The sequence below is a fragment of the Acetobacter orientalis genome, from assembly GCF_000963965.1.
Classification (GTDB): domain Bacteria; phylum Pseudomonadota; class Alphaproteobacteria; order Acetobacterales; family Acetobacteraceae; genus Acetobacter; species Acetobacter orientalis.
On record NZ_BAMX01000008.1, the window covers coordinates 1 to 47,597 of the forward strand.

The 47,597-nt window shown below is 54.3% G+C and carries 37 protein-coding genes and 1 pseudogene; 16 read left to right on the forward strand and 22 right to left on the reverse strand.

Translation table 11 applies throughout. The features are described from left to right. From Abor_RS03285 to gltX, 8 genes and pseudogenes are all read right to left on the reverse strand, one after another. Positions 1-223: pseudogene (locus Abor_RS03285) on the reverse strand (hypothetical protein); the annotation flags it as partial. Next, positions 213-2,300: an RNB domain-containing ribonuclease gene (locus Abor_RS03290; protein ID WP_048840423.1), complete on the reverse strand. Its 2,088-nt coding sequence runs from the start codon at positions 2,298-2,300 to the stop codon at positions 213-215. The gene Abor_RS03290 and the pseudogene Abor_RS03285, both read right to left, overlap by 11 nt. Before the next feature lie 3 nt (positions 2,301-2,303). Next, the gene (gene topA / locus Abor_RS03295) at positions 2,304-5,012 is read right to left on the reverse strand and encodes a type I DNA topoisomerase (protein WP_048840424.1); all 2,709 of its coding nucleotides are present in this window, start codon (positions 5,010-5,012) and stop codon (positions 2,304-2,306) included. Positions 5,013-5,053: 41 nt separating this feature from the next. Then, a complete protein-coding gene (gene dprA, locus Abor_RS03300; protein ID WP_048840425.1) occupies positions 5,054-6,292 on the reverse strand; it encodes a DNA-processing protein DprA in 1,239 nt (412 codons plus the stop codon). 10 nt (positions 6,293-6,302) lie between these two features. Beyond that, positions 6,303-6,944: a glycerol-3-phosphate 1-O-acyltransferase PlsY gene (plsY, locus tag Abor_RS03305; protein WP_084594350.1), complete on the reverse strand. Its 642-nt coding sequence runs from the start codon at positions 6,942-6,944 to the stop codon at positions 6,303-6,305. Further along, positions 6,944-8,236: a dihydroorotase gene (locus Abor_RS03310; RefSeq protein ID WP_048840427.1), complete on the reverse strand. Its 1,293-nt coding sequence runs from the start codon at positions 8,234-8,236 to the stop codon at positions 6,944-6,946. The genes plsY and Abor_RS03310 overlap by 1 nt, the downstream gene beginning before the upstream one ends. Beyond that, a complete protein-coding gene (locus tag Abor_RS03315) occupies positions 8,233-9,180 on the reverse strand; it encodes an aspartate carbamoyltransferase catalytic subunit (protein WP_048840428.1) in 948 nt (315 codons plus the stop codon). The genes Abor_RS03310 and Abor_RS03315 overlap by 4 nt, the downstream gene beginning before the upstream one ends. After that, positions 9,173-10,579, reverse strand: coding sequence for a glutamate--tRNA ligase (gene gltX, locus Abor_RS03320; protein WP_048840455.1), 1,407 nt, complete (start codon positions 10,577-10,579; stop codon positions 9,173-9,175). The genes Abor_RS03315 and gltX overlap by 8 nt, the downstream gene beginning before the upstream one ends. Before the next feature lie 85 nt (positions 10,580-10,664). On the opposite strand from gltX, the gene Abor_RS03325 reads away from it, so the two are divergent. Next, complete coding sequence (locus Abor_RS03325) at positions 10,665-12,872, forward strand: ComEC/Rec2 family competence protein (protein ID WP_048840429.1); 2,208 nt, start codon at positions 10,665-10,667, stop codon at positions 12,870-12,872. 15 nt (positions 12,873-12,887) lie between these two features. Here the strand turns inward: Abor_RS03325 and Abor_RS03330 are convergent, their stop codons facing one another. The 3 genes from Abor_RS03330 to Abor_RS03340 all read right to left on the reverse strand — a co-directional run bounded on the left by Abor_RS03330 (position 12,888) and on the right by Abor_RS03340 (position 14,413). Next, entirely contained in the window at positions 12,888-13,514 is a 627-nt protein-coding gene (locus Abor_RS03330) for a PadR family transcriptional regulator (protein WP_048840430.1), read from the reverse strand. 348 nt (positions 13,515-13,862) lie between these two features. Continuing rightward, positions 13,863-14,024 (reverse strand): hypothetical protein, encoded by a 162-nt coding sequence (locus Abor_RS03335; RefSeq protein WP_181014200.1) that lies wholly within the window; start codon positions 14,022-14,024, stop codon positions 13,863-13,865. Between the two features lie 50 nt (positions 14,025-14,074). Beyond that, positions 14,075-14,413, reverse strand: coding sequence for a carboxymuconolactone decarboxylase family protein (locus Abor_RS03340; RefSeq protein ID WP_048840431.1), 339 nt, complete (start codon positions 14,411-14,413; stop codon positions 14,075-14,077). A 142-nt stretch (positions 14,414-14,555) separates the two neighbouring features. On the opposite strand from Abor_RS03340, the gene zapE reads away from it, so the two are divergent. From zapE to dld, 6 genes are all read left to right on the forward strand, one after another. Next, positions 14,556-15,743 carry a cell division protein ZapE gene (gene zapE, locus Abor_RS03345; RefSeq protein WP_370684554.1) on the forward strand — a complete coding sequence of 396 codons (1,188 nt, stop codon included), beginning with the start codon at positions 14,556-14,558 and terminating at the stop codon, positions 15,741-15,743. 286 nt (positions 15,744-16,029) lie between these two features. Next, entirely contained in the window at positions 16,030-18,903 is a 2,874-nt protein-coding gene (locus tag Abor_RS03350; protein ID WP_048840434.1) for a 2-oxoglutarate dehydrogenase E1 component, read from the forward strand. A 109-nt stretch (positions 18,904-19,012) separates the two neighbouring features. After that, on the forward strand, positions 19,013-20,227 hold the full coding sequence (gene odhB, locus Abor_RS03355) for a 2-oxoglutarate dehydrogenase complex dihydrolipoyllysine-residue succinyltransferase (protein ID WP_048840456.1): 1,215 nt from the start codon (positions 19,013-19,015) through the stop codon (positions 20,225-20,227). A gap of 75 nt (positions 20,228-20,302) precedes the next feature. Then, positions 20,303-22,048 carry a dihydrolipoyl dehydrogenase gene (lpdA, locus tag Abor_RS03360; RefSeq protein WP_048840435.1) on the forward strand — a complete coding sequence of 582 codons (1,746 nt, stop codon included), beginning with the start codon at positions 20,303-20,305 and terminating at the stop codon, positions 22,046-22,048. Between the two features lie 117 nt (positions 22,049-22,165). Next, entirely contained in the window at positions 22,166-23,065 is a 900-nt protein-coding gene (locus Abor_RS03365; protein ID WP_084594352.1) for a L,D-transpeptidase, read from the forward strand. Between the two features lie 127 nt (positions 23,066-23,192). Beyond that, positions 23,193-24,911 carry a D-lactate dehydrogenase gene (gene dld, locus Abor_RS03370; protein ID WP_048840437.1) on the forward strand — a complete coding sequence of 573 codons (1,719 nt, stop codon included), beginning with the start codon at positions 23,193-23,195 and terminating at the stop codon, positions 24,909-24,911. 104 nt (positions 24,912-25,015) lie between these two features. On the opposite strand, the gene Abor_RS03375 is transcribed toward dld, so the two are convergent. From Abor_RS03375 to ahcY, 5 genes are all read right to left on the reverse strand, one after another. Beyond that, the gene (locus Abor_RS03375) at positions 25,016-25,405 is read right to left on the reverse strand and encodes a DUF3597 domain-containing protein (protein ID WP_048840438.1); all 390 of its coding nucleotides are present in this window, start codon (positions 25,403-25,405) and stop codon (positions 25,016-25,018) included. A gap of 298 nt (positions 25,406-25,703) precedes the next feature. Continuing rightward, entirely contained in the window at positions 25,704-26,645 is a 942-nt protein-coding gene (locus Abor_RS03380) for a FecR family protein (protein WP_048840439.1), read from the reverse strand. 64 nt (positions 26,646-26,709) lie between these two features. Further along, complete coding sequence (locus Abor_RS03385; protein ID WP_084594346.1) at positions 26,710-27,225, reverse strand: RNA polymerase sigma factor; 516 nt, start codon at positions 27,223-27,225, stop codon at positions 26,710-26,712. A gap of 155 nt (positions 27,226-27,380) precedes the next feature. Next, positions 27,381-29,912, reverse strand: a complete 2,532-nt coding sequence (locus Abor_RS03390) for a TonB-dependent siderophore receptor (protein ID WP_048840441.1) — start codon at positions 29,910-29,912, stop codon at positions 27,381-27,383. Between the two features lie 456 nt (positions 29,913-30,368). After that, positions 30,369-31,658, reverse strand: a complete 1,290-nt coding sequence (ahcY, locus tag Abor_RS03395; protein ID WP_048840443.1) for an adenosylhomocysteinase — start codon at positions 31,656-31,658, stop codon at positions 30,369-30,371. A 176-nt stretch (positions 31,659-31,834) separates the two neighbouring features. Here ahcY and Abor_RS03400 point away from each other — a divergent pair, with 176 nt between their 5' ends. Both Abor_RS03400 and Abor_RS03405 read left to right on the forward strand, forming a co-directional pair. Next, positions 31,835-32,539, forward strand: a complete 705-nt coding sequence (locus Abor_RS03400; RefSeq protein ID WP_048840444.1) for a lysophospholipid acyltransferase family protein — start codon at positions 31,835-31,837, stop codon at positions 32,537-32,539. Positions 32,540-32,910: 371 nt separating this feature from the next. Next, entirely contained in the window at positions 32,911-33,996 is a 1,086-nt protein-coding gene (locus Abor_RS03405; protein ID WP_048840445.1) for a DUF2125 domain-containing protein, read from the forward strand. On the opposite strand, the gene gloB is transcribed toward Abor_RS03405, so the two are convergent. Further along, complete coding sequence (gene gloB / locus Abor_RS03410) at positions 33,993-34,718, reverse strand: hydroxyacylglutathione hydrolase (protein ID WP_048840446.1); 726 nt, start codon at positions 34,716-34,718, stop codon at positions 33,993-33,995. The genes Abor_RS03405 and gloB overlap by 4 nt on opposite strands. A gap of 95 nt (positions 34,719-34,813) precedes the next feature. On the opposite strand from gloB, the gene Abor_RS03415 reads away from it, so the two are divergent. The 7 genes from Abor_RS03415 (at position 34,814) to Abor_RS03445 (ending at position 42,274) form a co-directional block, all read left to right on the forward strand. Continuing rightward, positions 34,814-35,566, forward strand: coding sequence for a class I SAM-dependent methyltransferase (locus Abor_RS03415; RefSeq protein WP_181014201.1), 753 nt, complete (start codon positions 34,814-34,816; stop codon positions 35,564-35,566). A gap of 109 nt (positions 35,567-35,675) precedes the next feature. Continuing rightward, positions 35,676-37,406 (forward strand): hypothetical protein, encoded by a 1,731-nt coding sequence (locus Abor_RS03420; RefSeq protein WP_146855097.1) that lies wholly within the window; start codon positions 35,676-35,678, stop codon positions 37,404-37,406. Then, complete coding sequence (locus Abor_RS03425) at positions 37,403-38,431, forward strand: hypothetical protein (RefSeq protein WP_048840449.1); 1,029 nt, start codon at positions 37,403-37,405, stop codon at positions 38,429-38,431. Before Abor_RS03420 ends, Abor_RS03425 begins: the two co-directional genes overlap by 4 nt. Next, positions 38,428-39,102 (forward strand): hypothetical protein, encoded by a 675-nt coding sequence (locus tag Abor_RS03430; RefSeq protein WP_052946347.1) that lies wholly within the window; start codon positions 38,428-38,430, stop codon positions 39,100-39,102. Before Abor_RS03425 ends, Abor_RS03430 begins: the two co-directional genes overlap by 4 nt. Beyond that, complete coding sequence (locus tag Abor_RS03435) at positions 39,099-40,220, forward strand: hypothetical protein (RefSeq protein WP_048840450.1); 1,122 nt, start codon at positions 39,099-39,101, stop codon at positions 40,218-40,220. The genes Abor_RS03430 and Abor_RS03435 overlap by 4 nt, the downstream gene beginning before the upstream one ends. Next, positions 40,220-41,719 carry an NADH-quinone oxidoreductase subunit D-related protein gene (locus Abor_RS03440; RefSeq protein ID WP_048840451.1) on the forward strand — a complete coding sequence of 500 codons (1,500 nt, stop codon included), beginning with the start codon at positions 40,220-40,222 and terminating at the stop codon, positions 41,717-41,719. Before Abor_RS03435 ends, Abor_RS03440 begins: the two co-directional genes overlap by 1 nt. 30 nt (positions 41,720-41,749) lie before the next feature. Next, a complete protein-coding gene (locus tag Abor_RS03445) occupies positions 41,750-42,274 on the forward strand; it encodes an NADH-quinone oxidoreductase subunit B family protein (RefSeq protein ID WP_048840452.1) in 525 nt (174 codons plus the stop codon). Here the strand turns inward: Abor_RS03445 and Abor_RS03450 are convergent. The 5 genes from Abor_RS03450 to Abor_RS03470 all read right to left on the reverse strand — a co-directional run. Beyond that, positions 42,229-43,194, reverse strand: a complete 966-nt coding sequence (locus Abor_RS03450; protein WP_084594348.1) for a CDP-alcohol phosphatidyltransferase family protein — start codon at positions 43,192-43,194, stop codon at positions 42,229-42,231. The two genes, Abor_RS03445 and Abor_RS03450, sit on opposite strands and share 46 nt — an antisense overlap. A 10-nt stretch (positions 43,195-43,204) precedes the next feature. Further along, positions 43,205-43,894 (reverse strand): phosphatidylserine decarboxylase, encoded by a 690-nt coding sequence (locus Abor_RS03455; protein WP_048840453.1) that lies wholly within the window; start codon positions 43,892-43,894, stop codon positions 43,205-43,207. A 77-nt stretch (positions 43,895-43,971) separates the two neighbouring features. Then, positions 43,972-46,617 (reverse strand): alanine--tRNA ligase, encoded by a 2,646-nt coding sequence (gene alaS / locus Abor_RS03460; protein ID WP_048840454.1) that lies wholly within the window; start codon positions 46,615-46,617, stop codon positions 43,972-43,974. Positions 46,618-46,815: 198 nt separating this feature from the next. After that, complete coding sequence (locus tag Abor_RS03465; RefSeq protein WP_048840459.1) at positions 46,816-47,316, reverse strand: GtrA family protein; 501 nt, start codon at positions 47,314-47,316, stop codon at positions 46,816-46,818. A 134-nt stretch (positions 47,317-47,450) separates the two neighbouring features. Next, positions 47,451-47,597 (reverse strand): OmpA family protein (locus tag Abor_RS03470; RefSeq protein WP_373853225.1); only part of this gene is annotated, 147 nt, incomplete at its 5' end.

Sequence of the window (47,597 nt, forward strand, 5' to 3'; positions counted from 1 at the left end):
TGCCAGTGCCAGTGCCAGTGCCAGTGCCAGTGCCAGTGCCAGTGGGCAGGGGGGCTGGGCTGCTTTCTGGTTGTATGGCTGGGTGTGGCTCAGGTTTGGGGGGGGCACTCGCACTCTGTGCTTTTAGTGGCACAGGTTGGCACACAATAAGCGTGATGATGAGAATGCACGGCAGCACATGTTTAAGCGGCGGCACAAAACGCAGGACGGTATTAGTGCGCATGAGGGGGCACAGCCAAAGTAAGAGTACCGCGCGCGGGGTCTGTTGCTTTTAGCACCACAGACAGCACATCACCCTTTTGAAGCGACGCTCCAAAAGGGACCGGGGTGCGTGTTGGGTGCGAGTCGTCATACATTCCTGAATCATCCGCAAAGGCGTTGCGGAAAAGGAAAGACGGAGTTCCCGTATTCGTCAATGTCAGGCTAAGGCCGAGCCGTGTTGTTCTGGCAACATACGCCTGTAACACCGTGCCGCAGGCTGGGCTAAGGTAAAGGGCTGCAAAGCGGTTCTGGCACATTTGTGCGGCAGACGCTGCGCGGCGTTCGGTAAAATGCAGGTGTTCCGTCAGTGCGTGCAACGTTTCACATCCCTCGGGGCCAGATATACTTAACGGGGCGGCGGCCTTGGGGTTCTGCATTGTTTGAGAAAATGTGGCGAGAAGGGCACGGTGTGTTACCAGATCAGCATAGCGGCGAATGGGGCTGGTAAAGTGTGTGTAAGTATCTAACGCAAGCCCTTGGTGCCGTGCAGGCTTGAGTGCATAGCGCGCGTTTGAAGGGCGGTTGGTGTGCTTGCTACCGGCTTCTGGGTGAATACGAAATAGGCCCGGTGCCCCCTTTTGCTGGAGTGTTTGCGCTGCAAAAGAATTGGCGGCAATCATGGACCGGGCCACAAGGTTGTGCGCTGCCAATAAGGGGCGTGGGGTAAAGGCAATGGGGGTGCCTGCGGCATCAAACGTAATGGTGTGGGGCTCTGGGCCGTACTCTTCTTGCTGCGTTTCACCCCGTGCTATGGCAGCACTCTGTAGGGCTGCGGCTGTGGCTGCCAAGCTAGGCAGCAAGTCTGGCGGGAGTGTTGCTGGCAGTGCGGCGCTAGGTGGGGCTGGGCTTTGGTCTAGGTGGTGTTGCACCTGTTTATAGGTAAGGCGGGCCGCGCTACGCATAATACCGCGGCCAAGTGTGCCAGCCACAAGCGTGCCTGTGTGGCTTACGTTGAACTCAACATAAACGCATAGACGGTCTTGATGCTCTTTAAGAGAGCACGCCCCGGCAGAAAGGCTGGCGGGCAGCATGGGGAGGCAATGCCCCGGTAGGTAAACGGAGTTGCCCCGTAGCCGGGCCTCCCGATCCAGCGTTGAGCCTGCTGGCACATAGCTTGCGACATCTGCAATAGCGACAATAAGGTGAAAGCCCGTGTCTGTGCGTTCGGCCCAGATGGCGTCATCAAAGTCTTCTGCTGTTTCGTCATCAATCGTAATGAGAGGGAGCGCTCGCAGGTCGCGCCTGTGGGCAAGCTCTGCCTCAAGCGGCTTGGTTGCTGCCTGTTGGGCTTGTTGCTCTGCTTCTTTTGAAAAAATGCTGGGCAAAGCATGCGTTAAAATACTGAGCGTGACAGCCATACCCGGCGCAGTGGGGCTGCCAAGGTTGCTAACCAGTTGCACTGTGGCAGATGTATCTCGTGTGGCAGGGGTAAGTTCTGCCAAGGCCACGCACCCAACACACCATACTGGGTTTTGGGGTATGTGGCTGGGCAAGCGGGCCTGTAGGGGCAGGTCTATACGGCTATCGCAGGGTTGCAGGGTTGCAATACAGGCTCCATCAGGCTGCGCTGTAAGTGCCGTAATACAAACAGGTAGTTGCCTGCTGCCTTGTGTTAGCAACCGAATAGGCCGCCCCTCCCGCCGGAGGTGGGGCGCGATATAAGGGCGGATACGCACCAGCACATCATCGCCAGGCAGCAAAATGGTGCCGTCTGGTAGGCCTGCTACTAAGAGTAGGTTGATATCTGGTGCCGTTGTTAGGTGGGCATAAGCGGCGCCATCTGCCCGTAGGCGCGTTACGGTGGCACGTGCTATTTCTGGCAGGCCCGTAATGGCCTTAAGCCGCCCGGCGGGCAGGCGTGCTAAAACCCCTGCTAACGCCATGTCATGCAGGCTGGCCCGTAAGGCGGTTTTAAGGTGGAGGGGCAGCCCGAGGGCGCGGAGAATATCCGCAAGCCCCATGGGGGCGTTTCCCTCTTCTAGTATACGATAAATAACCTCGTGCCCGGGCAGGGCCGCAGCAGCCTTGCCCTTACGCACGTGTTATTCTGCCTTTTTCTTCCGTGCTGTGGTGGCACGGGTTTTTTTAACAGCCGCACTCTCAGAGGTTTTGGCTTTGGCAGTTTTTTTCGCCTTTACGGGGGCCTCTTCCCCTTCTGCCGCTGTGGCTGCTTTGGTGGTTTTTTTGGTAGCCGCTTTTTTAGGGGCCGCTTTCTTTTTAGCCGCCGCCCCTTTGGCTTTTAGGGGCTTACCTTTTTCGGCCAGCAGGGTCAGGGCTTCATCGAGCGTGACCACGTCCATATCTGTGCCACGGGGTAGGGTGGCGACAATTTGGCCATGTTGCACATAGGGGCCAAAGCGGCCTTTGCGCACCATAACGGGCTCACCGTCTTTGGGGTGGTTACCCACTGTACGGATAGAGGCCAGCTTTTTAGCCAGTGCATCTACCGCGCGGTTTAGGCCAATGGTTAGAACGTCATCATCTTTATCGAGCGAGCCATAAACCGCACCCATTTTTACATAAGGCCCAAAGCGGCCAAGGCCTGCGGTAATGGGTTCGCCCGTTTCTGGGTGGGGGCCAATAAGCCGTGGCAGAGAGAGAAGGCCCACCGCCTGCTCAAGCGTAATTTTGTCTCCGTCTAACCCTTTGGGCAGAGAGGCACGCTTGGGTTTGGCTTTTTTATCTTCAGGGTCTGGCTCGCCTTGCTGCACATAGAGCCCCCAAGGGCCGTGGCGCACTGTAATATCCTCACCCGTGTCTGGGTGTTGGCCCAGTACGCGCATGCCGTCTTTTAGGCTTTCGCCACCTTCTCCGTCTTCTGCGCTTTCAGCAGAAAGGCGGCGGGTAAACTGGCATTCGGGGTAGTTGGAGCACCCAATAAATGCGCCATAGCGGCCGAGTTTTAAACCAAGGCGGCCTGTACCACAGGCCGTGCAGTGGCGCGGGTCTGAGCCATCTGGCCGAGGCGGGAAGAAGAAAGGCCCGAGGTCTTTGTCTAGCGCATCAAGCACATTGGTAATGGTCAGGTCTTTGGTGTCTGCCACGGCTTTGGAGAAGTCGTGCCAGAAAGAGGCGAGAACCTCTTTCCACTCTGCCCGACCATCTGAAATATCATCAAGCAGGGCTTCAAGGCTGGCGGTAAAGGTTGTGTCTACGTAGCGTTCAAAGAATGAGACCAAAAAGGCTGTCACCAACCGGCCACGGGCTTCTGGCACAAAGCGGCGGTTTTCAAGCATGACATAGTTACGGTCACGCAGCACGGTAAGGATGGATGCATAAGTGGAAGGGCGGCCAATGCCGATTTCTTCCATTTTTTTAACCAAAGAGGCTTCAGAATAGCGCGGCGGTGGCTGGGTAAAGTGCTGTTCGGTCTCTACCTTTTCACGCTTGATGGGGTCGCGCTCTTGCATGGGCGGCAGCATGCGGGACTCGTCATCTGCTGCTTTGTCGCTGTCGTCTCGGCCTTCGGTATAAAGGCGTAAAAAGCCGTCAAAAGTAATAATGGAGCCATTGGCACGCAGCACGGTCTGGCCAGAAGGGCCAGCAATATCAACCGCGACTTGATCTAGTGCGGCAGATTCCATTTGGCTGGCAACCGCACGTTTCCAGACCAGTTCGTACAGGCGGCGTTGGTCTTGTGTCAGGTGGCTGGCAACAGATGACGGCGTGCGGAACACATCGGTAGGGCGAATAGCCTCGTGTGCTTCCTGCGCGTTTTTGGCTTTGGAAGAATAATGGCGTGGCTGGGCTGGCACATAGTCTGGCCCAATCTGTTTGCCAATATGAGAGCGAATGGCCCCAATGGCTTCTTGTGCCATCTGTACGCCATCGGTTCGCATATAGGTAATAAGACCAACCGTTTCGCCACCCAGATCAATGCCTTCGTAAAGCTGCTGGGCGGTGCGCATAGTCACTTGCGCCCCCATGCCCAGTTTACGAGAGGCTTCTTGTTGCAAGGTAGAGGTGGTGAAAGGGGGCTGTGGGTTACGCCGTACCTTGCGCCGCTCAACCGAGCGCACGGCAAGGGTTTCGCTCTCTACGGCTTTGCGGGCCGCTTCAGCCAGTTCGGCAGTGTTGAGGTCAAACTGGTCGAGCTTTTTGCCGTTTAAGTGGGTTAGGCGTGCGGTAAAGGGCGCGCCAGCCGGGGTGGCAAGGGCTGCGGTAACAGACCAATATTCACGCGGTTGGAAAACCTCAATCTCGGCTTCGCGCTCACAAATAAGGCGCAGGGCGACAGATTGCACACGCCCGGCACTGCGCGAGCCGGGCAACTTGCGCCACAAAACGGGGGAGAGGGTAAAGCCCACCAGATAGTCAAGCGCGCGGCGGGCCAGATACGCCTCAATCAGCGGAAAATCCAGCTCGCGCGGGTGCGCCATGGCGGTTTTAATGGCGCTTTTGGTAATTTCGTTAAAGGTGACGCGCTGCACCTCTATGCCTTTAAGCGCCTTTTTCTCTTCCAGCATGGAGCGCACATGCCAAGAAATCGCTTCGCCCTCGCGGTCGGGGTCGGTGGCCAGATAGAGCGTTTTGGCCCCTTTAAGTGCCTTGATGATAGCAGCCACCTGTTTGGTGCCACGTTCATCAGCCTGCCACGACATGGCAAAGCCTTCATCTGGGCGCACGGAACCATCTTTGGGCGGTAGATCGCGCACATGGCCGAACGAGGCCAGAACGGTGTAATCATTGCCCAGATATTTGTTGATCGTTTTCGCTTTTGCTGGCGACTCGACCACCACAACGTTAGTCATACTCTCTCCGACCTGCCGGAAGCAGCACTTAATCACCCATCTTACTGGTCAGGAGTTGTGAGAATGACGCGCCCTCCGGGTAGAAGGCTGACACGCCCGGCAAGCTCCAACTCCGTTAACACAGTCAAGACGGCGGAAGCTGAGAACTGACAGTGCCTAACCAACTCGTCAACCGGTATGGGTGTAAAGGAAAGCAGATCAAGTAAATTTTCGTGTAATTTTTCGGGTTGCTGCGGGGCGGCATGGGAGGCTGGTGGTGGGGGCTTGGTACCCGGTGTAAAAGGGGGCGTATGCACCGTTTTTGCAAGGCTTGCCGTGGGTTTTGGTGTGGTAGGGGTAGGGGCGGCAGATGGGGGTGGTTCTGCCCATAACTGGGGCTGCCCGTCTTTTTTTTGTGGTGTGGGTGTTTTTAGAGAAAAAGAGTCGCTTTTGGGCATTGGTGGCAGGTGGGGCAGAATATCTGCAACGCTTTCTGTTAAAATAGCACCCGTGCGTAGCAGGTTGTTACTGCCCCTGTAGCGTGGTTCTAGTGGCGTGCCGGGTACGGCAAATACCTCGCGCCCGTATTCTGCGGCTAAACGGGCGGTAATGAGCGTGCCAGAATGGGGCGCGGCCTCTACCACAACACAGCCCAGCCCTAAGCCTGCAATAAGGCGGTTACGGCGTGGAAAATGCCGGTTGGTGGGAATGGTGCCCAAAGGCGCTTCTGTTACCACCACGCCGCGTTCAGCAATTTCGGCTTGTAATGTGGCGTTTTCGGGCGGGTAGGGGCGGTCTAGGCCACCGGCAATAGCGGCTATGGTAAGCCCTTGGCGGTGCAGTGCCCCCATATGAGCGGCCCGGTCTATGCCGCGCGCTAGGCCCGAAATAACGCTTAGGCCGGACTCGACTAACTCTGTGGCCAGCGCTCCGGCAAAGCGTATGCCGTGGGCAGAGGCATTACGGGCCCCCACAACACTGACCCCAGCCTGATGCAGGCAGCTTACTTGGCCCAAAACAGATAATACCGGCGGGGCGTCTGGGCAGTTGCGGAGCAAAAGGGGGTAGGTGTCATCTAGCAAGGTTACAAACTGCCCACCCAGCCGGTAGGTGGCGTCTATTTCTTGCTCAATATCTGCCACTGGGGGTGGGGTAACCGCGGGGCGGCCTTTAGGCCGTAGGCTAGGCAGAGCGTCTAGTGCGGCTTGGGGGGTATGGTAGCGTGCCATTAATTGCCGCCAGCGGGTTGGCCCTATGGAGTCTGTACGGGCCAAGCGCAGGCAGGTAATGAGGGTATGCATGGCTACAGGGTCATTTAGGCTTGCGGGCTACCCTAGGCTCTGTGCCGTTAAGCAGGCGGGTAATATTGGCGTGGTGGCGGGCTAACACCAATAAGCCAATAAGGAGTGCTGCCATGGGTTTGGGCGAGGTATGAAAACTAAACCCATACAGGCCCAGCATAACGACAGGCATAACAACAAAGGCGGCTAAGGCTCCGGCGGATGAAATACGGGTGAGCTTGGCAACACCAAGCCACGCTGCACAGCCCAGCAAGCCAGTAATGGGGGAAAGCGCGAGCATTGCCCCAAGCCCGGTTGCCACCCCTTTGCCACCCTTAAACCCCAAAAAAATAGGAAAGCAGTGGCCAACCACAACAGCCAGCGCTGTAACGGCGGTAATATTGGCTGCAAAGTCTGGGGGGGTCATAACCCATGCAATAAGCACGGCCAGAAAACCCTTGGCGGCATCAAGCGCTAACGTGGCAGCCGCAAGGTCTTTGCGGCCTGTACGTAGCACATTGGTGGCCCCAATATTGCCAGAGCCAATTTTGCGCAGGTCTCCCGCGCCCGCTAGGTTGGTGAGAATAAGCCCAAAAGGCACGTTACCCAGCGCGTAGCCCATAAAGGCCATGGCGGCCATAAGCCACAGGGCATAGCTTGGCATGTCCTGCATCATGCTGGGGTGGCCTCAAACACGCGGTTGCCCGCTTTCCATGTGCCCAACACTTTGCCTTCTAGGGCGCGGCGGTCGAAGGGGGTGTTTTGGGCGCGGCCCGGCAGTTTGCCGGCTTCAACCAGCCAGCTTTGCTCTGGGGCAAACAGGCACAGGTCTGCGGTGGCGCCTTTGGCCAGTGTTCCGGCATCAGACTTAAGCAAGCCTGCTGGCTTATGCGTAAGCAGGGCCAAGGCTTGTGGCAGGGTAAGTGTGCCATCATGCACGCGGGCTAGTGTAACCCCAAGCAGTGTTACCATACCGGTACCGCCGGTGGCTGCCTGTGCAAACGGCAGGCGTTTGTCATCAGCATCACGCGGGAGGTGGTCAGAGGCGATGGCGTCAATAGTGCCATCGGCCAAGGCGGCACAGACGGCTTTACGGTCTGCCTCTGCCCGCAAGGGCGGGGAGAACTTGGCGTAAGTACGGAAGTCTCCGATAGCGTTTTCGTTCAGGTCAAAATAGTGTGGGGCCGTATCGCAGGTTACGTTAAGCCCACGCGCTTTGGCTTGGCGGATCAATTCCAGCCCTTCAGCCGTTGAGACATGGCCAAAATGCAGCCGCCCACCGGTGAGTTCTGCCAACCTAATATCACGTGCAATCATGATAGATTCTGCAACGGTCGGGATACTGGGCAGGCCCATACGGGTTGCCAGTTCACCCGCTGTTGCGCAGCCCGAGCCAGCCAGAGAGGGTTCTTCTGGGTGCTGTACCACCATAACGTTAAAGCCGCTGGCATATGTCAGGGCTTGGCGCATAAGGCGGGCGGGGTCTATGGCGCGGGCACCATCGGTAAAGGCAACGGCTCCGGCCTCGTTAAGCAAGCCAATTTCGGCCAGTTCCTGCCCTTTGCAGCCTTTGGTAAGGGCACCGTAGGGCAAAATGGTAATGGCCCCGGTTTCCTCCCCACGGCTGCGCAGCAGGCGCACCAGAGCGGGGTTGTCTATGGCGGGTTCGCAGGTGGGTAGAATGGCAATGGTGGTAATACCACCAGCCGAGGCCGCACGAGCGGCAGAGGCTATGGTTTCACGGTATTCGTGGCCGGGTTCACCAATTTCAACGCGCATATCAACAAGGCCGGGGCAGAGTACTGCGCCGTGCCCGTCTATAACCTGTGCGTCTTCAGGCTTGCCTTCAGCGCCCGCTTTGTCTGTGGCCTCAATAACACCATTGCGCACCAATAAGCGGCCGGGTTGGTCTAGCTCGGCTGCGGGGTCTATTAGGCGCACATTTTCAAAAAGGAGGGTACTCATGTGGTGTGCCTGCTCCTGTTGCGTGTCAGCCTATCCAGCACGGCCATGCGCACGGCAACACCCATTTCTACCTGTTCCTGAATAACGCTTTGGTCAGAATCAGCCACTTGGCTGTCAATTTCTACACCACGGTTCATGGGGCCGGGGTGCATAACCAGTGCATTAGGGTTGGCAAGGGCCAAGCGGCGGTTGTCCAGCCCGTAAAAGCGAAAATATTCGCGCGCACTGGGTATAAGGCCCGCAGACATACGCTCACGTTGCAGGCGCAGCATCATGACCACGTCTACCCCTTTCAGCCCTTCTTCCATGGTATGAAAGACTTCTACACCCAATTGGCGGAGGGAGGCTGGAACAAGCGTTGGCGGCCCTACAACACGCACACGGCTGCCCATGGTGGTAAGCAGGTGAATGTCTGAGCGTGCCACGCGGGAATGCACAACATCGCCACAGATGGCAACGGTTAAGCCTGCAAGGTGGCCGCAATGGCGGCGTATGGTCAGGGCGTCTAAGAGCGCTTGGGTAGGGTGCTCGTGCGTGCCGTCGCCTGCATTAACAACGCAGGCTTCAACCTTGCGGGCCAGCAGGGCTGGTGCGCCAGATTGAGAGTGCCGCACCACCAGCAGGTCTGCCTGCATGGCGTTAAGGGTAGCTGCGGTATCAAGCAGTGTTTCACCCTTGTTTACCGAAGACTGGGCGACAGACATGTTAATAACGTCTGCCCCCAAACGCTTGCCCGCAAGCTCAAACGAGGTGCGGGTGCGGGTGCTGTCTTCAAAAAACAGGTTAATGAGCGTGCGGCCCCGCAGTACGTCCCGCGAAACTTTGCGGGAGCGGTTGAGCAGAGCATAGCTTTCGGCCAGATCAAGCAACGGCTCGATCTGGTCTGGCGTCATGCCTTGCAGGCCAAGCAGATGCTGGGTGTGCCGGCCGGAAAAGCTAGCCATTGAGCACGGCTCCTATTCTGGCCAGTGTTTCATCTTTGCCAAGGGCAAACAACGTGGCGTCGATACCGGGGGACGTGTTGGAGCCTGAAACAGCAGCGCGTACCGGTTGGGCAACTTGGCCCAATTTATGGCCTTCACGCTCGGCAAAGCGGCGCAGGGCGGCATCAATGTTTTCTGGGGTAAACTCTGCCACTGCGGCCAGTTCACGCGCCAAACCATCAAGAATGGTGCGGGCTTCTGGGGTGAGAATTTTCTCAGCTTTGGCGTTAAACTCTAACGGGACATGGCGGCCAAGGAAGGCAGCACTTTCAGCGAGTTCAACCAGTGTGCGGGCACGTTCTTTAAGGCCGGGCATAAGGGCCAGCACACGGGCACGGACTGTGTCGTTAACGCTTACGCCCTCAAAGGCTTTAAGGCGTTTCATGACATCGTTGGTCAGGCGTTCATCATCGGCTTGGCGTAGCCATACTGCGTTGATGTGCAGCAGCTTGGCGTAGTCCATGCGGGAGGGGGAACGGCCAACACCATCAATATCAAAGAGTTGGATTTGTTCTGCGCGAGACAGAATTTCGGCATCCCCATGGCCCCACCCTAGGCGCAACAGGTAGTTGCACAGGGCTTCTGGCAGGTAGCCTTGCTCACGAAATTCAACAACAGACTGTGCGCCGTGGCGTTTGGAAAGTTTAGCACCATCTGGCCCATGAATGAGCGGCAGGTGGCCAAAGCGTGGTAGCTCCCACCCCATGGCGCGGTAAATCATGGCCTGACGGAAGGTATTGGTCAGGTGGTCATCACCACGGATAACGTGGGTAATAGCCATATCATGGTCATCAACTACCACCGCGTGCTGGTAGGTAGGGGTGCCATCGGAGCGTAGAATGATCATGTCATCCAGCTCTGCATTGGCAACGCGCACTTCACCCTGCACGAGGTCGTTAATGGTGGTTTCCCCAGTGCGTGGGGCTTTAATACGTATGGCGTAAGGGGCACCCGCTGGGGCTTCTGCGGGGTCGCGGTCACGCCATAGGCCATTATAGCGCGGGGGTAAGCCATTTTTCATGGCCTCTTCGCGCATTTGCTTGAGTTCTTCTGGTGTGCAGTAGCACTTATATGCCAGACCTTTTTCAAGTAGCTCTAACGCTACTTCCGCATGACGGGCTTGGCGGGTGGTCTGAAAAACCGGCTCTTCGTCGGCTTCAATACCCATCCAAGCTAAGCCGTCAAAAATAACGTCTACTGCCTGTTGGGTTGAACGCTCACGGTCGGTATCCTCAATACGCAGGAGGAACTCACCGCCGTGATGCCGGGCAAAGAGAAAATTAAACAGGGCCGCGCGGGCGTTGCCAATATGCAAAAGCCCGGTCGGACTCGGCGCGAAGCGTGTACGGATGGTCGTCATGGGGCGCACTCTTACCACGCGCTTGCGCATGGAGCCATATGCTCTTGCGGCTTAAGCAGCGCGCCATTGCGCACAGGGCCATTTTGTGTTGCGCATAGCTAACGCCTTGCACGCCTGCCTGCTGGCAGAACTGCGGCGGCTGGTCTTGTGGCTGCCTGTTGGTATGGCGTTGGGGAGTGCTGGCTATTTTGCCTTGCCCTATGAGCCAGACTTTATAGGTGGGGCGCTCTTACCCCTGTTGTTAAGCCTATGCGCTGCTGGTGCTGCGTGGCGTTGGTGGGGGTATGTGTGGGGGCGCATAAGTGGTGGCGGGCTGTGTGCAGTTGCTGCTGGGTTTGCGCTGGCGTGGTGTGCCACACACCGGCAGCCCGCCATGCCAGAACTACCCCGCCGCACAACAGATATAACAGGCGTGGTGCAGGCGGTTGCCGCTAGCACAAACCGGGGTAACGGGCAGGCCGTTACAACCTTGGCGTTGGCCCAAGCCCGTTTTGAAACCCCGCTAGATTCGGGCATGCTACCCTTACAACGCACACTGCGTTTAAAATTACCTACTGCCCAGCAGGTAGAGCCACTGGCCCCCGGTATTGGGGTATGGGTGCAGGCTTTGCTTATGCCGCCGCCGTTTCCGGCTTACCCCGGCGGGCGTGATTTACAGCGCGATGCCTGGTTTGCTGGTACCGCTGGTTACGGTCGTGTCTTAGCCCCCATAGAGGTGCTTAGTGCGGCAACCACGCCCCATTTAACACCAGCAGGCTGGCTAGAAGGGCTAAGGGAGCGGCTTGCTACCCGCATTACTACCGCACTGCCAGATACAAACGGGGCCATAGCCGCCACCATACTTGTGGGGCAGGCAGGGCGTGTGCCCCAAACTGTGCGGCAGGAATTTGCTGCCGCAGGGCTGGCCCATTTACTGGCTGTAGCCGGGCTCCACCTTGGGCTGGTTATGGGGGCCTTTATGGCCCTAACCCGTTTTGGCCTTGCGGGGTGGGAGTGGGCCGCTTTGCGCTGGCCCTGCAAAACGGTGGCAGCTTGTGCAGCACTTATTGGCGGGGTTGGGTATGCCCTGCTTACCGGCCTGCACCTGCCTGTGGTGCGGAGTTTGGTTATGGCCAGCGTTGTGGTTTTGGGGCTGGCTACCGGGCGGCGGCCTTTTTCGCTACGTGGGTTGGCTTTGGCGGCAATGCTGCTGTTAGGGCTGCACCCCGAGTATGTGCTGAGCATTGCTTTTCAAATGTCTTTTGTGGCCGTTATGGCCTTGGCGGCAGGGTACGAGGTTTTGGGGCCTCGTCTTGCAGCGTTTAGGGCGCAGGCAGGGGGGTACCCGCTTGTGCGGGTTTGGCGCTGGAGCATGGGGTATATTCTAGCCCTAGGCTTAACGAGCCTGCTGGCGGGGTTGGCAACATTACCCCTTGTTATGGCGCATTTTGGTGAAGTGCAGCCCTTTTTTATTATCGCCAACCTAGTGGCTGTGCCGCTTATGGCGGTTTGGATTATGCCGTGGGGCCTGTGCGCTCTTGCCCTAATGCCTATGCACCTAGAAAGCGTGGCCCTGCACCCTATGGCATGGGGTATTAAGCTGGTTGTGGTGTTGGCCCGCAGTGTGGCGCACTGGCCTGCGGCCCGTCTGCTGGTGCCGTACATGCCCGCATGGGGTTTGGTGTGTGTGTTGCTGGGGGTGTGCTGGCTGTGTTTGTGGCGGCAACCGTGGCGGGTAGCCGGTATGCTGCCGCTTGCCTTAGGGGTGGCTACACCGTTTGTAACACCAGCACCGCACATAGTGGTGAGTGCCGATGGCGGCCTAGTAGGGATTGTGCAAGGCAGCAGCCTGTTTATAGGCGGCCGCTCGCGTGATGGTGCGTGGGTGCAAAATGCTTGGCAACAGGCTTATGCGCTGCGTACCGCTAGAGCGTTGCCACAAAACGGGGAAACCCCAGATGGGCAGATAATGTGTGGAGAGGATGGTGAGCCGGGCCTGTGCTTTGCACACATAAATGGCAAAGCCATTTTGCTACGCCTGCATGATACATCAGACGGAATGGCCCCCCTGCCAGAAACAACCTGCGCAGGCATAGATATGCTTATAAGCACGGCCCCGCTACGGCAAAGCTGCCCCAATGTGCCCATTAGGCTAGACCGCTTTACGGCATGGCGTAATGGGGCAGAGGCTGTGTTTGTTGGTAGGCGCGGCATTAGGGTTGTAACCGGCCGAGAAAGGCAGGGGGCACGCCCATGGGTGCTAAAACCCGGAGGGCACGGTATGCCCAACCTGCCGCTTGCTCAGGCTGAATAAGCTTTATGGAGGGCGTTAGTCTGGCTTGCCCACGATATCTGCGGCGGCTTGTTTCAAAATTTGGGTAATACGCTCAAGCTCTGCCGGTGGGCAGCCACGTTTGCGCATAAGCGCTTTTTTGAGCGCGTGCCGTGCCTCATGAAACGCATCGTTTGCGGGAGCGCCCGGTTGGTCTACGCCATCAAACGCCTCTCTTACCTCGCTCATGCGGCTACCAATGCGGGCGAGTAACGCCAGAATGGTTTCAGCATGGTCTCGGTTGGTGTCGAGGTGGGCCTTGCCTTCTGGGGTAAGGCTATAGAGTTTGCGGTTACCTTCTTGTGTGGAGGTTGCAAGGCCCCCTTCATCTAAAAAGGTCAGTGCTGGGTAAACCATGCCGGGGCTGGGGGCATAAAACCCGCCAGATTTTTCTTCCAGCATTTTAATGAGTTCATACCCGTGAGAGGCTTGCTGCTCCAGCAAAGCCAGCAGAACGAGTTGTAACTCTTCCGAACTCAACTTGCGCCCGGCGGGAAAGTCTCCGCGGCCAAAGCCACGGCCAAAACCGTGCCCTCTGCCGCCGCCATGGCGTGGCCCTCTATGGCCGCCAGCGGCATGAAAGGGAAAGTGAGAAGGGTGTGTGTTTCTGTGTTCTTTAAACATGTCTTACGATATGTATATCTTAAGATAGTTTTCAAGATATATTTTGTGTGTTTTTGTTTGGAAGAGTGAGGGGCGGAGCTAACGCCCTGAAACCGCATGATATTTTTAGAAAATTAGCCGCTAAAAAATGTTGTTGGGTTCAAAGCGGCGGAGAGTTTTAAGCTTTTCCCTGCCACAGTAGTGTGGACTGCACGACGCGACTCTTAAGGGCTCTTTGCCTAAAAAGTACCGGTTGTACCGTAGAGCGCACAGTAAGCTTATGGCAGCGTTGGCGTAGAGTTATGGGTTTGGCCATATCTATGGCGGCTGTTAGGGCTGTGCAGGCTAGGGGCTGTTTTTTCCAACAGTTTACGCCCGTAAGGTGGTCATTTGCGTGCAAAGTTGGCTACCAGCCTGAGCAGGGTGGAGCAGGTTGGGTATGCCGCATTCTTCCAGCCTTTCAAGAGCGCATGGCCCTACGCCTTTAATGGCTAACAAGGCTGTACGCTCTGGGGCTGAAAAATGCGGCATTGGGGCAGTAAGGTGCTGCCGGGTGGCCCCGCAGCCAAGTGCTAGGGGGGTTAGTCTTTCACGCTGTCAAAAGCGTCTAGCGCCCGGCTGGAATAAACCAGAGCCGCCCCAGCATTGAGGGCTACGGCAACGCCAAGGGCTTCGGCTATTTCCTCTTTGCTGGCTCCGGCCTTTTTTGCCCCCACAGTATGCACGGCAATGCACCCATCACACCGAGTTGTGACCGCCACCGCTAAAGAGATGAGCTCGCGGGTTTTGGCATCAAGGTGTTTGTGGGCGGGCTCTGGGGTTTCCAGAGTTTGTAACCCTTTGAGGGTATTAGGAGAAAGTTTTGCCAGCACTTTTACGTTCTGGCTTAAATGTTCGCGGTAAGTGTTCCAGTCTGTCATGCTCAAACCCTTCTATTTTCTGAATGAAAAGGCCGTTAGAGTGCAGCAGGAAAGGGCGTGGTCTGTCACGACACAGTTAGGAGAGCCAAGCGCTCTTGCAGAGCAGACCGCGTGCCAGCTATCGGCGTAGGGTATGAACAAGATGAACATAAGCGGGGCCCGGGCTTTGGAACAGCAAGGACCTCTGGCGGTCTATCAGGCGCGTATCGCGTCGGGAGACCTTAAGAGCGACCCGGATCAGGCACGGGTTATTGAGCGGCTTAACCAGCTCTGGCAGGAGCTGGCGCAAAAGCCGCCCCAACCCGCAGCCCCCAGCAAAGGGCTGCTGGCTGGGCTTATGCGGCGCATTAAAGCGCCAGAGCCTGTGCCATGCCCGCGTGGGCTCTATATTGTAGGGCGTGTAGGCCGCGGCAAAACCATGGTGATGGATTTGTTTTTTGGCTGTGCGCCTGTGCAGCGCAAAGAGCGCATTCATTTTTTGCGTTTTATGCAAGATGTGCATCAAAAGTTGCATGCGCTTAAAGCCGCTAACCCCGGGATGTCAGACCCTATTCCGCCCTTGGCTAAAACCATTGCAGGCCGGGCCGAGCTTTTATGCTTTGACGAATTTCAGGTGAACGACATAGCAGACGCCATGATTCTGGGCCGTTTGTTTGAGGCCCTGTTTGCCGCGGGCGTTGTGATTGTGGCCACGTCTAACACCGAACCGGGCGAGCTGTTTCAGAATCGGCCGGGGGCAGATGCGTTCAAGCCGTTTATTGCCATTATTAAACGGGAGTTGGATACGGTCGAACTCGATTCACAACGGGACTACCGCCGTGGCCGCCAACAAGACCGTGAAACATGGCTTGTGCCAGCAGATACCAAGGCAAAAACCCGGCTAGATGAGATTTTTGCCCGCTACGCCCAAGGTGAGACAGCGCAACCAGTCACGTTAGAATTTAGTGGGCGTAGTTTTGAGGTCGACCAAGCGGCTGGTGTGGTCGCGCGCTTTGATTTCAACTCTTTGTGTGGAAAGCCACGCGGCCCGAACGATTATCTGGCCCTTGCAAAGCAGTTCACCGTGCTGGTCATAGATGATATTCCCAAAATGGGACAGGACGAGGCCAACCTCGCACGGCGCTTCATTACCTTGATAGACGCCTTGTATGACAACGGAAATCTTCTGTTTGCCTCGGCTGAGGCCACGCCAGACCAGCTCTTTACAACGGGTGAAGGGTCTGATGCTTTTGCCCGCACCGCATCACGTCTTGCTGAGATGGGCAGTGAGAGCTGGCTTACGCAGGGGGCTAAAGCAGCACAGGCAGCACACCGGCTCTCTAGAGCGTGACAGAACACTCTCTTGTTCCTGCCGCGGGCGCGGTCTAGCAGAATCACAGTGTGGTTGAAGGTCGCATGGCCTTGAACCGAAAGAACGAATACGAAAGGCGGCAAAGGATGCGGACAAGAGTGCACACACCCAGCACACCCCATACTTTTGCGCCACGACAGGGCAAGGCAGGGCATCTTGCACGCAAGAGCGGGATGAGAAAAATTATGGTCCGGGTTTTGTTCGGTAACAGTACAACGCAAGGCCACCAGTTCAGGCTGGCCCCGCAACGGGAAGGAGTCTGATCATGGCGGCTTCAGATGTTCTGGCAACAGCACTTAACGGTGCCAACATTGCCTATTTGGCAGATCTTTACGCTCGCTGGGCAAAAGATCACACAAGTGTAGATCCCTCCTTCAATGAACTGTTTGGTTCGTTGGAAGATGAGGAAGCTGCTGTGCTCAAAGATGCCGTAGGCGCATCTTGGGCTCCGCGTGCCTCTATTATTACGGGTGAAGAACCCGAAGCCCCAGCTAAAGGGGCCAAAGGCAGCGCCGCAGGCGGTCTGGCCGCAGAAGACAGCTTGGCCATTGCCCGGCTGGTACGCGCCTACCGTGAATATGGCCACCTTGAAGCCAACCTTGACCCGTTGGGCCTTAAAACCCCACAGGCCCGCAAAGAGTTGGCCCCCGCAACTTACGGCTTTACTGAAAAAGACCTGAACCGCGATGTGTATGTAGGCACGCTGCTTCAGCCGCTTTTAAAAGGCCCTGCTGCCAAAATTAAAGACGTTGTTGCCGCACTGCGGAGCGTTTACTGCCACACCATTGGGGCAGAATATATTTATGCTCGTAATGAAGAGCAGCGCGAATGGTTCCGCCAGCGCCTAGAGGGCGATAACTGGCAGAAAACCGTTACGGCAGAAGAGCAGAAAGCAATTCTTAAAAACCTGACCGAAGCCGAAGGTTTTGAGACATTCTGCCAAAAACGTTATGTGGGCGCTAAGCGCTTCGGGCTTGAAGGCGGCGAAATTTCCATTCCCGCACTGCATGCCATTATAGACCAAGGGGCCAGCCAAGGTGTGCGCTCGGTTACTATTGGTATGGCGCACCGTGGCCGTTTGAACACGCTGGTTAACGTGGTGCGTAAACCCTACGTGGCCATTTTTAACGAGTTTTCTGGCGGCTCTTTCAAGCCAGATGATGTTGCTGGCTCTGGTGACGTAAAATACCATCTTGGCTCTTCTACCGATGTAGAAGTTGGTGGCCACCCGGTACATATTTCGCTCCAGCCTAACCCCTCCCACCTTGAGGCGGTTGACCCGATTGTATGCGGGAAAGTACGCGCCATTCAGGACGATGCAGGCGATACCGAAAGCCGCTCTGGCCATATGGGTATTATTATCCATGGTGATGCAGCTTTTGCGGGGCAGGGCATTGTGTATGAGACATTCTCTATGTCTCAGCTCAAAGGGTACCGCACGGGCGGCACCATTCATATGGTGGTTAACAACCAAGTTGGCTTTACGACCAACCCTGAAAACGGGCATTCGGGCGTTTATGGCACAGACGTTGCCAAAGCTATTGAAGCGCCCGTGCTGCACGTAAATGGTGATGACGCTGAGGCTGTTATTTACGTCTCTCGTTTGGCAGAAGATTACCGCCAGGCTTTTGGTAGCGACATTGTGCTTGATATCGTGTGCTACCGCCGCCATGGCCATAACGAGACAGACGAGCCAGCTTTTACGCAGCCTGTCATGTATAAAGCCATTGCCGAGCACGAAACGCCCCACACGCTATATGCCAAACGCCTTGTTGCTGCCGGTGTAGTAACCGAGGCCGACGTTAAAACCCAGTGGGATGCGTTTTTTGCTAAGCTAGACGAAGACTTTAAAGCAGCCCAAGCCTACAAAGTTAACAAAGCAGACTGGCTTGAAGGTGGCTGGGCAGGCCTAACTGCCCCAACTGGCAAAGTTGAAAGCGCCTACCCTGAAACAGGTGTGGCTCTTGAAACCTTGCAAAGCATTGGCAAAGCGCTGGCAACCGCGCCAGATGATTTTGACCTAAACGCCAAAATTGCCCGCCAGCTTAAAGCAAAAGCCAAAATGTTTGAAACCGGCGAAGGGTTTGACTGGGCAACGGGTGAGGCAATGGGCTTTGGCTCCTTGCTGCTTGAAAACCACCGCGTGCGCCTTTCTGGCGAAGATTGCCAGCGCGGCACGTTTAGCCAGCGGCATGCGGTCTTTACTGACCAAACCAACCAGAGCCAATACACGCCGCTTAACCATATTCAGGCTGAGCAGGCAAAAATTGAAATCTGGAACTCGTTTCTTTCAGAATACGGGGTTTTGGGTTTTGAGTATGGCTACTCATTGCGTAACCCCAAAACACTGGTCTTGTGGGAAGCGCAGTTTGGTGACTTTGCAAACTGTGCTCAGGTTATTATCGACCAGTTTATTGCATCGGGTGAGACCAAGTGGCTGCGTATGTCTGGCTTGGTTCTGTTGCTGCCACATGGTTATGAAGGGCAGGGGCCTGAACATTCCTCTGCGCGGCTAGAGCGGTATCTGCAACTGTGTGCAGAAGACAACATGTTTGTCTGTAATATTACCACTCCGGCAAACTACTTCCATGCGCTGCGCCGTCAGTTAAAGCTGGACTACCGCAAACCGCTTATTCTGATGGAACCCAAGTCTTTGCTGCGGCATAAACTGGCCGTTTCTGAACTGTCTGACTTTGGGCCGGGTACGCGCTTTCAACCTGTATTGGGTGAGGTCGATGCCCTTGCACCAGATGCCCAGATTGAGCGTGTGGTGCTCTGCTCTGGCAAGGTCTACTATGACCTGCTGGCAGAGCGGCGGGAGAAAGAGTTGAACAAGGTTGCCATTGTGCGCCTAGAACAGCTCTACCCCTTCCCGGAATCTGCTTTGGCGGCAGAGTTGAAGCGCTACCCAAATGCCCAGATTATCTGGTGCCAGGAAGAGACAGAAAACGGTGGGGCTTGGTATTTCGCTGACCGCCGTATTGAAAAAGCCCTTGTTGCGGCCAAGCATAATACCGGGCGCCCGGTCTATGTTGGGCGTGCAGCGGCAGCCAGCCCGGCAACAGGTCTTGCCCGCATTCATGCGGCAGAGCAGGCAGACCTTGTAGCCAAGGCGCTTGGTATAAAAATTGAGGGTTAACACTACGGCCTGAGCAGGCAACCCGCCCTATATGGGCGGGCTTAAAACAGCCGGCAGGCAAAGGGCTATAAAACCTGCCGGTACGTGTTTGAAGAAAATGGGGATAGAGATGTCAGTCGAGATCAAGGTACCAACACTAGGTGAGAGCGTTACTACGGCAACTGTTGCCAAATGGCTGAAAAAAGCTGGTGATGCCGTAGCGGCAGACGAGCCGATTGTTGAGCTTGAAACAGACAAGGTCAGTGTTGAAGTGTCTGCACCGCAAGCTGGTGTGCTTGGCGCAGAAGTTGCCAAAGAAGGCGACGAAGTAGAGGTGGGTGCTCTGCTGACAACCCTTGAACCCGGCGCTGCTGGGGCCAAACCCGCTGCTGCCGCTGCACCGGCTGAGAAAAAAGAAGCCCCAAAAGCTGCGGCTCCAGCCCCCACACCCTCTGCCCCGAAAGACGCCGCAGCAGCACTGCCAGCAGCGCGTAAACTCATGACTGAAAATAACCTGAGCGCAGACCAAGTTGGCAAAGGTTCTGGCCTGAATGGCCGCATTACCAAAGGTGATGTGCAAACCTTCCTGTCTCAACCGCCGGTAGCACAGCAGCAAGCGGCACCTAAGCCCCCACGGAATGATGACCCGCGTGAAGAACGTGTTAAAATGACACGCCTGCGCCGTACCATTGCCCGCCGCTTAAAAGACGCACAGAACACGGCTGCAATTCTTACCACCTTTAACGAAGTAGACCTGTCTGCCGCCATGGAACTGCGCGCAGAATATCAGGACTTTTTTGTTAAAAAGCATGGCGTGAAGCTGGGCTATATGTCCATCTTCTCTCGCGCGGTTATTGCGGCCCTTAAAGAATTTCCGGCTATTAATGCTGAAATTGACGGTGAAGACGTTATTTACCGTGACTTTGTAAACCTTGGTATTGCTGTAGGCGGCCCTAATGGGTTGGTAGTGCCGGTTATCCGTGATGCTGACAAACTGGGTTTTGCCCAGATTGAAAAAACCATTGCCGGTTTTGGTAAAGCCGCGCGTGAAGGCACGCTTAAAATTGACGACCTGTCTGGCGGTACCTTCTCTATTACCAATGGTGGTATTTACGGCTCTCTGCTTTCAACGCCTATTCTCAACGCGCCGCAGTCTGGCATTTTGGGCATGCACTCCATTCAGGAGCGCCCCGTGGCTGTTAAAGGGCAGGTTGTTATCCGGCCTATGATGTATATTGCGCTGTCTTACGACCACCGCATTGTGGACGGTAAGGAAGCTGTTAGCTTCTTGGTGCGTATCAAGCAGAACGTGGAAGACCCACGCCGTCTTCTGATTGACGTCTGAGACCCGGCAGGCCGGTGGGGGTAAGCTCCGCCGGTTTCTACCCCTCTGACCCTGAACGCAAGCGAGACAAAATTCATGCCAGTAGAAATTAAAGTTCCTTCCCTTGGGGAAAGCGTTACCACTGCCACGGTAGGAAAATGGCTGAAACAGCCTGGTGATGCGGTCAAGGCAGATGAGCCGGTTGTAGAACTTGAAACAGACAAAGTAAGCGTTGAAGTGCCCGCCCCTGCAGATGGCCGCCTAGAAAGCCACGCTGTGGCAGAAGGTGATGAAGTAGATGTAGGCGCGGTATTGGCCCTGCTTGAAAAAGGCGCTGCTGGTACGACAGGCGGTGCTAAAGCTGCTGCCCAGCCTGCTGCTAAAGCAGAAGAAAAAGCCACCCCAGCCGCAGCCCCAAAAGCGGCTGCTACCCCTGCGGCAGAAGCCCCCAAAGAAACCGATTATGATGTGGTTGTTATTGGTGCAGGCCCCGGTGGGTATGTGTGCGCCATTCGGGCAGCACAGCTTGGTTTTAAAGTAGCCTGTGTAGAAAAGCGTGAAACACTTGGCGGTACATGCCTAAATGTTGGCTGTATTCCGTCTAAGGCTTTGCTGCAGTCTTCTGAAAATTACCACGCAGCCGGGCACGATTTTGCAGCCCATGGTGTTGTAATTGACAGTGTTAAGCTGGACTTGGCCAAAATGCAGGCCCGCAAAGCTGAAATTGTTGGGGCTAACACCAAAGGTGTTGAATATCTTTTCAAGAAAAACGGCATTACATGGCTTAAAGGGCACGGCAAGGTAGAAGGCACAGGCCGTATTACGGTTGATGGTAAGCCTGTTACTGCCAAGCACATCATCATTGCTTCGGGCAGTGATAGTGCCAACCTGCCGGGTATTGAAATTGATGAGAAAGTGATTGTCACCTCCACGGGTGCGCTTGAGCTTTCTTCTGTGCCAAAACGGCTGGTGGTTATTGGCGGTGGCGTTATTGGGCTGGAACTTGGTAGCGTGTGGGGCCGCCTTGGGGCAGAGGTAACCGTGGTTGAGTTTCTTGACCGTTTGGTGCCGGGTACCGACAAAGAGGTTGCAACCCAGTTCCAGAAACTGCTGGTGAAGCAGGGCTTTAAAATGAAGCTCGGCCACAAAGTTACCAAAGCCGAAAAAACCAAAAAAGGTGTTGTTCTGAGCGTTGAACCCGCCGCTGGTGGTCAGGCTGAAACGCTTGAGGCTGATGTTGTGCTGGTAGCAGTAGGCCGTACCGCAGCAAGCAAAAATATGGGTCTGGAAGAAGCCGGTATTGAGCTTGATAAGCGTGGCCGCATTGTAACCGATGCCCATTTTGCAACCAACGTACCCGGCGTTTACGCCATTGGTGACGTTATTGCAGGCCCTATGCTGGCCCATAAAGCAGAAGAAGAAGGCGTAGCACTGGCAGAAATTCTGGCAGGGCAGGCTGGGCATGTGAATTACGATGCCATTCCGGGTGTTATTTATACATGGCCAGAAGTTGCCTCTGTTGGCTTTACTGAAGAGCAACTGAAGGAAAAAGGCACCGAGTATAAAACCGGCAAGTTCCCGTTCATGGCTAATGGCCGTGCGCGTGCGCTAGGCATGACAGATGGTTTTGTAAAAGTGCTGGCTTGCAAAAAAACAGACCGCGTATTGGGTGTGCACATTATTGGCCCAGCTGCGGGTGAACTGATTGCAGAAGCCACAATGGCCATAGAGTTTGGCGCATCGGCTGAAGATATTGGCCGTGTTTGCCATGCCCACCCCACCTTGAGCGAAGCCGTGAAAGAAGCCGCTTTGGGCGCAGACGGACGCTCTTTGAATATTTGAGTGTTTCCTTCTTATTAAAAGGAATGTCATAGTCTTTGAGCGTGAATAACAGGAGACTATGACGTGCAAGGAGCAAAACGTCCCACTCTGCTTTTTCTGGCGGGCAGTTTGCTCCTTATGCCAGAGTTGGGGCTGGCACAAACACCTGCTGGAGCACCAGATGCTCCAGCCCCTATGGCCCCCGTGCCACTCCCGCCACCAGCGTTGGAAATTCCGAGCCTGCCTGTGTTAACAGAAGAGCAGGCGCGTGAAGAAGCAACACGCCTTAACCATGCTTTCCGGCATGAAGTGCCTGTGGCGGTAAAGGTTTCAACCGCATTTAAAGAAGCATGGGTGGCGTTGGCGCAAAAGCAGATAGCGCAGGCAGACTACCCGCTAGATAGACCACAGGTGCTGGTTATTGTTGACCGTAACCCCGCCGTACAACGCCTGTGCCTTATGCTGGCCCTACCGCATAGCTCAGACTGGCAAGTGATAGGCAGTGTTAAAGTGTCTACCGGCACTACGGGGCGTAAATATTATTATATTACGCCTACGGGTGTGTTCCAAAACACAGCAGATATTCTGGGCTACCGTGCCTTAGGTACCAAAAATGAAAACGGTATTATGGGCAATGGCACCAAAGGCATGCGCGTGTGGGACTTTGGGTGGCAATGGGCAGAAAAAGGCTGGCTACCCACGCGCGAAAAAGGGCAGATCAGGCTGGAAATGCACGCGACAGACCCTGTCTACCTAGAAAGCCGGTTGGGCCATACGGCGTCTGAGGGGTGCATTCGCATTCCGTCTTCGTTGAATGTGTTTTTTGATAAACACGGCCTGATAGATGCTGAGTATGAGCGTATGGCGGTTATAGATGACCGCTTTAAAGCCTTGTTGCGGCCAGACCGTACGCCTTCTCCTTTATCTGGCTCTGCTGTGGTGGTGGTTGATACGACCGATATGCCTGAAATTCATACCCCCTTAAATACAGCCGAGGTAAAGGGTGCAGCCAAACACCCACAACCAACGCATGGTTAGCGCGTTGGCGGGCAGGGCACACACGCTCTAAGAAAAGCAGATACCCAGTGTGTGCCATAGCGTGACACGTCTAAAATGTTATAACAAAACCAAGAATAACGTATCGTACCGCGGAGAACAGACCCCTATGTCACAAGTGCCTTCTCAGGTTAGCCAGTCTTTGCTGGAAAGCCTTAAAACCATAGTTGGCAACCACCATGTTTTAACCACCGAGGCAGAAACCTACCGTTTTAGGCATGGTTTCCGGTTTGGCTCAGGCTCTGTGCTGGCAGTTGTGCAGCCGGGGTCTTTGGTTGAGTTGTGGCGTGTGGCACAGGCCTGCGTACAGGCGGGCACCATTGTTATTATGCAGGCCGCCAATACCGGCCTAACAGGTGGCTCTACCCCAGACGGTAACGATTACGACCGTGATATTGTGCTTATTAGCACCCTGCGCTTAATCGGTAGCCACCTGATAGGTGAGGGGCGGCAGGTTGTTTGCTTACCCGGTGCCACGCTGTATGAGCTTGAAAGCAAACTGGCTGCCATTGGGCGGGAGCCGCACTCTGTTATTGGGTCTTCCTGCATTGGGGCGTCTGTGCTGGGGGGTATTAGCAATAACTCGGGTGGTGCATTGGTGCAGCGTGGCCCGGCATACACAGAAATGGCTGTGTTTGGGCAGGTTGGCCAAGATGGCCAGCTCAGGTTGGTTAACCATTTGGGCATAGAGTTGGGTAACGACCCAGAAACCATTTTGTCCAAACTGCAAGCTGGCACTTTTACCGATGCCGACATTAGCTGGGATGCAGGCCGTGGCCACGATGGGGATTATGTAACCCATGTACGTGATGTGGATGCCAATACCCCAGCCCGCTACAATGCAGACCCAGCCCGCTGGCACGAAGCCGCAGGTTGTGCGGGTAAGCTGGTTGTTTTTGCGGTTAGGCTCGACACGTTTCCGGCTAATAAAAACGCAAGCGTATTCTATATTGGCACCAACAGCACAGACGAGCTTGAAGACCTACGCCGCCATGTGCTGACCGCCTTTGAAGAACTGCCTATTGCGGGCGAATATATTCATCGCGATGCGTTTAATATTGCAGAGAAATACGGCAAGGACACTTTTGCGATTATTCGCAAATTTGGTACTGGGTTCTTACCCAAAATGTTTGCCATGAAGTCGCGTTTTGATATTTTCACGAAAAAATTTGGCTTTTTGCCGGTTAACTTGAGTGACCGTGTCATGCAGGCCCTAAGCGTGCTGATACCCAACCAATTGCCCCAGCGTATGCTGGACTACCGCGACCAGTTTGAACACCACCTTATGCTAAAGGTGACAGAAACCCTTACCCCCGCCATGCGGGCGTATTTGCAAGAGTATTTTGGCAAAGTTACTGGCTCTTTCTTTGAATGTACGCCCGATGAAGGCAGCCGCGCGTTTCTGCACCGTTTTGCCGCTGCGGGTGCCGCTGTGCGCTACCGTGCCGTGCACCACCGTGAGGCTGAAGACATTGTAGCACTAGACGTAGCCTTGCGCCGTAACGACCGTGAGTGGTTTGAAACACTGCCCCAAGAGATTGAAGACAAAATTAGCGTTAAACTCTACTACGGCCATTTTCTTTGCCACGTTATGCATCAGGACTACGTGGTTAAAAAAGGCTACAATGCCATGGCTGTTGAGCACAGCATGCTACCCGGCCTAGATGCACGCGGCGCACGCTACCCGGCAGAGCATAACGTGGGGCATTTGTATGAAGCACCAGAAGATATGCTGGCCCACTACCGTACATTAGACCCCTGCAACTGCTTTAACCCCGGCATTGGCCAAGCAACCAAAAAACGCAACTGGCTCGCTGAAAGCGTTTAAATAAAAAAGCGTGCTGCACATTTTATGCGGCACGCTTTTTACAAAGCGACCCAGTAGGCGGGCTTGGAGCCTGCCACTGTGTGTTGCTTCTGTTATTTTAGCAATTACAGCCCAGCAGGCAGGGTGCCACCGTTAGCTGCCAGTTTCTGGCGCACTTCTTTAATAAGCCAGATGTTCATGGCGGCAGAGTCGTTGGTGTCACCGGTGTAGCCCAGTTCACCAGCCAGTTTTTTGCGTGCGTCAAGCGAGCTATCAAGGCCAAGCAGTTTAAGCAGGTCTACAATAGACTCTTTCCAGTTCAGGCCCTGACCATTTTTTGTAGCAAGGTCTGTCAGCACGGCATCAACATTAACGGGGGTGCCTGCGGCGGGGCTTGCTGCTGCCGTGGCAGGTGCTGCGGTAGCGGCATTAGCTGGGGCGCCAGCGGTGCCTGCTGGTGTGGCTGCGTTAGCGTGGTGAAAAATAGAAGACAGAATGGAGCCAAAAATGCTCATGCTAAAGTGTCCTTTCTCAATAGTTCTTGGCTAACACTACCCAACAATGTGGCGTAATGAAGTCAGGTAACTGGTGTATTCAAGCATACAACCCATAATATGGTTGCAAAGAAGGTTGAATAAAACGTATAATTAACTTTATTTAATATATTTCATTTTTATGATGCTCCTCAGTTCTATTGTTCATGGCCGTTTTTCTCACAAATTATAGGGCTCTTAAGCAGTATAAATAAGGTGCACTATTGGGTTGTATTGCCGTTAAGTGTTTATGAAAAATGCTTTCTAGAACCTGTTAAAACTATTCTAAAACCACAATATATTTAGAAAAAGTTCTCATTTTTAATTTTGCTGTGGCCGCAATAGTTGTCAAAGCGTCATTCGTTTGGTCGGTGCGAAAAATACCGCTGATACGTGTTGTAGAAGGCGCTGACCCTAAGAGGTAAACAGCCCCCTTATGGTAGCGGGAGAGTATGGTTACGGCATCGGCCACGGTGGCATTCTCCAGCACTAACTCTCCATGAGACCACGCGGCAATATCATCAGGGTTAAGGTTATCTTCAATCAGGGGCGGGGTTGTGTGCTGGTAAGCTAAACGCTCATGAGCACGGAGCCTAACAGAGGCCTCATGCGGGGCTGCTACGTCCACTATGCCTTCTTTTACGGTAATTGTTACGGGAGCGTGGTCGTTGCGTACTTCAAACTGTGTGCCTACATCGTTAATTGTTACGGTGCTGGCTGTTACCTGAAAAGGGCGGCTTGGGTCGTGCTTAACGTCAAAAAAAGCGTTCCCGCGTAACAGGGTAATGTGCCGTTGGGTTGGGGTGTACTGTATGCTCAGTGCACTCTCGCTATCTAGTACAACGCGAGAGCCATCTTCTAACGAGATGGTTTGTATGGTTGTGCCTGTCCATTGGTCTGCTTGTAGCCAGAGTTTAACAAGTGGGGCGTAGAAAATAACTGCGAACGAGGCCGCTAGAACCGTAAAAGAGACAAAGGCTGTTTTTAACCTGCGCCTTTTGGTTTTGCGGTGCCATGTTAGGCGTACTGCCTGCGCTTGCGTGGGCGACACTGTAAGCGAGCGCCATAGCTTACATTCTTTTTGAAATTCTTTTTCGTGCTCTGGTGCGGCTTTGCGCCAAGTATGGAACTGCTCCAACTCCGCTTCAGTCATATTGCCAGACGCCATACGTATAATCCAATGGCGTGCTGTTTGTGCAATATCAGGCGTGTTATCGTTCACGGTGTATCCATACTGTAGGTTTTAAAACCAGAAATATCATTGTACGATAAAGAAAATCATAAAATTATTCATTATCGCGTGCGTTGGCCAAAATATTTAGGGCACGGTGTAAGTAGCGGTTAACGAGAGGTATTGATGTACCATAAACACGTGCAATTTCAGTTTGTGAAAGGCCCTGAAAACGGTTGAGGCAAAAAATTGTTTTCATGGGTTCTGGTAACGTTTCAATGGTATTTTCAATAAGAGCAAGTGTTCTTTTATCAGAGGCCTGTTGTTCGACGGTTGGGGTGTCATCTTCTAGGTTTTCAACCCATAACAGGGTGTGAATGCTTTCTTGTAAGGCATTGTGTCGTTTTTGTTTGCGTACATAATCAATCGCTAAATTAGAGGCCAGTTTATGCAAATAGGCTTTATGGTTAAGAATAATGGCAGAATTTTCTACACGCTGAATTTTCTCGAAAAGAGATTGTAATGCATCTTCTGCACAGTCTCGATTTTTAATAATCCGGTTCATGAGCATGAACAGCTTAGGGCGTTCTGTTGTTATCAGGTTTGTAAGAGTAGTGATGTTGTCCTGCATAGCATACAAGCGCCTAGAAAATGTTGTGTTCCCTTAACATTGTTAAGAACCGTTCGCAATAAAATAATAACAGATAAAATGAGGTTAAAGCGGTGTAGGTATTCTGCCGGTTGCTGCACAAGCCGGTAGAATACCTAATTTAAAAAAGAGAGCGTTTAGAATGTTTTCCGAATTTGGAACTGGGCACTCCGTGGGTTTTGCCAATAAACCTGCATACCATCTTCTGTGGGTGAGAAAATTTTTGTATCAGCAATATTGTTAATATTGAGCTGTGCAGACCAGTTTTGCGGAAAATCGTAGCGTAAGAAAACATCGCCAACCATATACGCTTTTTGGGTAAGGCGTGGTACCCCAAGCGCTATGGCAGTCGGTTGCTCTTCATAAATACGGCTTTGCCACCGTAAACCGCCACCAACCGTAAGGTTATGGAGCGCACCGGGCATTTGGTAGGTTAAAAATAAATTGGCCTGTTTACGCGGTATGAGAGAATTTACGGCATCTGTGCCGGTGTGCGTTAAAATAAACTGGCTATAACCCGCAACAATATGCAGAGTTTTTGTAATTTCGCCGGTTATTTCGGCTTCTATACCACGGCTTGTTACACCCGGCACACCCCCATAAACAGAGCGCTGTAAGCCATTGGGGTTAGCTGCATCTTCTGGCACACGGCCTTGGTATTGCGCTACGTTGGCTTGTTTCATACGGTAAAAAGCAAGCGAAAAATTAAGCCGTTTGCGTAAAAACTCTCCCTTTATACCCACTTCAGCCGTATTGCCCTGAATAGGCGCGAGCAGTTTATTGTTGGCATCACGGTAGTTTTGCGGGTTAAAAATTGTTGTATAACTTCCGTAAGCAGAAATGTTTTTTTGCAAATCAACCACTAAACCAACATAAGGTACAAACCTATATTTCATGGTGTAATTGTTCGTACGGTTTTTATAATCTGACACATCGTAATTGACCGCTCTGGTGCCAGTAATAAGGTTAACGCGTTGATGGAGTGAAAATTTGCCCGCAATAAAGGGGGCGCTCTGAGTTGTAACGTTATTAATGTAATTGCCGCGTGTTACAAATTTGGGTTCAGGCGTGTGGGGTGTGAAAGCGTTAATATCTGGTGTTGCCGCAAGTGTGGTGTTGCCGGGTGCGCCATTAGCGACCATATGCTCACGCCACCATTCGTACCCCACGACAACCTCTTGGTTAAGGCCAAAGACTTTAAAATGGCCATTTAATTTAAAGTCGACATCGTTTTTAGAATTTCTGACAAAATAGCGGCCGCTATACCCACTAACAGGTATTTTAAACCCATAAAACGACATAAAAGACTGCCCTGTATCGGGGTCTATTGGGTAGGGGTAAAACAGCGCAATTTTAGACTTAGAGCGCCTTTCGCCTAAGCTGTAATTAAGGGTTGCCCGCCAGTTGCGGCTAAAATTATGCTCAGCACGTACAAAGGCGTTGGCATAGCTTGTGTTCCAGTAGCTCCAGTCTGGGGCTACGTTATCGCGCCGGGTAGAGGGGCGGCGTACAATGTTGCCGCTTTCATCTGCCGTCCATGCCGGTACGCCACCCCATTGTGGGTGGGCGGTAAGGGTGTTTTGGTAGCTAACACCGGCAGAAAGAAGGGTGTTTTCGCCAATGTCCTGCTCCATTGTGGCAAAGAGGGTATATTGTTTGGTATCAAGCCGTTTTAAAGCATTACCTCCCTGTTGGTAGTCTGCGACAAACCGTGCTCGTGTTTTGCCATTTTTTGAAACAGCGCTTGAAATATCTCCGGTTGTACGGAAGTGCGACCAGCTTCCCCCTTCTGCTGTAACTGTAGCGCGTAGTTTTTTACTGTCGGCGCGTTTTCTGACCATGTTAATCATGGCCGATGGGTCACCAGACCCATTCATTAAGCCGCCAGCACCGCGTAAAATTTCGATCCGGTCGTACAGCACCGTATCGCTCATAATTTCGCCAGCGCTCCACTGTTCATTAATAAGCGTTTGGACACCATCAATTAGGTAATTCTGAATTTTAAAACCACGAGAATAAATGCTGCCACGGTTACTTTCATACTGGTTAATAGAAAGCCCGTTAGTTGTGCGTACAACGTCTGCAAAGCTGTTAATTCTACGGTCATCTAACTGCTGGCGGGTTAAAACCGTAACAGATTGTGGGGTTTGGCGGATAGAAAGGCGTAAGCCTGTGGCGGTGCTCATGGCGCCGGTAGTGTAAGAGTGTGTGCCTTCGGTGCGCCCGGGTTCGTTACCTACACTCCAATCTGTCATGGGGTCGGTATTAGTGCCAGCAACGCGCACTGGGCCAAGTGTTATGGCGTTTGTTGTTTTTGTAAGCGTGGCGCTGTGGGGGGCAGTAAAGCTATAAGAAAGCCCAGTGCCAGCCAGAAGCTGAGAGAGTGCTGCTGATGCGCTAAACTGCCCCGAAACGGCTGTGGAGTTTATGTTTGCAGCATCTGCTGTGGGGTAGGCAACTTGTACCCCTGATTGTTCAAAATAATGCCGCAGCGCACTTTTTAGGGGCTGCGCTGGAATGGAAAATGGCTTGGTTTTAGCTTGGCTCGCCTCTGTGCTTTCTGCTTGTGCAGCGCGGGGCGTAAAACCGGACAAACAACTGGAAGCCAAAAGCAAAAAAGCGCACCTCCGCACGACAAATGCCGACTGGCGGTACAAAGAATGGGTCATGTGTAGGTTTGCTCCGGCATGCAAATAAGAACCGTTCTTAGAAAGAACCTTATTTCAATGACGAAAGTCTTTGCCCAATTTTAACACTACACGGTGTTTTTTTGCTGAGGGGGGGAGCACGGAGCCTAATGTGCTCTGCGCGGCAGCTTAGTGGCGTCTTGTCGCTTTATTGCTGCTCATATGGTTTTAGAAAAAGAGGCAGTGGCCCCATTCATTTAATGAAGGGAGTAAGCAAAAAAACGGTAACGCTGCAAAGCGTGGGGGTACGGGCAGGCAGGATAAAGGGGGAGTGTATTTTATGCGCTATAGAACGCTGGTGCAGATAATACGCGCGTATAGCTAAGGCTGTTTCTACACGTAAAAAGAGTGATGAAGCTTTTATAAAAGTGCTTGAGGCAAGGGTAACTTTAAACACAGTAGCCCGGCACATAATTATGTGCCGGGCTGGCCGGTATTTTAGTAGCGGTATTCTTCGTGTTTGAACGGGCCGTGTTCTGGCACGTCAATGTATTTGGCTTGCGCTGCGCTGAGCTTGCTCAACTGTGCGCCAACTTTTGCAAGGTGCAGGGCAGCCACTTTTTCGTCCAGCTTTTTAGGCAGGGTGTAGACTTTAACGTCATACTTGCCTTCTGGCGCAGTCCAGAGTTCGATCTGGGCCAGTGTCTGGTTGGTGAAAGAGGCAGACATCACGAAAGATGGGTGACCTGTAGCGTTGCCAAGGTTAACCAGACGGCCTTCAGACAGAACGATCAGGCGTTTGCCATCAGGGAAAACAACTTCATCAACCTGTGGTTTAATGTTTTCCCATGTGAAGTTGCGCAGGCCGCCAATCTGAATTTCAGAATCGAAGTGACCAATGTTGCACACAATGGCGCGGTTTTTCATGGCGCGCATGTGGTCAACGGTAATCACGTCAATGTTGCCGGTTGCTGTCACGAAAATATCGCCGCGGGGGGCAGCGTCTTCCATGGTCACAACTTCATAACCTTCCATTGCAGCCTGCAGGGCGCAAATGGGGTCAACTTCGGTTACCAGCACGCGGCAGCCAGCGTTACGCAGAGAGGCCGCAGAGCCTTTGCCCACGTCACCATAACCTGCAACAACAGCAACCTTGCCAGCCATCATGACGTCTGTGCCACGGCGAATGGCGTCAACAAGGCTTTCGCGGCAGCCATACAGGTTATCAAATTTAGATTTGGTAACGCTGTCGTTCACATTGATGGCCGGAACCTTCAGTGTGCCTTTTTTCTGCATTTCCCACAGACGGTGCACGCCTGTCGTGGTTTCTTCAGACAGACCTTTAACCTGCTCCAACAGTTCGGGGAACTTGTCGTGCATCATAACGGTCAGGTCGCCGCCGTCGTCCAGAATCATGTTGGGGGTCCAACCATCTGGGCCGGTAATGGTCTGTTCAATGCACCAGTTAAATTCGTCTTCTGTCAGGCCTTTCCAGGCGAACACAGGAATACCGGCAGCAGCAATAGCAGCTGCAGCGTGGTCTTGTGTTGAGAAGATGTTACAGGAAGACCAACGCACGGTTGCACCCAGCGCCACCAGTGTTTCAATCAACACTGCGGTCTGAATGGTCATGTGCAGGCAGCCTGCAATACGAGCGCCTTTAAGAGGCTGGCTTGCGCCGTATTCTTCACGCAGGGCCATCAGGCCGGGCATTTCGCCTTCGGCAATTGAAATTTCTTTGCGGCCCCAGTCTGCCAGAGAGAGGTCTTTTACTTTGTAGTCGGTCATGTCTGTCCTGTAGCTTTTGTTTTATGCTGGGTTTCTATACAGCTTGGGGTGCAAGTAGGCCAGTTATAACCGTGTAAAACGTGTTTAAAGCGGGCACGACCTTGCACGGGCAGGCATTTTCTGGTGTGCAAAAGGTCTCTCTTTTTTGGTTTGGGTATAGGTAAACTGGCGCGGTTATGGCTGTTGTTCGCTCATTTCTTTTCAATGTTCTGGCATTTGCGCTCACGCTGCTTATGGGTGTTGGGGCGTTTCCTATCCGCTGGTTTTTTAAAAGACTGGCGCTGCCTTATGCCAAGCTGTGGTCTCGGTTGGTGCTGGGGTTGTTTGAGCAGATATGCGGTGTAGAGGTACGCATTACCGGGCGCGAGCATTTGGCAGCCCTGCAAGGGCCAGCGCTTATTGCCTCGCAGCATCAATCTGCGTTTGATACCTTAATTTGGATGCTGCTTGTGCCGCACCCTTCATACGTTATGAAGGGCGAGTTACGGCATATTCCCCTTCTTGGGCCTATGCTTATTCTGGCAGGTATGATGCCTATTGAACGGGCTGATGGCTCCAAAGCTTTGCGGCTTTTACTGCGTGAGACAGAAAAAGCCGCGCAGGCCGGTAAGCAGATTATTATTTTTCCTGAAGGCACGCGTACCGCGCCGGGCGAAAAAGTAGCTCTTAAGCCCGGTATTGCCGCTATGGCGGCCCATACCAGTTTACCTGTTGTGCCTGTTGCTACCAATTCAGGTTTATTCTGGGGCCGCAATGCATTTTTCAAAAAATCTGGCGTGTTGCATGTGGCTATTGGCGCCCCTTTAGCGCCTGCCAGCCGTAAGGTGCTGTTGCCACAAATTGCAGAAGCATGGCAGGCGTTGGAAAAACCATTTGCTTGAGAAATAGGGCGCGTTACGTGCGGGGATAACACAGAAAAACCTGTGGATAAGTTTGTGGAATGTTAAAGTTGGCGCGGCTTATGCACCGTGAGTATGCTGTTACAAAGAGTAATATTACATAAAGATGACACGCATTATTTGAGGTGAGGAAAGTAATATAGAGCTTCCATCTTTTGAAAAATGATAAAAAACAAAGAGTTGCCGGGGTTTTGCGTTTGGTGGGGTAGGTGGCGCATAGGGGCGTTGCAACAACCGCGTGTTATACTGTGCCTAATATGACATCACGGTCATTTTGTGGATAAACAAAAGCCCTATCAGCATTTTACCAATATGGGCTGTTTGTGCGCATAGCCTTGGGGAAAAGAGGTGTTATGCAAAAGAGTGCAAAATGGGCCTTGTGTCTTGGCGGCATAGTTGCCGTTTATACTAGCCTTAACCTTGGCGCATGGTGGTATTTGCACAGCTTGCAAGGCAGGTTTCAGCAGCAAACTGGCTGCACGCTGGGTGTGGCGCGTTTTCATACCTCTGTTGGGGTTGGGGCGTTGCAGCGTGTGCTAGATGGGGCGCAGGTAAGGTGCTCAAGTGGTGCGGCCTCTCATGCGCCGCGTGTCGTTTACAGCCATAGTGTGCGGTTGGAATTGGCCTTGTGGCACCCTTTTTCTGTTAAACTGACGGTGCTGGGTGGCCAAAAAATAGGGTGGGCAGAACCAACCCCTGTTTGGTTGGCGCAAAGTGATGGCCCCGCTCTGTACCTGTCGGTGCCGCTATGGCAACGCGGCAGCGGTGGGTATGGCGCTCCCTTTAAGGCAGACTTTTTGCATGTCGCTTTTTTACAAGGGCCGCTGGCTGGGCAAGGGGTGGTATTACAGCAAGTGCAAGGCAAGGCCGTATGGAATAGCCAAGCCAGCGCGCAAGAGAGCCTGTTTGGTCTTGTGCTTTCGGCCCAGCAAGCGGCATTTACGTTCTGGAAAGACCCTGTGGCCCATTTCAACGTGGTAGCTGCTTTACCCGGCCCCGCTACCGCGCATACAGGCTTATGGCGGGGTTTGGGTATAGAGGCGCAGCCAGTTGCCCCCCAGTTCCCCAGTGGGCAGACGGCAATGCGCGAACGTAGTTCTGGTGTGCCAGATATTGTGGTGCAAACTATAGGGGGCACATGGCGCGGTTTGTCTGTGGGGTGGTCTGCCCGGTTATGGGTTGCGGCCACAGCCGATGTGCAGGGCGAAAGCTGGCTTACACTCCCCAACTGGCGCAGCGTAATGGCTACCGTGCAAGCACAAAACCTGCTTACCCCTTACCAACGCACGGTGTTGCAGCAGGTGCAACAGGCTGTAGAGCAACAACACACATTCCCCGATGGCCCGTTAACGCTCGCGCTACCGGTTAGAAACGGGCAGGTAAGCCTTGGGCCATGCCGCTTGAGTGTTACGCGTTTAAGCTGCCCAGATATGCTTTAAAACTGATCTTTTTGTGCCCGTATTTTTGCGAATGTTTCAACATCTGGTGCCCGTAAAAAAGGGTTTGTGGCACGCTCTAGCCCTAATGTAGAGGGCAAGGTTGGTTTGCCCGCAGCCCTCAGGGCCGCTACTTCTTGCGCGCGGGCCTGTAGGGCTGTGTTTGTGGGGTCTATCTGGCTGGCAAAAGCTGCGTTGCTTTGCGTGTATTCATGGGCGCAACATACTAATGTGTCATCTGGCAGGGTATCAAAACGGTGTAGGCTGGCAAACATTTGGGCCGGTGTGCCTTCAAACAAACGGCCGCACCCAAGGCTAAAAAGGGTGTCTCCACAAAAAAGGGCGTGGGGGGCGTCAAAATAATACGCAATATGGCCTGCGGTATGGCCGGGTACGGCTATAACCTGCGCCGTGCTTTGGCCAAGGGTTATGCTCTGTCCATCGTGCAATGCCGTATCGAGCGGGGGTAGGCGGTGTTGCTCACTGGCGGGGCCAGCAATGTGCGCGTTGTAATGGTGCGCAAGAGCCAGCGCCCCGCCGGTATGGTCTGCATGGTGGTGGGTTAGTAAAATAAGGCTAAGTTTAAGGTTGGCGGCGTTCAGGGCGGCTTCAACAGGGGCTGCCTCTCCGGGGTCTATAACGGCAACAAGCCCGGTTTTCTGGTCTTGCAAAAGCCAGATGTAGTTGTCTGACAAAGCCGGAATAGCACGAATAGATATGGGCATGGTGAGGCTCCTGATAGGGGGCGGAAAATGTACAGGTGCGTTGTTGCGTGGTGTAAATGCACTAAAACATGATAGGCAGAGCTATGAGCGATGTCATGCCCACGACAGTTCCCGACTTTTACCAAACGCAGGCGGGGGCTTACTGTGCTGCTTTGTTACGCGAGCGGTTACAGTGGTTCTGGCCTGAAATAAAACACCAAAAAGTGCTGGGGCTTGGCTATGCGGCCCCTTGCCTAGGTGCGTGGCAGGGCAGGGGGGCACTTTGCTTTACAGCCTTGCTGCCTGAGTGTGGGGGGGCGGTAGGGGGCACTACTTTTGGTGGGCCAGAGCGCGCAGTAGTGGCAGAGGCCGCCCATTTGCCTTTTCAAGACGAAGCGTTTGACCGCATTGTGGTGATGCATGCTTTTCGTTCTGAAGCACAGGCCATAACCGTATTACGGGGTGCAGGGCGTGTTTTGCGCGATGATGGTAGAATGATTCTGATAGGCCCAAGCATTTTTGCAGGCCGTTTACGCCAGTGTAAAACGCCTTTTGCGCACGATAGTGCGTTTGCGCCAACAACCTTCCGGCGCGTTTTGGCGCAGGCCATGTTGCAGGCCGAGCGGCGCGACGAAGCCCTGTTTTTTCCCGCACAATGGGGCGGGGGGAGTGTGCGCCGTGGCCGCGCGGGTGATATTGCCGGTAAGGTACTGGCACCGGGTTTGGGGAGCATTGCGTTGGTTGAGGTGGTAAAAAATATTTATGCGCCAAGGCCACTGCCCATAACACCGTGGCGGCGTTTATGGCGCAGGCAACCCCTTATGGCCGAGCTACATGCTGAGCACCCAGCAAAGCGTAAACAGTCTTAACGGCTGCAAGGTGTTATCCTGTCTGTTTTCCTGCTAAAGGCTGCGTGTCTTTAGGTTGCGTGTTGGGGCTGGTTCCATTCTCATCTCCTTTCTTCTTGGCGGTTTACTGGTGCTGTTTGCGGCCGCTGGCGTGCTGGCTGTGCTGCCAGAAGGCACTTTGCGGCGTGCAGAGGCATGGCGCGGAGAAATGCTGGCGGCGTTATGGGCCGCTATTGGGGCTTTGGCTATTACAGGGGCCAGCCTGCGCATAGAGGGGGTGGTAAACTGGTGCCCCGTGTTTGGCATGGACGGCCCTACCTTGCCCATGCTGGTACTGCTGGCTTTTGCTGGCGGGGTTATGAGCCGTGGCCACAGGGGGCTTGCCTGTGTTTTGGCGGGTCTGGCTTTTTTGGCTTTATCCCCCCTTGTGTTTGGGTTGTTGGCGGGTACGGCCCTTGTGCTGTTGGCAGGGCGGGGGCGGCAGGGTGTGTGTTTACCTGCGGCTATTATTCCGGCCTGTATTCCGGCAGATAGTCCACTTTCTCCTTACCTTATGGGCGGTATGGTGTTGCTGTTGGGGTGGGCTGTGGCCTCTCAAAAGGGGCCAGAAGCCACTGTGCCCGCGGGTATTGGTTTGTTTTTGCTAGGCCGTTTACTGTCTGAAACAGGCGTGCTTGCCCCGGTGCCACAAATAGTCTTGCTCGGCAGCGGCTGCGTTGTGGCTCTTGCCGGAGGGGTGCAGGCCTTACGTGCACGCCATGCCGTGCAGGTTGCTGCTGGGTTGGGGTGTGCTGGCTTTGGTGCGCTAGTGGTTTTGCTTACACTGGCATTAGCCACAACGCTGGAAGGGATGGAGCAATTTAGAACAGCAACCCAACTTGGTGTGGGTGCGCCGTTTTTGGCGTTACTGGCTGTTTTATGGTTGTGCCAACCCATGCAGCCAAATTTGTTTGTGCCGCCCGTAACGCAAGACCATGCACCCGCTCTGCCATTAGCGCTGCCCGCTCGTATGTGCTGCCCGGCAGGGTTTATTGTGCTGTGTGGTGGTTTGTTTGCACTTTCTGGCTTGCCCCCGTTAGGTGGGTTTTCTGTATTATGGTGCCTTATTAGCGCAGGCGAGTTGGCAACCCTTGCAGCCCCGCCCGTGCAGGCATTGGGCACGGTATTGGTTTTGGTTATGGCCGCTAGTTTTATGGCGCTTGGGGTGCTGGGGCTTTTCAGGCTAGGGTTTGCTGCCCTTAATGCGGCAGATACGGCTATAAAACCGGGCCAGCCGGGTGTGCCTTCTGGTGGGGTTTTTCAGGTGTTACCTGCCATAGTGTGTTTTGCTGCCAGCCTTGTTGTAGCGGTGCTACCGGGCGTGTGGCTGGCTTTGCAAGACCATCTTTTTGTAGGCGAGGCGGCACGCGGTTTTGCCTGGCAGCATGTTTTGTCTATTTGGTTTACCGATACCCCCGTAAGTTATACGCCGCTTTATAGCCTTATGGCATTGGTAGCGTGTGCGGGCAGTGTTGTTGGGTTGGGTATGCTCTTTAAGCTCTACCCGTTTCCTGCCCAGGCGGGTACGCGCCCGCTCTGGCAAGAAGGGGCACCTCTTTTACAGATAGAGGATGGGAGCGTGTTTCAAGAAAGAACAAACACCCACGCTACCGCTCAAATAGGCAGCATGCTGGCCGTCTTTGCCGGTATTACAAGCCAACGGCCAGAAAACTGGCGTTTTTTTGATAAAATAATGCTTTCTGCGCGTTTTATGCAGGCCTTGCTGTTTAAAGCCGTCGCATGGTGTGAAGCGCAGGGTATGGTGCTTATTCTGCTCTTTTTAGGTGCAGGGCTTGTGTTTGGGTTGTTTGCCAGCAAATGATAAACACCGTAGCACCAACGCAAGGTTTAACATGGGGGTGGGGCTTGTTGGGGGTACTAACCCTAGCCTGCCAAACAACCCTTTTGCTGGTTGTAGCCCCTTTGTTAAGTGGGTGGATAGACCGCCTTGCTGGCCGCCTAACGGGTGAGCACCGCCCATGGCCCATGGCCCGCTGGCATGAAATACGCCACCAGTTTAGACGCCCACCATTGTTAGAGCCAGCCGACAGAGCCGGGGGTTTTGTAACCCGTGCGGCTTTTTTGTTGGCCGCGTTAGGGGCCGTTATGGTGCCGGTATTTAGCCTTTGCCCCGCAGGGTTTCCGGCACCGGGGCTTTTGCTGGTGTGTGGTATGCTGGTGTTGGCGTCTCTACTGCTTTGGGTGCCACTGGTGCTACAACCGCGCACCGTTGTGGTGCCCGCTTATATGGCCATTGTAGCAGATGTGTTTTTGCTGCCCGCCTTGGTACCTGTGTTGGTTATGGTCGGTGGGCAGGATTTTTCAGAATTTCTCGTGCATATCCGCACTTTTTCACCGTTGCAGCAGGGCGCACCTTTTGTGCTTATGGGGGTTGCGCTGTTTGGTGTTGCGGCATGGCGTGGGCAACAGGCGGGGCAGGCGCTCCCGTGCCCCCTATCTGGCCCAGACCGGGGTTTATGGCTATGGGCACGAGACTGCATACAGCTGTGCTGGGTAACGCTGGCTGGCGATGTGGCCTGGCCCGGCGCCTTAGCCTTACCTGGTGATGTTGGGGTTGAAAGCTGGCTTACTGCTTGCCTGTTGGCCATAGCAGCATGGGGGCTTAAACTGGGCCTTGCCGCGTTGCTGCTTGCCACAACCCAGCTTGTGGTGTTGCCTTTGCCCCGGCGTGGCCGCGTACGGCTGGCGGCGGTCTTTTTGTTGGGCTTGCTCGCGTGGCAGGTGGCGTACCCTGTATTGGCGCCCATACCCCCCACGCAGGATAAAACGGCACAGGCCGAAAGCCAGCCTGCACTTTATGGGGCAGAGGACGGCGCAACACCATGACACTTGCCACCATATTAGCCCCCCTTTTAGCGTTGTGCATTGTCGCACGTGGTATTGGGTTTTTACCTGCCTTAGGGGTGACCACTGCCGCTGCCATGTTGGTTGAAGGGTTAGAGCCTTTACAGCAGGTGGGGGCCGGGCTGGCTGTTGCATTTGCTGTAGGGCCCGTGTGGTTTTTGAGTTTTTACCAGCAAGACAGCGCGCGCGAGCATGGTGGCCCAGCCATACCATTTTTGGCTCTGGGGCTTATGGTGGTTCTTATGTTGGCCAGTACGCGGCCGGGTTTGCCGTCTTTTCCCGCGGGTTTGTGTGTGCTGTTGGCGGGTTTGGTGGCTGTTACGTGCCGGCAAAGCATGGTGTGGCAATGGGCTGGGTTATTGACCTGTGTGCAAGGCGTGCTGCTGGCAGGCGTGCTGCAACACCAAGTTATGGTGGTGGGTGCGGCAACACTTGCGGGTGTGCTCATTGCCTTACTGGGCGGTTTGTGTGTGCACCGTCTGCGGCCGCGTATTGCGGTTGTGCGGGCCAGCGGTAAGCAAGAGGCGCGTAAACGCGCAAAAGGGCACCCCAAAGAGCCTACAAGCAAGTTGGGTACAGCCAGCGGTGCGCCTAGCCCAGATTATGTGCCCAAGCCACCCCGCCAGTTTGACCAAGAGGCAGACGAGCCATGACATTTCCTGTGTGTCTGGCGGCTTTGGCGTTTGTGTGGCCCTTGTTGGGGGCCGCACTGGTTATGAGCCTAAATACCCCGCGTAGCCGAGATGTTGCCGTATGGATGGCTGGTATTGGGTGCGCGCTGGCGGTGGCGGTCTTTCTTTTTCCCGCAACGGGTGCCGCCGGGTGGGATGATGACCCCGTGCAACGTGCTGGCCGCGTTATGTTGGCGTTTGGCCTGCTGTTAAGCGTGCTTGAAAGCGCCACTATACCCAATAGGTTGCTGCGTGGTTTACCCCATATTTCAACCGCGTTGGCAGGTTTGGCCTGCGTTACACCAGACCCTATTGTGGGCTTGGGTATTCTTGAAGCCTCTTTAGCCTATGGCGTGTTTGTTTTTAGCCGCCCTGCTGGGCAGGCTATGGCAGGGTGGGCTCTGCTCCGTACTGGTTCTGTCGGTATTTTTTTGGTGCTGGCTGGGTTGTTGCTGCCCGCAGGGCAGCCCCCTTCTGGGTTAATGCTGGCTTGCGGTATTGTTATGCTGGCCGGGCTTACTCCCTTTGGCCAGCCTTGGCGTGAAGAAAACGATACGCTGTTGTTTCTCCCCTTTGCCGGGGCGGCTCTTTTGCTCGCCATGCGCCTACGCCCCCATGGTGGAGAAGCGTTTGAAACCGCCCTTATGGCAGCAGGTTTAGCGTCTGTCTGGCTCACAGCCTGTGCTGGCCGGTCTGATAATGGCAAACATATGCGGCTTTTCCGTACTTTCCCCTCAGCTTTGGCGCTTATTGCTGTGGGCGCTAAGGCCGATGTGGCGGCTTTGCTGTTTTTATCTGGCTGGTGTTTGGCTGGGGGCAGCCGTTCAGAGCGGTTATGGGCTGCACGGGCTTTGGCGTGTTTTCCACCCGGTGCTCCGTTTGTTGGCTGCCTCTTGCTCCTTTCGGTTATGAGTGATTGGTCGTGGTTTTTTACAGTGCTGACCATTGCCGGAATTTTGTGCGCCATTGTGCGCACTGTGCCAGTGCAGGAAGGAGCAGCCCTGTTTTGGCCGCATGATGCCGCAGGGCGTGTGGCCTGCACGGTTTTGATTGTAACCGGGTTTTTAGTGCCGCTTGCCATGATGTTGGGGGCTTTTTGATGGACGCTGTGGCGCATATTCAAGCCGGGCAGCCCACATCTACCCCGTGGCGCTACCGGTTAGATGAAATGGCATGGCGTGACCTTGTTGAAGGTCTAAAGCACGATAGCCTGCCCTTTGTGGGGCTGTGGTGCGACGGCACAGACATACACGCCCTGTTTATGCCGCATGATATGCAGCCGTTAGCCGCAACCCTTGCGTTAGAAAGTGGCCGCTACCCCGCACTCTCGCCCGCTCGGCCTGTGTCTAGTTTTTATGAGCGCATGATTTTTGACCTATACGGCGCTGAAGCTATGTGGGGCACAGATGTCCGGCCTTTGGTTGACCATGATGTGTGGCAAAACAGTATGCCGTTGGCACCGGTGCCGGGGGCCGCGGGTGACAATAAAGGTATGGTCGCTGTTCAGCCCTCAGATGCCATGCAGGCAGCAAGCGGCACTGCCATGGGTAGTGGCCCTGCAACCGGCGGCTACGAGACCCCCCTGCATGTTGCTATGGTATGCGAGGGCGAGACTATTCGCCACGCTGAAACCGTATCGGGCTATGCGCACAGGGGCATGGCGCAGCGGTGGCATAAGTGCCGGGTAGATGAGGCAAACCGCTTGAGTGGCCGGTACGATGCCGGGTGCTCCGCTGCGCATCAGGCAGCGTTTTGCCAAGCGGTTGAGCACGCCTGCGGCCAGCAGGTTGGGCATGAGGTAAGCCAGCTCCGTTTGGTTGTGTTGGAGTTGGAGCGGGTTACCCAGCATTTGTTTACGCTGGCTACTCTTGCGCGGCAGGCAGGGGCGCGGCTTGTTGCGTCCCGTTGTATGTGGTTGCGCGAAAGCCTGCTGGCAAAAGCCGCGCCGGTAATAGGCTCACGTTTGATGATGGATCATAGCGTGCCGGGTGGGGTAAACCTGCGTGATACGGCCAGCATGGGCACATTATGTGAGCAAATTGCAGACCTGGCCGAAGAAGTTTACCCCCCGCTTGTTACCCTTTGGCAAAGCTACCCCGGTTTATCTGCCCGCTTGGCCGGGCTTGCTGTGGTAGAGAGCACCCTGCTTGAGCGTGTAGGGCTAGATGGCCCCGTGGCGCGTGCGGGTGGCGGAGAGTGTGACTACCGTCGTGCCATGCGCGCCTATGAGGGGCTGTGGCACTTTAACGGCGGCAGGCACAATGGCACGTTAGAAGACCGAGCCGCTATTTTGTTAGATGAGGTCGGTGAGAGCCTGCGTATTATAAAAGCCCTAGGCCCACGCCTTGGCCTGAGCGCGGGGGGGCGTATAGAGCTTACCTACGAAGACGGCGAAGGCACGGGCTTGGCCGAAGGGCCTTGGGGGGCCGTGCTGTATTGGGTCAGGCTTAAAAACGGCCGGGTTGATCAGGTGTTTATGCGCAACCCTGCTTATTCTGCCCTTATGGCATTTGAAGCCGTTTTGCCGGGGCAGAATGTGGCTGATATTGGCTTAATTCGTACCTCTTTGGGGGTTAGTGCGGCAGCGCTCGATGGGTAAAAACAATACAAAGCATAAAGGCAGGCCGTTATGGGGTTAATACGCGCTGTATTTGATGCCAGTTTTCGGCAAAGCACTGCGCGCCGCAAACCCGCTGGCCCGCGTTGGCCGCTTATGCTGTTTCATGTTGATACGGGTGGGTGTGGTGGCTGTGGTATGGAGCTTGAGGCCCTAGCCACCGGCCCGTACGACATGCAAGGGGCCGGTTTTAGCTTTGTATCTGCCCCCCAAGGGGCTGATGTATTGCTCATTACAGGTGCACTCACCTACACCATGGCCCCCGTGCTTGAAGCTGCATGGAAAGCCATGCCAACACCTAAGGGGCTTATTTGTGTTGGCAACTGCGCCATAGATGGCGGCATTTTTTCTGAAAATTATAGCCTTATGGGTGGGGTAAGCCGCAAAGTGCATATTAATTTGCGTATTGCGGGCTGCCCCCCAACCCCAAAAGATATTTTAGACGGGCTTTGCTCGCTTTTTGCCCAGCATAGCAAAGCGACCGGCGCAGCTCAGGCAGAAGCCGGTGTTTCTTCTTCGTCTACGACGTCTTCTTGAAGGTCTTCAGCGGCTTTTTTCAAGCGTTTAAAGCTAAGCAGGCTAAGCGGCAGCAACAGCATATAAATTATGCCAGCCGCAGCAAGCGCGCCCCACGGGTCTGCCACTAAAATAACTGTATACGCCACCGTACCCAGCATAACGGGCAGCACAAAATGTGCCGGCACTTTAAAGTTTTTAAACGACCAAACCGGCAGTGTAGAAACCAGCAATAAAGCGGTGCTTATAAGCGTAAAGCTGGGCAAATAGGGCAGGCGTGTAAGGTGGTATAGCCCTTCTATATTCAGCTTTTGTGCCTCTAACCCCAAAAAAAGCGGGAAGAGTGCTAAACCTGCACCAGCGGGGGCTGGTACGCCGGTAAAAAAGTTGCTGGCATATTTTGGTTTGGCGTCATCATCGTCCAGCATGGCGTTAAAACGGGCCAGGCGGAGCGCCATACAAACCGTAAACATAAGGCAGGGCAGAAAGGCATAACGCCCGCCGTCTCTTAACGCCCAAAAATACAGCAGAAAAGAGGGGGCTACCCCAAAGCAGACAAAGTCTGACAGGCTGTCAAACTCTGCTCCAAAACGGGTAGAGCCACGTAGCAGGCGGGCAATACGGCCATCTAGCCCGTCAATAAACGCAGAAATAAGCAGGGCTATACCCGCAGCCTGAAAGCGCCCATCTACCGCAAAGCGCATGCCTGTAAGGCCCGAACATAAACCCAGCATGGTTAAAATATTCGGGATAAGGCGGTTAAAAGACATACCTTTTATTTTGGTACGCACCCTGCGCCGCAAGCGTTTGCGGTGCGGGGGCTTGGCCCCACCACCCCCTCTGTTTGCACCAAAGGGTTGGTTGCCAGACGCAACACCTTCGGGTTGAGTAGGTGTTACACTGCTGTTTACAGGTGGTGTGGGCGGAGTGGTGGGCTGCATGCTCACGGGCTTAGAGGCGCGCCATCACGGTTTCGCCGCCAATCATGGTCTGGCCAACGGCAACCAGCGGCTCAACACCCGGTGGCAGGTACAGGTCTGTGCGTGAGCCAAAGCGAATAAGGCCAAAACGCTCACCAGCTTCCAGCTTTGTTCCTTCACTTACGCTGCATACAATACGCCGGGCAATTAGGCCTGCAATTTGCACAACAGCAATCATACGGCCATCGGGCAGGGTCAGGCTTAGGGCGTTACGCTCGTTCAGTTCAGACGCTTTATCAAGGCTTGCGTTCAAAAACTGGCCGGGGTGGTAAGCAATGCGGGTAACCGTGCCCGCAGCAGGGATACGGTTAACATGTACGTCCAGCACAGAAAGGAAAGTAGCAATGCGCCATACCGGTGTTGTGCCCATGTCCAGCTCTGCTGGGGGAGCAACTTTTTCGATAGACACAATACGGCCATCTGCCGGGGCTACCGCAACATCGGCACGGGCTGGTGTCTGGCGCTCTGGGTCACGGAAAAAGTACAGGCAAAACCCAAAAAACAGACCGCTTGCCGTGCTAACCAGCTTGAGTTTGGGGCAAGACAGTTTTTTGCCCAAGTAACGGGTTACAACCGTGGCCGCACCTGAAGCGAGAAGAAAAGGTTTAGCCTCTGGGTGGGGTGGGGCCATAACCATTTTAAGGGAACCAAGTAGAGACATCGGGCAGATCCTTGAGGGTCAAAACGCAAGCGGGAACAAAAACAGGGGGCATAAAACGCCCCCTTATGGGCCTAAGTTCAGGCTTTGGCGGTTAGTGTTTCACGCACAGCGGTAAAGGCTTCTTCAACAGCGCTAGCATTGGGGCCACCAGCTTGCGCCATATCGCGCCGGCCACCACCCCCTTTGCCACCCATGGCAACGCTGGCGGCTTTAACAAGTGCGACTGCATCGACTGTCTCAACTTTTTCAGGCGTAACGGCGGCAACAACGCTGCCTTTGTCTCCTGCGGTAGAAATCAGCACAACCACATCTGTGTTGCCCTGTTTCAAGATGGTTTCTGCCAAACCTTTGAGCTCACGCGGGGCGGTGTCACCCAAGTTACGTGTGGCAAGGCGTAGGCCTGCAACCTCTTCTACCCCGGCAGCCGCCGCATTCCCTGCAGCTAACTGGCGTTGCAGGTTAGAAATTTGGCGTTCCATAACCTTGCGTTCTTCAAGCAGCATGGCCAGCCGTTCTGGGGCTTCGGCTACACCAACTTTAAGCATGGCGGCAAGCTGGGTTAGGCGCTGCTCGTTTGCGACAGACAGGTTTTCAGCGGCTTTGCCCGCAACGGCTTCAATACGGCGCACACCAGCAGAAACCCCATTTTCTGAGGTAATGCGGAACAGCCCAATGTCGCCAGTACGGTTTACATGCGTGCCGCCGCACAGCTCGATAGACCATGCGCTTTTGTCGGTATCAGGTGTGCCCATGGACACCACGCGCACTTCGTCGCCATATTTTTCGCCAAACAGAGCCATAGCGCCTTCGGCTACGGCTTCTTCTGGGGTCATGGAGCGGGTAACAACGGCTGAGTTTTCACGAATAAGCCGGTTCACTTCCGCTTCCACCTCGGCCAGTTCTTCGGTGGTAATGGGGCGTGGCTGGCTTACGTCAAAACGCAGGCGGTCTGGGCTGTTCAAGCTGCCTTTTTGGGCAACATGCGCACCCAGTTTACGGCGCAGAGCCTCGTGCAGCAGGTGTGTTGCAGAGTGGTGGGCGCGAATGGCCGAGCGGCGGTCATGGTCAACCGTTGCCGTAACGGCTTGGCCGGGGCGCAGAGTGCCCTCTGTCACCGTGCCGTAATGCACAATCAGATCGCCAGCTTTTTTCTGGGTATCTGTAATGGCAATACGCAGGCCTTTAGCGCTTAGGGTTCCGGTATCTCCGGCTTGGCCACCGCTTTCACCATAAAAAGGTGTTTGGTTAAGCAGCACTGCAACCTCAGACCCAACGGGGGCTTCGGTAACCAAGCTGTTGCCTATAACAACGCCTTGCACTTCACCATCGGCCTGCTCGGTTGAGTAACCCAGAAATTCTGAGGCACCAAATTTATCGCGGGCTTCAAACCAGACGGTTTCGAGCGCTGTATCACCAGAGCCTGTCCATGCTGCGCGGGCGCGTTCGCGCTGCACGGTCATGGCGGTTTCAAAACCTGCAACATCAACGGTGTGGCCTGAGCCACGTAGAGCGTCTTGGGTTAGGTCAAGCGGAAAGCCAAAGGTGTCGTACAGTTTAAAGGCAACATCACCGGGTAGGGCGGCACCGCTTGAAAGTTTGTCGGTTTCTTCAGCCAATAGGCCAAGGCCGCGATCAAGCATGGCTTTAAAGCGTTCTTCTTCGCCGCGCATGGTCTCACGAATAAGCGCTTCAGCCTGTACCAGTTCTGGGTAAGCTTGGCCCATTTGCTGAATAAGCACGGGCAGCAGTTTATAAAATACAGGCTCACGCGTACCCATCATGTGTAGGTGGCGCATGGCGCGGCGCATAATGCGGCGCAACACGTAACCTCGGCCATCTTTAGACGGCAGAACACCATCAGCAATTAGAAAGGCGGTTGAGCGCAAGTGGTCGGCAACAACGCGGTGGCTGGCTTTAAAGGGGCCATCAACAGCTTGGCGTGTTAACTCGGCAGAGGCTGTGGTCAGGGCCACAAACGTATCTGTATCGTAGTTGTCGCGTTTGCCTTGCAGAATGGCGGCAAAGCGTTCTAGCCCCAGCCCGGTATCGATAGAAGGGCGTGGCAGCGGAGAGCGCACACCCGGTGGGTCTTCAAAAAACTGCATGAAGACCAGATTCCAGATTTCAACAAACCGGTCGCCGTCTTCATCGGGGGAGCCAGGTGGGCCACCGGGTACATCTGGCCCATGGTCAAAGAAAATTTCAGAGCACGGCCCGCACGGCCCTGTATCGCCCATGCGCCAGAAATTATCTGTGGTGGGAATACGAATAATACGGCTGTCGTCTAGCCCTGCAATAGAACGCCACAGACCTGCGGCTTCTTCATCTTCTGAGTAAACAGTTACCAGAAGCTTGTCTTTTGGCAGGCCAAAGTTTTTGGTGACCAGTGTCCAAGCCAGCTCAATTGCTTCTGGCTTAAAGTAATCTCCAAATGAGAAATTGCCCATCATCTCAAAAAATGTGTGATGGCGGGCTGTATAGCCTACGTTATCAAGGTCGTTATGCTTGCCGCCTGCACGCACCACTTTTTGCGCGGTTGTGGCGCGGGAGTAAGGCCGGGTTTCCTGACCTGTGAACACGTTTTTGAACTGAACCATCCCGGCGTTTGTAAACAGCAAGGTGGGGTCGTTACGTGGCACCAGAGAGGAAGAAGGCACGATTTGGTGCCCTTTTCCAGCGAAGTACTCCAAAAAGGTGGTACGGATATCGTTTGTGGTCAGCATGGCGTGAGGCAGACGATCCTGAAACTGTGTTGGGCACGTGATTACCCAAACCCGTGCAGGCCAAATTGCCTTTATACGGTTTGGAAACGACTCCTCACGGCCAGGTTGAGATAAGCAACGCTTCTTTAACCCAGTGTTGTATGTAGCGCACCCGGCCTTTTACCGGAAGGGGGTAGCCGTGCGCTCTAAGGCAAGGGGCTAGTGCGCATTGGAGTTGGGTGGAGAAGCAGGTGGCTCATGGTGGTGAAGCTCAACAGCAAGGTCGAGCAACTCAATTGTGTTTTTAGGTGCTTTTTCACGAAAAACTAATTTCTGACTTAAGTTGAAATTAGCAAACATGCCTGCAAAAGCGCCTGCGGCTAAGGCAATAACGGGCTGCTTAACGCAAAGGGGCACGGTATAAAATAAGGTATAGACCGTGCCGCGATTAAGCAAAAACCCGCAGCTATTGGCCAATAAAAACCTGAGCCACTGTAAAATAGGGTGGTCGGGGCATACGGCCCCTTTAAATGTCCAGAACCTGTTTAAAATCCAGTTTAGGGTTGCTGCAACAAAATAGGCAATAAGTGTTGCTGCGGTTAACCCAATAAACGGGCGCAGGCCGTAAACTGTGCCAGAATCCCATAAAAAGCCAAGCGCACCAACGGTGCCAAACTTGAAAAATCTTAACGCTTTTGCAGGCACAGTTATGCCAGCAATGGTTAACGACTGCGGTGGGGGGCAGGATGAATTTTCAGTCACGCTCAGGGTCTAGGCGAAAGCAAAGGGGGCTTCAATAAAAAAAGAGGCACCCGAAGGTGCCTCTCTTCTTTGATCGCGAAGATCGAACCGAATTAGTGGAGGATGATTTCCACACGACGGTTCTGTGGTTCGCGGGTGTTCGGGCCAGTTGCCACGAGCGGGTGAGCTTCACCGTAACCGTGGATGTCGATGGCAGTAGCAGGTACACCGTCACGGATCAGTTCAGCCTTCACGCTGTC

Excerpts from the sequence above, each read along its gene's own strand:
- topA (WP_048840424.1), bottom strand. The coding sequence starts at position 5,012 with ATGACTAACGTTGTGGTGGTCGAGTCGCCAGCAAAAGCGAAAACGATC.
- dprA (WP_048840425.1), bottom strand. The coding sequence starts at position 6,292 with ATGCATACCCTCATTACCTGCCTGCGCTTGGCCCGTACAGACTCCATA.
- plsY (WP_084594350.1), bottom strand. The coding sequence starts at position 6,944 with ATGCAGGACATGCCAAGCTATGCCCTGTGGCTTATGGCCGCCATGGCC.
- Abor_RS03310 (WP_048840427.1), bottom strand. The coding sequence starts at position 8,236 with ATGAGTACCCTCCTTTTTGAAAATGTGCGCCTAATAGACCCCGCAGCC.
- Abor_RS03315 (WP_048840428.1), bottom strand. The coding sequence starts at position 9,180 with ATGGCTAGCTTTTCCGGCCGGCACACCCAGCATCTGCTTGGCCTGCAA.
- gltX (WP_048840455.1), bottom strand. The coding sequence starts at position 10,579 with ATGACGACCATCCGTACACGCTTCGCGCCGAGTCCGACCGGGCTTTTG.
- Abor_RS03330 (WP_048840430.1), bottom strand. The coding sequence starts at position 13,514 with ATGTTTAAAGAACACAGAAACACACACCCTTCTCACTTTCCCTTTCAT.
- Abor_RS03335 (WP_181014200.1), bottom strand. The coding sequence starts at position 14,024 with ATGCCGCATTTTTCAGCCCCAGAGCGTACAGCCTTGTTAGCCATTAAA.
- Abor_RS03340 (WP_048840431.1), bottom strand. The coding sequence starts at position 14,413 with ATGACAGACTGGAACACTTACCGCGAACATTTAAGCCAGAACGTAAAA.
- zapE (WP_370684554.1), top strand. The coding sequence starts at position 14,556 with ATGAACATAAGCGGGGCCCGGGCTTTGGAACAGCAAGGACCTCTGGCG.
- Abor_RS03350 (WP_048840434.1), top strand. The coding sequence starts at position 16,030 with ATGGCGGCTTCAGATGTTCTGGCAACAGCACTTAACGGTGCCAACATT.
- odhB (WP_048840456.1), top strand. The coding sequence starts at position 19,013 with ATGTCAGTCGAGATCAAGGTACCAACACTAGGTGAGAGCGTTACTACG.
- lpdA (WP_048840435.1), top strand. The coding sequence starts at position 20,303 with ATGCCAGTAGAAATTAAAGTTCCTTCCCTTGGGGAAAGCGTTACCACT.
- Abor_RS03365 (WP_084594352.1), top strand. The coding sequence starts at position 22,166 with ATGCCAGAGTTGGGGCTGGCACAAACACCTGCTGGAGCACCAGATGCT.
- dld (WP_048840437.1), top strand. The coding sequence starts at position 23,193 with ATGTCACAAGTGCCTTCTCAGGTTAGCCAGTCTTTGCTGGAAAGCCTT.
- Abor_RS03375 (WP_048840438.1), bottom strand. The coding sequence starts at position 25,405 with ATGAGCATTTTTGGCTCCATTCTGTCTTCTATTTTTCACCACGCTAAC.
- Abor_RS03385 (WP_084594346.1), bottom strand. The coding sequence starts at position 27,225 with ATGCAGGACAACATCACTACTCTTACAAACCTGATAACAACAGAACGC.
- Abor_RS03390 (WP_048840441.1), bottom strand. The coding sequence starts at position 29,912 with ATGACCCATTCTTTGTACCGCCAGTCGGCATTTGTCGTGCGGAGGTGC.
- ahcY (WP_048840443.1), bottom strand. The coding sequence starts at position 31,658 with ATGACCGACTACAAAGTAAAAGACCTCTCTCTGGCAGACTGGGGCCGC.
- Abor_RS03400 (WP_048840444.1), top strand. The coding sequence starts at position 31,835 with ATGGCTGTTGTTCGCTCATTTCTTTTCAATGTTCTGGCATTTGCGCTC.
- Abor_RS03405 (WP_048840445.1), top strand. The coding sequence starts at position 32,911 with ATGCAAAAGAGTGCAAAATGGGCCTTGTGTCTTGGCGGCATAGTTGCC.
- gloB (WP_048840446.1), bottom strand. The coding sequence starts at position 34,718 with ATGCCCATATCTATTCGTGCTATTCCGGCTTTGTCAGACAACTACATC.
- Abor_RS03415 (WP_181014201.1), top strand. The coding sequence starts at position 34,814 with ATGCCCACGACAGTTCCCGACTTTTACCAAACGCAGGCGGGGGCTTAC.
- Abor_RS03425 (WP_048840449.1), top strand. The coding sequence starts at position 37,403 with ATGATAAACACCGTAGCACCAACGCAAGGTTTAACATGGGGGTGGGGC.
- Abor_RS03430 (WP_052946347.1), top strand. The coding sequence starts at position 38,428 with ATGACACTTGCCACCATATTAGCCCCCCTTTTAGCGTTGTGCATTGTC.
- Abor_RS03435 (WP_048840450.1), top strand. The coding sequence starts at position 39,099 with ATGACATTTCCTGTGTGTCTGGCGGCTTTGGCGTTTGTGTGGCCCTTG.
- Abor_RS03440 (WP_048840451.1), top strand. The coding sequence starts at position 40,220 with ATGGACGCTGTGGCGCATATTCAAGCCGGGCAGCCCACATCTACCCCG.
- Abor_RS03445 (WP_048840452.1), top strand. The coding sequence starts at position 41,750 with ATGGGGTTAATACGCGCTGTATTTGATGCCAGTTTTCGGCAAAGCACT.
- Abor_RS03450 (WP_084594348.1), bottom strand. The coding sequence starts at position 43,194 with ATGCAGCCCACCACTCCGCCCACACCACCTGTAAACAGCAGTGTAACA.
- Abor_RS03455 (WP_048840453.1), bottom strand. The coding sequence starts at position 43,894 with ATGTCTCTACTTGGTTCCCTTAAAATGGTTATGGCCCCACCCCACCCA.
- alaS (WP_048840454.1), bottom strand. The coding sequence starts at position 46,617 with ATGCTGACCACAAACGATATCCGTACCACCTTTTTGGAGTACTTCGCT.